Source organism: Chryseobacterium ginsenosidimutans, assembly GCF_039536845.1.
In the GTDB taxonomy this organism is placed as follows: Bacteria; Bacteroidota; Bacteroidia; order Flavobacteriales; family Weeksellaceae; genus Chryseobacterium; species Chryseobacterium ginsenosidimutans_B.
In genome coordinates this window covers 139,038-196,708 of record NZ_BAAAZJ010000005.1, presented here as the reverse complement: position 1 = coordinate 196,708, position 57,671 = coordinate 139,038, and the positions used below count along the sequence as shown (strand labels likewise).

Genomic DNA, 57,671 nt, shown 5'->3' with positions numbered 1-57,671 from the left:
CTCTGGCTCCGAAACAATCGAAATAAACTAGGTTGATTTTTGGTAAGTCTATGTCTTTCAGATCAAAAAAATCGCATTGTATCTTTTTTAAATTGAATCCATTAATAATTTCAACTGGTTTTTCCCAATCTGCGTGATGAATTTTTTGATAAATATTTTTGAATTCCGGGTTATCGAAAAGCTCAAAATATGCCAAATCGTTAATTTCAGATTCATTTATGGGATACTTTTCCAGTGAAAAATAGTTGATGATATGATTTTTGTCAGTTTTTAAATATTCATTAATTGTTACCAAAACATTCAAACCTGTTCCAAAACCGAGTTCTAAAATATTAATTTCGTAATCATTCAATAGATTTAATCCATTTTTGATAAACACATGTTCTGCTTCCTGAAGAGCACCATGATGGGAATGGTAGTTTTCATTTAAATCATTGATAAACAGTGTTTTGCTGCCGTCGTTTGTCGTTTTAATTTCTCTTTTCAAGCTATTTTTTTACAAATTTACTCTAAAATTTTTATATTTAGAAAATTATGTTAAATTTGTAGAACATCATAAAAAATTTTAGAAATGATAATTCAAAAAACTGAAAACTCCAGAATTTCTACATTCGACCCAACTAATTTTTCATTCGGAAATACTTTTATTGATCATATGGTAATATGTGAGTATGAAGATGGAAAATGGGGGGATGTGAAACTGGTTCCTTATGGTCCTTTAGCTTTTACACCGGCAATGATGGGGGTAAACTACGGACAGGCTTGTTTTGAAGGTATGAAAGCCTATAAAGACAAAGACGGACAGGTTTTCCTTTTCAGGCCTGAAAAGAATTTTGAACGTATCAACAAGTCGGCGACGCGTCTTGCAATGCCCGAAGTAACTGAAGAAATGTTTTTAGAAGGATTAAAAGCATTAGTGGATATCGACAGAGACTGGATTCCTCAGGGAGAAGGTAATTCTTTATATATCAGACCTTTAATTTTTGCTACGGAAGAAGCATTAAAAGCAAGAGTGGCTAATAAATATATGTTTGCAATTGTTGCAACACCTGCAAAAATGTATTATACAGAGCCTGTTTCTGTGAAAATTTCAGATCATTATTCAAGAGCGGCAAGTGGCGGAGTAGGTTCTGCTAAAGCTGCAGGAAATTATGCTGCATCTTTTTACCCGACTCAGTTGGCTATCGAAGAAGGATATGAGCAGATTATCTGGACAGACGATGCTACTCACGAATATTTCGAAGAAAGTGGAACAATGAACGTTTTCGTAAGAATTAACGATACGATTTTTACACCTCCAACTTCAGAAAAAATCTTAGACGGTGTTACAAGAGACAGCTTCATCCAACTGGCTAAAAGAAGAGGAATTGAAGTGAAAATAGAACCAATTAAGGTAAAAGATGTTGTAGAAGCTCAGAGAAACGGAACTTTGAAAGAAGTTTGGGGAGTAGGAACAGCTGTTGTTACAACAGTTTTCCAGGCTTTGGGCTACAATGGTGAAAAATTGGAATTGCCAAGATTATCGGACGAAGAAAGCTTTGCAGTTGCTTTGAAAAATGACTTAGTTGATTTACAGACTAACCTTGCAGAAGATCCTTTCGGATGGAGAGTATTGGTTGATCATGTTTTGGAAACGGTTTAATTTTAAACTAAAAAATGAATATAAAGTCGGGAATTTTTTCTCGGCTTTTTTGTTTGATTTTTTAAACATTTAGTATTCGCGTTGTCACCCTGAGGTTCTCGAAGGGTTTATACATTGTGTTTTTTAATTATGAAAAAGGCTTCGAGAGCCTCAGCCTGACAGAATGGAGAAAATGATGCATTTAATTTAATAATTCTCCTTCTCAAAATTTTTTTAGCATAGAATTTATATTTAAACTCTTTGTTTTTGTAATTAACTCCCGAAATGTGTATTTTCGCAAAAGTTTATGAAAAAAATACTCTTCATATTGATTTTGGGTGTAATAAGCTGTAGCAAGAATGCGCAGACTCATCCACCTATTGGCGGTGTTCTCAGTAAAGATGATCTTAATGTTTCCAGAGAGAGAATGAAAAATCTCAATACTCAGGAAAGAATGCATATGCAGGAATGGATCAATAATCAGCCGGTAAAATATTATCCGACTCAGCTTAATTATTGGGTAAATACGCAAGGATTCGATCAAAGGCAGAGAAGACAGGACAATACTTTGATTTCCTATTCTTATGATCTTTATGATTTTGATGAAACCAAGATCTACGATCAGCCGATCGAAAGAAAAGATGCCAAATTCGGACACTTTGATGAATTAAAAGCGGTAGAAGATGCTTTGCGTTTTATACATGATGGTGAGGAAGTTACGCTTTTGGTTCCGTCTTCTCTGGCGTACGGAACTTATGGAGACGAGAAGAAAATAGACAACGATATACCTTTAATCATAAAATTAAAAGCATTATAATCAATGAAATTGTTTAACAAGAATATAATTCTGGCGGCGGCAAGTATTTCGCTGATGAGTTGTACACCAATTTATAAAAAAATGAACGTAGACAAAGAAACTTACGAAGGTCTTAATGACGGACTTTATGCGAATCTTCAAACGACAAAAGGTAACTTGATCGTAAAATTCGAGGATAAAAAATCGCCTGTAACTGTGGCTAATTTTATTGGTCTTGCAGAAGGAAAAATTGACAACAAAGCTAAAGCAAAAGGAGTTCCTTTCTATGACGGAACTATTTTCCACAGAGTGATCAAAGATTTCATGATCCAGGGAGGAGATCCACAGGGAACAGGAATGGGAGATCCCGGATATAAATTCGAAGATGAAAGAAACGATCTTCACCATACAGGAAAAGGAATTCTTTCTATGGCGAATTCAGGACCAAACAGTAATGGTTCTCAGTTCTTCATCACTGAAGTGGCTACACCTTGGTTAGACGGAAAACACACGATCTTCGGAAAAGTAGTAAAAGGAGAAGATGTGATCGATGCTATTGCAAACGTAGAAAAAGGAGCTCAGGATAAACCTAAAACAGATATCGTTTTAGAAAAAGTTTCTGTATTCAGTAAAGGTGATGAGTACAAAGACTACGATCCTGCAAAAACTTTCACGGAAGGAAAAGCCAAAATCGCAGAAAATAACAGAGCTGCTATCGCTAAAGAAGAAGCTGACAGAAAGAAAAAAGAAGAAGAATTTGCTGCAAACCAATTGAAAATGGTTGAAGACCTAAAAGCAGGTATGCAAAAAACTGAATCTGGTCTTTATTATAAAATCACTAAAACAACTGACGGAAAAGCTCCAAAATCAGGTGACAATGTATCTGTACACTATGCAGGAAAGTTAGTTGACGGAACTGAGTTCGATTCTTCATTCAAAAGAAATGAGCCGATCGAGATTCCAATCGGAATGGGAAGAGTGATCAAAGGTTGGGACGAAGGTATCCTTTTATTAAAAGAAGGTGAAACTGCTACTTTATTGATTCCGCCGGCAATGGGTTACGGAGAAAGAGGTGCAGGAGGAGTGATCCCGCCAAATGCATGGTTGGTTTTCGATGTTGAGCTTGTAAAAGTAAAATAATCGAATCTTAAAAATATTTTCAAAAGCCGTCCGAAAGGATGGCTTTTTTTGTACAGCTCAAATTCATTCTGTAACGATTTACCTAAATGCTGCGACAGATTTAATAATACATATCAGGAAGGTTTAAAAACTTTTCTATTAAAAAGTAATCTTAAAATTTGTAACAACCTATCAAATAATGAAAACCAAATCACTTCTGTTTCTGTTCGTTCTGTTGTCGTTTATGACTTTTGCCCAGACCAAGGCAAATCCTGACGATGCAGCAATAAAAAAATCACTTACCTATTTTGTAAACAGTATTAAATCTAAACAGATCGATCAGGCGGTAAGCTGTATCTATCCAAAATTCTTCACCGTAGTTTCAAAAGAGCAGATGACTCAGATTTTGAATATGACCTACAACAATCCGTTCATGAAAATTGAAGTGCAGAATTTACAGTTCGGAAATATTGAAAAACCTGAGTTGATTAGCGGGGAATATTTTTCTATCAGCAATTATTTTCTGAAACTGAAATGCAATGTCAGTTCACTGAACGACGATATGAAAAAGAAAATGAGCAGTGCTTTAACAGCCAAATATGGTGCAAATAATGTAAAATATTTAGCCAACGAAGGTTCATATCTCATCAATGCTACTATGAAAGCCTGTGCTGTTTCAAAAGACAAAAAAGCATGGAAATTTGTCATTCTTGAAAAGGAATATAAGTCTCAATTGGTGAAAGTGTTGCCGAAGAAAGTTCTTGATAAAATTTAGAAGTTGAGTTTAAAATATTTGAAAGCTGTCCGAGAGGATGGCTTTTTTTGTGAAAATTCCGTAGAAATACGGATAACCGTAATTTTATGTAAATGTATATTTATATTTTTCGGAATTAATATAAAATTTATAAAGTATGCCAAAATTTAACATTTACAGGATTCCAAAAGCAAACGAAAATCTTTTGATTAAAAAATTGCAATTTGTTGGACTAAAAAATATTCATTCTAAAAATATTAGGAAAACTAATTTAGATTTTTATCTTTCTAATAATCCAGATTTGGTTGATATTTGGTGGACTGAATACTATTTTAATTTTTTTATTGGTAGAGAAATTCCTCAAAATAAAATATTTTTTGGATGTTTAATAATACATAATGATTTTTATTGTTATGTAATTAGTCTTGGAAAGACACACTTTTATCTAAAAGAATTTTGTGATTTAGAATTTGGAATAAATTTAGCGGAGAGAATAATTGATGTTGAAAATATGAAACTTAAGAATTCAAAATTTTATAAATCTCAAAAGAACAAGTCTATAACATCTTTTTCAAACAATACAATCTTAGATTATGATAGTGGAGAATCTTTGCATTTTATTAAAGCTAAAACAATTTCATCTGATTTATGGGGGAATATTGCTAGTTTTGGACACTCTGTTCAACTTAATATAGATATTCAAATTAATGAATTTCCCCAATTAATAGAAAGAATTGAAAATACATTAAAAGGAAAAAAGATAATTAATTTTCCAAAAGCTGAATTAATCAAAGATTCTACAGAAATAGAACGTTTAGATGAATTAGTTGCAATTGCAATTCGTGATTATGATCCAGATGTAAGTAATGAGGAATTTGATTTGTCAGGGATTGATTTTGTTTTTACGAGCGATTCTTTCTTTAAGTTTAAAATAAGAGGAAAAGAAATAGAAAGTGATCTGTATAATGAATTATCAATAGATTATTTAAGAAGTTTTATTGAACTTCATCAAGTTGATATTGTAGAAGAAATTAATAATATACAAGTCAAATTTATAAGGGAAGAAGGTCGCGATTTTTCTAAACCTTTGAAGGTCATTTTACAATTTGTAACAGATGATAGAGAAACATTAATTGATGGAAAATGGCATAAATTTAACCAATCATATATAGATTTATTAAACGATAAGGTTCGAAAAATTCCTTTAAAATATAATATGGGTTTTGATATTGAAGAAGACGAAACCGAAAATAAATTCAATGATAAAAGAGTTGGTGATGGCTATTTAAATATTCATACTGAATTCGTACAACTAGCAGGTAAATATAAAGTTGAAAAAATGGATTTATATAAAGAAGGAACTTTATTTTTTGTAAAAAAAGGAACTCTTCAAAAATTAAACTATGTTATTGATCAAGCATTGAATACATTACAATTACTTAAACATAATGAATTTAAAATTATAAATGATGGTGAAGAATTATTAGTTACAAAAATCAATACTTGGATTTTAGTTGACAATGTTAAAAAAGTTAGTGATTTATCCGAATTTAGATCATTAATATTTATAATGAAAATGAATGAATTATATAGACAAGTTGTAGATGCTGGACTGACTTTAGAATGTAACATTAATTATTATAAGCAAAAGAAAAATAATATTAAGAAATAATTTTAATCTTCCCCATCCCCGCAAAAAACCTTATTTTCGTGTAAAATAAGCAAATGAAAAAAATCCTCTACACGCTCCTCATATTCTACATGATTACAATTTCCGCGCAGGAAAAAAGGTTCTTTGAGAGTGGGGAAGTGTGGCTTCAGAATCCTGTTGAGAAAATCAATCTGAGGTATGAGAATGAACTGCCTTTTGTGAAGGTCAGTATCAATGGGAAAATCTACAACTTTCTGTTTGATTCTGGTGCTCCGACTGTTATTTCTCATGCTATTTATAATGAACTGAAACTCAAAAAAAAGTATAAGAAATCGGTAAAAGATTCTGATGAGAAGACACAGCAGCAGATCTTTACGGAACTTCCGGAAATGATTGTTGATCAGGTGGTTTTCAAAAAAGTAGGAGCTATTGTTTTGGATCTTAATTCTGCGGAATTAAGCTGTCTGAAGGCCGACGGAATTATCGGAGCTAACCAAATGGCAAAACTTTTCTGGAGAGTTAATTATGCTGAAAATTCTTTGGAAACAACCGCCGATTTGTCACTTTTTGATCTGAAAGATTATAATACTGTTCTTCCTTTTGAACCACAACCCCAAAAAACGCCGGTTATAAAAACACGTCTTTTTGATAAAGATGTTAAGTTTATTTTTGATACAGGTTTTTCAGGCAGGTTTGAAGTGGCGGAAACTAAGGTTGAGCCCCAAAAAGTGAACCGTAAGATAGAAACATTCGGGACGAGATCAACAGGTGCATTTGGGATTGCAAAGCCTGCTGCAGGATACATTTGCCGCATAGATTCTATGACTTTAGGAAATAAAGTTTTTCATGATGAGATATTTTTTACCAGTACTTCAGATCGGCTTGGGAACGAATTCTTCAAAGATTTTGCTTTCATTTTTGACTGGGAAAATAATAAAATCTATATGAAACAAATCAGAAACAATCCTCCAAAACTGGAATCTTTCGGGTTCAGTTATCGTTTTATAGATACAAAACCGATGGTTGCTTTTGTTTATCAGCAGGAAAATTTTCCGTTAAAAATAGGGGACTCCATTATCAGTATCAATAATGTGAATTTGGATAATCTGGATCAGGATTCGGTGTGTCATTATTTCATCAACAGAGTTGAAAAAGATCAGAAAACAATCGACATCAAAATAAAAAGAGGGGAAAAAATTCTCAATTTTAAACTGGATAAAAAGGAGTACCTGAATTGATTGCTAACTATTTATTTTAATCAATTATCAGTCACAACCTTTGTTTCTCAAATTAATATAAATCACCCAAAATAATTATACCATAAGTAAAAGGGAAATAGTAACTTAGCATTAAACTAACACCTTAAAAACTTATATTATGGCTTACGATTTCAAAATCCGTTCTGCAGTGAACGCTAATGGGAAAACCGCTTATTATGCTAAGATAACCGGTCTTAGTACTCCCGAATTCTTTATTGCCTACAAAACAAAATACGAAGAGAGATTCGGACTTTATAATTCTTCGGTCACTACAAATCTGGTTTACAAAGCAACCGATTACGTGGGTAAATTCGGCTTTTGGGCATATTTTATTGAAGCTACCACGAAAGTGGAAAGTCAGGGATCCTTTCTTTGTCTGAATACCTATGACAGAGCTTTTTTCACATTCGGATTTATGCAGTTTGCTGCACATGTTCCTAATGGTGATTTTGTCAGATTTTTCAGGAAACTGCTGACATTACCGAATGCTCCGGATTACTTTCCGAGACTTCGATTGATTGATGGCAGAATCTTTTATAAAAACGATTCCGGAGCTACTTCACAACTGGAAAATGACACGAGTACGATAAAACTCATGGAATATCTGAACCCGACCACAAACGAGGTGGAACAGCAGGAGCTGATATGTTCCGCAAGATTTATCCATTGGGCTTCAAATGATGAAAAACACAGAGAAGTACAGGTAGAACACTCGATCAGTCTGTACAAGGAAAATATGAAAAAATACAGCAAAAGACTCAACCTGAACGGCTATCCCGCAAAAGTGTGTTTTATGGTTTGCGATATCCTGCATCAGGGAAGAGGTACTTTTGACAGAATCAGTTATGCTCTTGATACGGACAGCCATGAAAAAGCATTTCAGAACCTGTGTACGATTGGAAATACTCATTATGCAACCAGAATCAACGGCGTAAAAGCTCACATAAAAAAACTAGAACAGGCAGGTATTTTTAATAAAAAATATAAAGCAGATACAAACGAGTTTGTGTAGAAGAATAAGGGTTTGTTAAACGCAAAGACGCAAATCAGCTTTTAATATTGTTTTAAGACGCAAGGATTTTATCTGTGATAAAAATTGAAACCGTATCATATGTATGCTGCTGTATACAACCAAAGTAATTATAAAACAGACGGCACAAATTAATGTGCCGTCTGTTTTGTCTTGGATTTATCAGAATCTTCTGGATTGTTTGGCTAAATGGCTACTTCAAGATAGATCCGCAGTTCACTCCTACGGTTTCCATTTTCTTTCTTATTCCCATTTTTTCAGCTTTTTTCGCAAGTTCATCCTTTTCTTTTCCGGCTTTTAAAGTATTCAGCTTATGAAATATTCTAAGCTCGTCCAGAGTTAACTTTGCGCCTAAATCATTTGTAAGGCAATCTGCAAATTTTTCAGCCTTTTCTTTAGGTGTACCTTCTTTGATAATGCTTTCAGAGATGTCGGTGCGTAATGCGCTTAATATAGAAGCTTTGGTTTCCGTTGTTTGTGTTTTTGTTTTCGATTGTGCCATTGCTACCTGGCTGCTGCATAAGATCATCATGCAGAATGCAAAAAATAGTTTTTTCATAGTTATTTATTTAAGGGCTAAAAATAGGGTTATTTTTTTATAATTGGATTACTGAAGTTTTTTAAAATTTTTCTTTGCCACTGAGTTTGTCATCCCGTAGAGATCTAAACATAGTATTAGAAAAGTATGTGAAAAGAGATTCGTGCCTGGATCCCTACGGGATGACAAGCTTGGTGAATAAAACAATATTTTTTAATCATTAAGAAAATTAAAAAGTTTAAAATGAAAACCGCCCTTTTTAAGAGCGGTTTATTATTATTCAGGTTTCTGTATGTCATTCTTTTTTCCCTGTCTCCTTGCCAGAACCATGTTGGAAAAATAATTTCTTCCGTTGTTGATGATGGCGAGAACATCCTGATAAAAAGGATCGGGCTTTACGTCTGCTAATGTGGCGATATAGTTGCACATTTGCTTGTAATCTACTGTCAGTACTTTTCTCAATGCTTTTACATCGTAGGTTTGCTTTTGCGAAGTCTTGAAGGAACGGTGAGAAAACAGCTCATTGAATGCCGTGTTGGAATCCGACAGATGATTGATAAACTTTACCAGTCCGAGGGCTGAAACGGCGGTGCTGTATTCCGAAGAAAGCAGCTTTTCCAGCAAGGTGTTGAGACGGTTGGTTTCTTCTTCATAAGAAGCATTCTGTACATTTTTGTACTGGTCGAGAAGGATCTTCATAAAAGTGTAGGCATCCTTTTCGGTTTGTGTTTTGGCATTCCTGTACGGTCTTATTGCATCTCTTAATGACTGAATGTCTGCGTCACGAACCCTGTCCAGTTCTGCAATATTTGCAGATTCTTCACTGGCGCGGATCTGGTCGAGTGCGCTGTTGTAACCGGGGATCTGTGCCTGAATGGCATCAAACATTCTTTTGAAATCTGCGTCTGTATTGACGTCTAAAGCAGAGGTGCCAAAATCCTCATAAAAACGGACAATAAGCTGCCCAAGTTCTGCATGATGCAGCTTGGCTGCATCCATCGAAATTAATTTTTTCATAAGTGTTATGTAATAATATTTCATCTCCTGCAGATCATCAGTGTCGTGCTGAGTCTACGGATGATTTTTTTATCCTATCGTCGGAGATCTCCGACGGCAGACTTTAAGTGGTTCTTATCGTCGTAACTTCCGACGGAGCAAACCAATACTCAGGGAAGCTTTCGGAGATCTCCGACGGGGCAAACCAAAACTGTTTCAGGTCGTCGGAACTTCCGACGGAGGGAACCGGAACAGAGGGAGACTTTCGGAAACTTCCGACAGGGCAAACCAAAAGTTTTAGCCTTTTTTCAGTAAACTTTCTATCAGCTTACTTTGTACTTCTATAAGTTTTGTTAATTGTTCCTGATTTTTCAATATGCTTTCTATCAATTCAGGAGATTGCATATTTATAACTGGTCTATATTGATGAATTGCAGAACTTGAATCCTTAAATTCATTGTTAGAAAAAATTACATTTGATTTATCATCTAATAAATCATTAATATCCACTTCCAGTTCCTGAGCAATTTTGTTCAGCAGTAAAGAATTGGGAATATTTTTATCGGACTCTATATTCGATATCGTGGTCTGTGTTGTATCCAGGCGCATTGCCAGATCTTCCTGAGACCAGTTCTTTGCTTCCCTGTATTGCCTTACCCTTGTACCTATACTCATTTTATAAGAATTTTTATCAAAAATATAAAAATTCTTATGATGTTGAGACAAAATAAAGAATAGTTTTGTCCTGCTCATATATAGATCGATATTTTTTTTACATCTTTTCCAACCCCAAGACAAAATATTGCATCTATATATAAAAAAGAATTATATTATAACTTATAAAACAACAAATGATTATGACGAAAAAATTGATTTCGTGGCTGTCTTTTATGATGGTCTTTCTGACCTTACTATGGTCCTGTCACAATGAAGATTTCGCTAACAGTGGAGCAGAACCTCAAAGAAACAATGCTAATTTCTTTAAACATGTAACTTCTGTTACTGCAAAATCAGGCGTAGATTATGTTAGTATTTTAGAAGTCTACAACAGGGAAAAAGATTTTCTGTCGATAATACCCGATCAGAAAGGAATGCCGATCTGGGACAAGATGCAGGTAGTAGATACAGAAAACGCAACGGGACTTATGATTCCACTTTCAGATGACAATGTGACTATGAGTTCCGTACTTTTTGCCACATTGGATAATGAAAACACAGTAATAGGTGTGAAAGATTATGATAACAATCTTTTAAAAAAGATTGTCTATGATAATAAAATAGATCGAGACTTCAGAGAACAAATGTTTTATACCTTTATGTATATGGATAATAAAACTTTCGGGAACGAATATTTTACGGGTGTTCCCAAAGACCTGTTTAAAGGCACTAAAAGAAGAAATGAAGAATACGGAAGAATGAGAGTGGTAGATTTTACTACTACACCTGTCGTTACTACTCAGCAAAACGGAAAAGTACTGATCATAGAAACCTGCGCTGTCACATGGCATTGTACACATCATGGTGGTGGCGGACCTTGTGATTATTGTTCTGAATGTTATGGTAATGTTTGCAGTACAACAATGATCTCTGTTGCAGATGATCCTTTTCCCGGAGCACCCGGATCTTCCGGCGGCGGTGGGGGATTGCCACCTTCCGGACCAGAAGGAAATATTCCCAGTAATGATCCATGTGCTCTTAACGGGACTACATTTTACAGATTGGCTCCCGGATGTTCAGGTAGCGGGAATCCGGATATTCCAGATCTTGATAATCCTTGTAAGAAAACAAAACCTTTTATTGATAAAGCGAATGACGTACTTCATAGCACAGTAGGACAAACTATGGATACTACTTTAAAAGGGAAAATAGATGCGCCTAAAGAATGGGCATTAGCAATAGGGCAAAAGCCTGACAATACTTTTGAAATGACTCCGATATTAGAGCAAGATCCTACACAGGGAAATGTTCCAAATAGTCTTTTAACTAATCCCTACATTGGTGATGGACATTCTCATGCTGGCTTTCCTGGAAATCCATCAGGAGGGGATTTATATGGGATGATTGAAAATACACTGACAAGTCCTGGCTTAAAATTTCGTTATGTGTATGGTAAATCCGATTTTGGAACGCCAGAAGTGTATGCTCTTGTAGTAACCGACCCTGCATTAGCAAGTGCTTTTTTAACCCAATTTCCTCGCAGTGAAAATTATGACCCTCCAAGCCGAAATATTAAGGAAGGAAGTCCTTTAGGAAAAGAATTTTATAAGGCAAGAGAACATTATTCCCAAGGCAGGGCAGATAATTCTGCTGGAGAAAATTATGTGCCAAATGCGGTTGCTATGGCTTATATTTTGGAGAAATATAATGCAGGAATCAGCATTGCAAAAGTAGATACAAATGGTAACTTAAAGAAAATTAATGCATCTGTACAACAAATTACAGTTCCTAATAGTGGCGCCGTAAAAGAAGGTGTAAAAGTTTCAAAATGTCCTTAAATTTAACCTTAAAATATTATACAATGAAAATAAAATTATTTAAAACTTTATTTATTATGAGCTTGCTCTTCATATATAATTGCAAAGCTCAGACGACCAATGATTATATTACTTTCTATAATAATGTTGTGCCTAAGTTGAATACAATAGTTCCTAATAAAACACAGTTTTATGGGCAGAATTTTTCTAATTTTTATAACGAATTATTAAATAAACAATTAAATGTTGTAAACTTTAGCTGTGATACTAAAATTGATCCTAGCTCAAAATATTATGTTTTAAGATTGTTTTTTGAAGATTCCGACTTATGGTCTGTTGCTACAGATAACCCATTTCAATATCCTTGGATATCAATTACTTTTGAAAATGAAATTCCCAATCAAATAAAAAATATGATTTTACAAAATCATGGAGAATGGGACAATACTTTTGTACAATTCTTTTCTAATATGAAGATTGAAAAAATAAAATTTATTGGTATAAACGGATATAATAGTACAGATTGGTCTGAAAAATAATTATGAAAAAAATATTTTTATTTTTTATGATACTTGTTTTGTTTACAGGATGTTATATAACACAAAAGAAGAAAGTTCATTATTTATCAACATTGGAAAATGTAAATATTTTCACTTTAAACAAAAGTGATTCAATTAAAGCATATAAAAGTAAACTATTAGCTGAAAAATCTTTGGAGGAATGTGAGAAAAGACCGAATTCAAATTGTATTGATGATATAGGAATAGGAAATATTGACGCAACATTTTTAAATGGAATTTCTAATTTTAGAATGGTATTATTTAATAATTTCAAAGTTCCAAAAAATGCACAAACAGGTGAAAATCGAGTCCGTGTTACAATTGGCACAAAAGATAATTTGGATAGCATAGAGGTATTAAAATCTACCGATGAATATACAAAAAAAGCAATTGAAAATGTTTTCAAGCTACCGAAACTTAATACTTGGAAATCTGCTAAAATCTATGGCATTCCTGTAAAAGAACAATTTGAAATAAGTATTTTTATAGAAAATAAAAAATAAAAGGTTAAAGGAAACTGTAATAAAATGTTTCTTTATAATCAACTAAATACAAAACATATGATGAAATCTTTTTTAATTATTTTTATCCTGACATTTTCATTTTTTCAATCTCAGGTTATTAAAGATACTGTTTTAGGAAAGCCAAAGTTTGTGAAAGAATATGTGCTTTTTCTCAACGATTCCGGTCCTTACACTTTTATGAAAGGGGATGATGAGTATGGTCATGCTACTATAATGAGACCTGATAATTTAAGGAAAAGTATGTCGGGATCTTGGTTTGGATCAGATTTTTGCAGATACATTAATAATGAAACATATTATGATAAAAACCGTAATATCACAAAAGAAATATGGTATTATAAGTCAGGAAGAATTGTTGATGATTATGATTATACTTATGATAATCTGAATAGATTAATTACAGAAAAATCTAAAAATGATTATTCGGAAGATACTTCGCGTTATATTTATGAAAAAAATGATAAATCCCCAAATTTTAAAGAATATTATTCCAGATGGAAGGATGAACCTATGAAAAAATATGTACATAACACTGAAAGCTTTAAACCTTTGAGTATTACAAAATATGATAGCATTTCAAAAACCGACAGCATTTTCGTAATTACCGATGATATTTGGAAGAAAGTGGGACAAGGATATACAGAAGGCAAAGACTCAATTTATCACAAAAAATTAAGCCAAATAAAAATTTATGACAGCCAATATAAAGTTATTGAAGGAAAGTTTTTCGACTATAAAAGTGATTATCAAAATAAAAAAATTATTCTAAAAAATCATGTTAAATATGACTATGATAATTTAGGAAATGTAATAAAACAAACAGGTTTTACAAACGGAAAAATTTCTTCAATTATCACTTATCAAAATGGTAAGATAAAGAAAGAAGAAAATATTTATGATGCAGGATCTACTTTTTCTACAGTTTATGAGTATACTAAAGATCAGAATTTGAGTAGGAGAACGGTCTATAAAAATAATAAAGTCTGGTATGATATAAAGTTCGAATATAAAAATAACCATATAGTCAAACTTTTCTATCTAGATAAATTTGGACGTGAAGATAAGCAGGTAGAACCAACAGTTATCATTTTCAAATACAAATTTGATAAACAAAAAAATTGGACGGAAGTTATAAAAAATGTAGACGGAAAAGATCTATATAAATGGATCAGAGAAATAAAATATTACGACTAAAAAGCTCCGCCGCCGAAATTTTCGGCGGCGGAATTTTTATCTACCAGTTCTTATCAACCATATAAATAATCTGCGTCAAAGTACTCGCTCCAAGCAGTAATTCTCTGCGGTTCACCTTTTCAAAAGTATCTTCTTCCGTGTGGTGAATATCGAAATATCGTTGGGAATCGGGAACCAATTCGGCAGTCGGAATACCCATATCATGAAGCGGATAAAGATCTGTCCCGGAATAGGTGTTTTTAAAATCATAAACTCCGTAAGGTAAGAACAGATTTGCCCAACTTTGGATCTGCTTTCTTTTTTCGTTATCCATTTCCAGAGAAATTCCTCTTGGCGTAAAACCTCCGGCATCGGTTTCTATGGCAAAAAGATGTTTCTCATTATTTTCTTTGGCTGTTTTTCCGTACTGAACACCGCCTTTTACGCCGTTTTCTTCATTCGCAAAACAAACCACTCGGATCGTATGGTTATTTTTAATACCAAGATTTTTGAATGTTCTCAATACTTCAATACTCTGAACAATTCCGGTTCCGTCATCATGTGCACCTTCACCCACATCCCACGAATCCAGGTGTCCGCCAACAACGATGACGCTTTTATCTTTCTTGCCCGTGATTTCTCCAATTACTGAGTGGGAGAGTTTCTCGCCTTTCATTCCGCAGTTGGAGTTCAATTTTGCGATGATTTTCTGTGATTTTAAAAGCTCAGCCAATTCATCAGCGGTAGTATTTCCAATGGCAACGGCAGGGATTTTCTTATCATCCTGATAATGCATGGCTCCTGTGTGCGGAACATTATCAAAAGCCGAAGAAAGCGAACGGATAATTGCAAACTTTCCACCTTTTTTAGCGGTTAATGAAGCCGCCGTTGTTCTGTATTTCGCAGCATCACTATATCCTCTGAAAGTTTCTATATAAGACTGGCTGAAGGGATAATTAAAGAAAACGATCTTATCTTTTACCTGTTCCGGTGAAAGCTTATCATATTCTTCCATGGATTTTACCATGATAATTTCTCCTGAAACATCTTTTCCGCCTGTTCCTTCAGAATTTCCGAGAGAAAGCATTTTCATGCTTTTCCATTGTCCGTTAGAGGTTTTGATCTGTAAAGATTCTTTTCCTCTCACCCAAACCGGAATCATTACTTCCTGAAGCCAGACTTTATCAGCTCCGGCATCACGAAGTTTCTGTTCTGCCCATTTTACGGCTTTTTCATAAGATTCTGAACCGCTTAATCGGTGACCGATATTTTTAGTTAAATCTCTTAATTCGATGTAACCTTTTCCGTTATTTAATATTTCCGTGGAAATTTTTGCAAATTGTATGGAGTCTTCTTTTGCCTGACCGAAAACCGTCATGCTCAGAAGCAATAATGATGTTCCTAATATCTTTTTCATTTTTTTAGAATTTGATTTTTATAACACAATCAATACTTTATGATTAGTTAAAATTCAGTGTAATTTAGTTTTACGTCTTTTACATAAAGCAACATATCTTTTTTTATTTTGTACGGAGAATCTTGATCAATTGAGATGCTTTTTAAAAGATTGTTGCTGTATCTCTCCAAAATTTCAATTTTTTCATCGTAAAGTAATATAAATTGATGAGCATTAAAAAATATAAGCTCTGCGTTGTTATCGATGGCAAAACTTTCGGGTTCTTTAAACTTTTCTATTGATAATTTTCTGACATATACATTGTCATCATCAAGGAAATGTTTTTGATAAGCGAGTTCTGATAGGTTTTTGCTAATAACATAATATTTGCCTAAATCATCAATTTTGTCAACAAATAAAACACGGATATTTTCCGGTGATTCTATTTTTAAAATGCAGTGAAAACATTTTGGATCGTCACCGTCTTTGCAATAAACAATAATGATTACTATATCTTCGTTCGAAGATGAAAATATAGAATATCTGTCGTCAAAATAAAAATAAATAAAATCATATTGATCAAAATGGTCATCAAAAAAACCAGTCAAATTATATTTTTTTAAATCCTTAAGATCAATTAGTTCTAAATCTTCCCGAAAAATATAATTTTTTAAAACATGTTTATGATTTAAAGAGCTGATTTTGCTATCGAGCTGATCTTTTAAAATTATTTCTCCATTAGAATTTATTTTGAAATGCAATGAATCAGCACTCAAATAAAAATTTTCATCATCAATGGAATGGAATTCTATCCGACCATAAGGTTTGGCGTATATTTTTTCATTCAATGAAATTTCTTTGATGTCATTGGTTTTTAAATTTAAAACTTCAATAAATAATTCTAAATTTTGCTTGGTTTTGAGTAAAATAATCTGTTGCCTTTCCGGAATATAGTCCAACTTTATGATCTTAAAGTTATTGCTGTTACTTTGGGAAATTAAGTTGTCTATATTACTCATCATAATAAATAATTACCAATTTTTATCAATCATTAAGACCATTTGTGTCATGGCAACCGCACCTAAAAGCAATTCTCTTTTGTTCACTTTATCGAAAGTATCTTCCACAGAGTGATGATAATCGAAATATCTTTGGGTATCTACAACAAGCTCTGCCAAAGGAATATCCAGCTTTTTTAAAGGAGAAATATCCTGAATAGCATCAGTCTGGTCAAAATCATAAACACCGTAGGGAAGGAAATAATGTTTCCATTCAAAAACCTGTCTTCTTCTCTGCGGAGACATGTCTAATGAAAAACCTCTCGGAGAATAACCTCCCGCATCTGTCCCCAATGCGAAAACATGTTTCTCATCTTTCTTTTTTACATAAGCAGCATACATTTCCCGTCCTTGTCCGCCGTTTTCACTGTTGGCATAGAGAACAACTCTGATGGTGTGATTATTTTCATAGCCTAATGCTTTTAATGTTCTCAAAACTTCAATACACTGCGCAACTCCGGTTCCGTCATCAATAGCACCTTCTCCAAAATCCCAGGAATCCAATTGAGCTCCCAAAACAATGACTTTAGAATCTTTTTTGCCCGGAATTTCAGCGATGATGTTCGGATTGGTTGTTTCACCTTTTGATTCGGCGGTCATATTTATTTTTGCTGTAACTTTTTGTTTTTTTAATAATTTTTCAAGTTCTTCAGCAGATTTTACACCGATAGATAAAGCCGGAATTTTTACTTTGTCATCCGGTTCATAATAAATCATTTTAGCATGGGGAGTATCATCGGTTGCAGTGGTTAAAGATCTTATAATTAAAGCTTTTGCTCCCGTTTTAGCAATAACAGAAGCAGAAATTAATTTTGATTTTGCTGTAAGTAAATAAGAATCACTGGTATTAATGATTCTAGGGTCCATCGGAACATTAACGAAAACTATTTTGTCTTTTAACTGTCCTACGGATAACGCATTAAGCTCGGAAGTACTGTTGATTAAAACAATTTCACCGGTAAGATCTTTTCCGCCTGTTCCTTCAGAATTACCGAAAGACAGCATTCTTATGTTTTTCCAGTCTCCATTTGCAGCTTTTATCTGCAGAGATTCTCTTCCTCTTATCCACACCGGAGCTTTTGCTTCCTGTCTCCAGATCATTTCAATTCCGATGGCTTTAAACTTTTTTTCAGCCCATTCTACAGCTTTCGCATAACCGGGAGTCGCACTGAAACGGGAACCGACACCTTTCGTCAGTTCTCCGAGATTTTCGTAAGCAGTTCCGTTGGTCATGATCTCATCAGAGATCTTTTTAAATTCATCCGGATAATTGAATTTCGCAGTGGCAGCCGTTTTTAAAGGCTTTTTCTGAGGTTTTTTTTGAGAAAATAAAAATCCACCCAAAAAGAGTGGAATTATAATGAAGATTTTTTTCATTTTTTATTTACCTTTTTTCCGTTGCTAAAAGTAAGGAAAAATTGGTTATTTTTTATTGTTTCATATCATACATTAACAATGCTGTAACCAATTTTGGCTCAATAAATGTACATTTTGGAGGCATGCTTAGCTTTAAATCTGAAATTTTAATCATATCATTAAAACTTACAGGGAAAATTCCGAAGCCTACTTTTCCTTCTCCTGCATCTACTTTTTCTTTTAAAAGACTGATTCCTTCAAGATTTGAAGTTCCTTTTACATAAGAAATTTTTTCTGAACTGTCCGGATCTTCTATTTTCAGAATATTTTTAAAGATAAATTTATCCAAAAGATGGTGATCCAGATTATCTAAAGACATTTCCGTAGAACGAAGATCATGTTTTACGTGAAGAGAATAAAATTTACCTCCCAAATACATGGAAATATGGAATTTTTGGGAAGGATAATATGCGGTTTCCCCTTTTTCATGAATTAAGAAAAACTTTTCTAATTCAGTTAAAAATTCCTGGTCTGATAAACCGTTAATATCACTTACGATCCTGTTGTAATCGTGGATTTTAATAGACTGGTTGGAAACGATAAAACTATATACGAAGTTGTAAAGTTCCGTACCGTTATGCCTTTTATTTTTGTCTTTCTGATGTTTTGCATTAAGAGCTGTAGAACCGATTCTGTGGTGTCCGTCCGCAATGTAAAAAGCATCAATCTGATCAATAACTTCTTTGAACTGCTGCAGTTTCAGACGGTTATCGATTCTCCAGATTTTGTGTCTGATTCCCTTTGTATCGACATGATTGAAAATCGGAACGTTTTTCTCCTCATGGTTCATCAGCAATTCAATCTTAGAATTGGAAGGATAGGTCAATAACACAGGTTCAGCCTGAATGTTTACTTTTTCAAGATAATGAGCCAGTTTCTCTTTCTTCTGAGGAATGGTACTCTCATGTCTTTTGATTTTTCCGCTCCAGAAATCCTCAATGCTTGATAATCCCAAAAGCCCTCTGAAAACCTGTTTGTTAGGATATATTTGCTCATAAAGATAATAGGAAGAACTGTCCTGGACGAGTTTTTTCTCTTCCATAAGTTCTTCAAATGTCGATCGGATTTTCCTTAAATTCCTATCGATATCTTTTGATTTACTTACAACATACGGTTTAATCATATTGATGTAAGTATCTTCAACTTGAGCTTTCTCCGCTATCTCTTCCTGCGTAAAATTATCCAAAGGATGAGTAGGGAAAGTGCTCTCATGATCTTTATGAGGTCTTATTCCACGGAAAGGTTTAAAAACAGGCATATTTTATTGTATAGTTTCTTTTTGTAGCTTAATAATTTGTTCTGCAAGCTCGACTCCGATTTTCTCCTGAGCATCCACCGTATTTCCTCCAACATGCGGAGAAAGTGACAGAGCAGGATTCATCAGAAGAAGCACTTCCGGATTGGGTTCTTTTTCAAAAACATCCAAAGCAGCTCCCGCCACTTTTCCGGATTCGATAAAATCAATCAGGGCAACTTCGTTTATAACGCCGCCTCTTGCAGTATTTACAATGTAGACGCCGTCTTTCATTTTTTCAAACTGAGGCGTGTCTATGATATATTCGTTCGTTTTAGGTGTATTGATACTGATGAAATCTGTATCTTTTAAGAATTCATCCATATCATTAACGGAAGTAATTTCAAAATTCACCGACTGTCCGTCGAAAAAATTCAAAGTAAGAACTTTCGTTTTAGGTTTTCTTGTTAAAACTTTAACTTTCATTCCTAAAGAAATCCCTATTTTCAAAACTTCCTGACCAATACTTCCAAAACCAATAACTCCTAATGTTTTTCCAGAAAGTTCATAGGCTTTGCTGAACGATTTTTTCATGGCATTGAAGTGAGTTTCCCCTTCCAATGGCATTAATCTGTTGGATTCATGAAGAAATCTCGCCAATGAAAAGAAATGTCCGAAAACCAATTCCGCAACCGATTTTGAAGATGCAGTCGGCGTATTGATTACTTTTATTCCTTTGCTTTTAGCATATTCAACATCGATGTTATCCATTCCGATGCCGCCTCTTCCGATGATTTTCAGACCGGGACAGGCATCGATAAGATCTTGTCTTACTTTCGTAACACTTCTTACCAAAAGAACATCCACGTTATTCTCGTTGATGAAATTGATGACATGATCCTGTGCAACTTTGTTGTCCAAAACTTCAATTCCTGCATCTTTCAATGCCTGTTCTCCTGATTTCGAAATTCCGTCGTTAGCTAAAACTTTCATGGTTCTTTATTTAATTTAAATAGTTAAAGATTGAATTATTTAAAAATTTAAATGTTGCGCAAATTAAGAAAATTTAAAATAACAATAAATAATATTTAATTGATTGAAATTTAAATATTTAAGTTATTTAATAGACTTCATGACATCCACCAAAACTTGCACACTTTCAATCGGTAAAGCATTGTATAAGCTTGCCCTGTAACCACCCAGACTTCTGTGTCCGTTTAATCCGCTGATTCCGGCAGCTTTCCACGCATTGTCGAACTCTTCTTTTTTGCTTTCGTCTATTAATTTAAAAGAAACATTCATTAAAGAACGGTCTTCTTTCACACAAAACGTTTCAAATAAAGGATTGCTGTCGATTTCGTCGTATAAAAGTTTTGCTTTTGCTTCGTTTCTTGCTTCAGCAGCTGCAATTCCTCCGTTGTTTTCTAAATGCTGTAAAGTAAGTAAAGACGCATAAACAGGGAAAACCGGCGGTGTATTGTACATTGATTCTTTTGCAATATGCTGAGAATAATCCAGGATTGAGAACATATTTTCTCTTCCTGTTTTACCTAGAATTTCTTTTTTAATAACCACTAAAGTTACTCCTGCAGGACCCATATTTTTCTGAGCTCCGGCGTAGATTAAATCAAATTTTGAGAAATCCAGCTGTCTGGAGAAAATATCAGAACTCATATCACAAACCATTAAAGTGTCAACTTCAGGGAAAGACTTCATCTGTGTTCCATAGATCGTATTGTTGGAAGTACAGTGAAAATAATCATATTCTGAACCAACTGTATAATCTTTCGGAATGAAAGAGTAGTTTTCTTCTTTTGAAGAACCTACGACATCTACCGTTCCTACTTTTTTAGCTTCTTTGATTGCTCCTGCAGCCCAAGTTCCCGTATCTGTATAAGCTGCTTTTCCGCCAACTTTCATCAAATTGTAAGGAACCATCGCAAACTGCAAACTAGCACCGCCTCCTAAATATAAAACTTCGTAATCATCACCAAGGTTCATCAGTCTTTTTACGATTGCACGCGCTTCGTCCATCACAGCGACAAAATCTTTGCTTCTGTGCGAAATTTCAAGAAGAGACAATCCTATTCCGTTGAAATCCAGAATCGCCTGTGCCGATTTTTCGAAAACTTCCTGAGGTAAGATACATGGTCCTGCGCTAAAGTTGTGCTTTTTGCTCATATTTTTATTTTTTTGGTTTTAGTAAACGCTTTTGACGCTTACAGTTTCATTTTTAGATTCTTATTAAGGTTTATTGAGATTTTTGGCTAAAAAAACCGTCCCATACTGTATGAGACGGTGTATTTTATTCACCGTGTAAGAATGCTTTTTTATTAAGCAATGCTTCTTCAGATTCTACATGATCTTCATCAGGAACACAGCAATCAACAGGGCAAACTGCTGCACACTGTGGTTCTTCATGGAAACCTTTGCATTCTGTACATTTATCTGTTACGATGAAGTACACATCGTCACTTACAGGTTCTTGTGGTGAATCTGCATCCACGGTAAGTCCTGATGTTAGTGTTACAGTACCTTTCAGTTCGGTACCTTCTGAAGCTTTCCAATCCACTGCTCCTTCATAAATTGCATTGTTTGGACACTCTGGTTCGCAGGCACCGCAATTAATGCATTCATCAGTTATTTTAATAGCCATCGCTAATTTTTTTTAAATTTGCACAAAATTACAAAATATTCCCCAATTTTACAGTAATTATGAATATCGAAAATCAAGTTTTAGGACTTACGAAGGTAAGTGATTATATAAAAGCGTTTTTAGCAAAAAATCAGGAAGATTATAATGAAAATGATTCGGATTTTGAGTTATTATTAGAGAAATCAAAAACAGAGAACCAATGGTTTACTATTGAAAATCAGAAATTTGCTTTGCAACAGTGGGCTGATTTGCTGACTGAAGAAAATATAAAAAATTGGCTTAAAGAATATTCAATCTCAAAAATCTCAAAAAGAGTAGGGCTGATCATGGCTGGAAATATTCCTTTGGTGGGTTTTCATGATGTGATTTCCGTTGTTTTGAGTAATCATATTCCTGTTATTAAATTATCTTCAAAAGACAGGTATATCATTCCGTTTTTATTAAAAAAATGGAATGAGTTTTCAGAAGGAAATGTACAGTTTGAATTTGTAGAAAGATTAGAGAATTTCGATGCCGTAATTGCAACAGGAAGCAATAACACAGCGAGATATCTGGAATATTATTTTAAAAATCATTTAAATATTATCAGAAAAAACAGAACTTCTGTTGCTGTTTTGAAAGGTGACGAAACTGAAGAAGAATTACGACTTTTAGCAAATGATATTTTTCAGTATTTTGGTTTGGGTTGCAGAAATGTAACAAGGATTTTGATTCCGCAGGATTTTGTTATTGACAGGCTGTTTGAAAGTTTTATTGATTTTCAGGATATTATCAATCATAATAAATATGCGAATAATTATGAATATAACAGAGCAGTCTATCTTTTAAATCAAGAGCAGTTTTGGGATAATAATTTTGTAATGCTGAAAGAAGATGAAAAGCTTTTCAGTCCGCTTTCTGTCATTAATTTCAGCAGATATTCTTCTTTGGATGAAGTGAAAGACTTTATCGCTGAAAATGAAGAAGATATTCAGTGTGTTGTTGCAAAAGACGAACTTGGCTTTGACTCTATTACGTTTGGAGAAGCACAAAATCCGGGTTTAGATACTTACGCAGATAATGTGGATACGATGAAATTTTTATCGTTAATTTAAATCTTCGTATCTTACATCAATCAACCAATCACAAGAATATTATGAAAAAGTTATTGCTTATTCTTACCGTTTTGGCTTTTCAATTAGGATTTTCTCAAAACAGCAAAATAAAAGTTATTGAAAGCAAAAAAATTGAATTAACCTCAGAATTAAGTAAAGATAAAATTGAGTTTTACAATAAGATATTTCTAAAATTCGTAGCCGCTTTGAAAGCTTCCGACAAGCAGACCATCAATACTTTAATCTCTGATCAGGTGAAAGATATTGTTTCGGATAATATGATTCAGAAATTATCAGGAGGTATAAGTTTTGAAAAGAAAACGGAAGTGTATAAATCCGGTTATCAAAAATTGTTGGATAATGAAACGTATCCTGCAATTCAATACAAATATGCCGGAGATAGAGAAAATCCACCAAGAGATATTATCACGGTAATTTTTGAAAATGATGGAAAAATTCTTGGGGTAAAACCAGAATATAGCAAGTGATTGATGAATAATAAGCAATAGGTAACTAGTAATTTCGTTTATTGTTTATTAGAAAATAATGAGAGCATAATGAAAAAAATATTTTTAATTCTTTCTGTTTTATCAGTACAGTTTTTTCTTTCGCAAAAAGCAGGCGTAAAAGTAGAAAACAACAAGAATGCAAACACCAATACCAAAGCTTCTTTAAATTTAAGCAAAGAAGAAATCGATCTTTATAACGGAAAATTTCTAAAATTTATTGACGCTCTGAAGATTTCCGACCGCACTGCAATGGATGCACTATTATCTGAAAAAGCAAAAAAAATGATTACAGAAGTTGTGTATCAAAAATTAGCGAAAGATATTAAGACAAGTAAAAAATTTGAAATCGTTAAAACAGGCTATAAACCTTTAATTGACGGAAGCAGTTTTCCAATGATTCAGTACAAATATTCTGATGATAAGGCTGCGGAACCGAAAGAAATTATTACAGCTGTATTTGAAACTGACGGAAAAATATTAGGAATTAAACCATATAAGATTACTAAATAAAATTATATTTAAAAAAATTAAATTAAAAAATAACTATGATGACAGATGTTTTAGTCGCACACGCTAAAGACGTGGAAAAGGCTAGTTTTTACAAGAAAACATATTTGCACGTTGCATTATCTATTCTTGCATTTATCGGTGTTGAAACGGTGTTGATCAAAACCGTTCCTGAGCAGTTGATTGTTGCTATGTTTGCACAAAGATTTGCTTGGCTGTTAATTATCGGAGTATTTTGGCTGGCTTCGGTTTTGGCTACAAAATGGTCACTTTCTCAAAGTAAATCAACGCAGTATTTTGGGCTTGGATTTTATATTTTACTGGAAGCGGTTATCTTTCTTCCATTAATTTATATTGCTACGGTTTATTCTGGAGCGCAGGTAATCTATCAGGCTGCAATGTTGACGATTGCTATGTTTGCCGGGATTTCTGCAGTAGCTTTTACTTCTAAAAGAGATTTTTCGTTCCTTAGAAATATTATTGTTATCGGAGGATTTATTTCACTTGGATTAATCGTTGGCGGAATGCTTTTCGGTTTCAATCTTGGACTTTGGTTCTCTGTAGGAATGGTGATTTTGGCTTCTGCAACGATTTTATATCAAACAAGTAAGCTGAAAGATTCTTACGGAACAAATCAATATGTAGGAGCTTCTTTGCAATTATTTGCTTCCATTATGCTTTTGTTCTGGTACATTTTGAGTATCTTAATGAACAGAAGAAGCTAATTAATTTTAGTAATATATAATAAAAAAAACACCCGATGAAAATTTCATCGGGTGTTTGCTTTTTATTTGGTAACGAACATATTGACAGACCAGTTTGAGGCTAGCCATATGTTTGAGTTTGTCGGAGTATTGCTTCGGGCTACATATGCCTGTACAAAATACGTGTCAGCTGCAGGTGCTGTTATACCACTGCTATAAGTAATGGCTGCGGAACCAAAAACACCAGGTGAGCTTGTACTTGAAGTAGTTGATATTAAAAAGCCATTTCTTCCGTTCGAAGCATAAGGAATACTGGATGATAGTGCAGCACCGGGTGTTATCTTTATCAGATAATCTGCCTGAAGGGCTACTGGTGTCGCATTAGATACATCCACCATACCACTAAGAGTGACGTTAATATTGGCTCCTGCGGAAGCGGTGAAACTACTCCTTAATGCTGTAATTTCGGTCCAGTTAACATTGTTATTTGTAAGCGCATTGAAATCAGTAGGAGTAGGTGCTGTAACTATTTTATTATATTCGATAATAGGACCTCCCGCAGCCTGCATTTGTAAAGCTCTCCAACTGGGAGCTGCCGGTGTTCCAACATTTAGATAAAGTCCCTGAGTGCCAAATGTTGTACTGGTATTATAAACCACTAAACCATTTGCCGGTGTCGGAATTGTTGTTGCATCTGTTGCGCTAATAAGAGGTATTTTTGGAGGTAGAAATCCTTTGTTTGTTGAATTTAGTTGTAAAATGGCCGAATTATCGGGGATAGATGTTCCTATTCCAACCTGAGCTCTAAAAAGAGAGCTTAATGTAATGATTAATATTACAGATAAGTTTAATTTTGTCATTGTAATTATTTGGTTATTTAATTTAATCAAATTTAACTATTAATTTATTAAATTTCATTAAATAATAATTAAATATTAAAATAATTACTTTACTGCTGTGTTTTTATTATAAATTCGTTAAGTATTAAAATTTTAACAATTATAAACTAAAATATTTATCAATTGAATAACATTGAATAAAAGAGTTTAAAGCATATCCTGATGAAGTAGGAGAAATTAATTGAATTTTTAATAAACATAAAAAAAACACCCGATAGAAAATTTCATCGGGTGTTTGCTTTTTTATTTAGTAACGAACATATTGACAGACCAGTTTGCAGTACCCCAAAAACTTGGATTAGTTGGTGTATTGTTTCGGGCTACATATACCTGTACAAAATAGGTATTAGCTGCTGCTGTGCTGGTGAACCGAAAATGCTTGGTGCAGTTGCACCTGTAGTGTTTGATATTAAAAAACTATTCCTTGAGTTCGCGGCAATAGAAATATTAGATGGCAGGAATGCACCTGGTGTTACTTTGATCAAATAATCTGCTTGATAAGCTCCTGCCACAGCGTTAGAAACACTTAATATATGTGTGGTATCCTTATTGTAAAATTCGTAAAGCAGTGAGTTTTATGTAATTAAAAGTGTATGCTGTAATTACTTATCAATCGATCCTAAAACCTTTTGAGCAAATGAGTTTAAAGCGTCCTTTTCGCTCATTCCGTTTTGTACGTTGGCGTGAACTTCCAAAGCTCCGCAGATGTTTGTTATTAACTCTCCTGCAACGTTTAGATCTTCTTCACTTGTTCCCCTGAACTCGCAGAAACTTTCCAAAACTTCTAATGTTTTTTCAAGGTTTTCGGGAGTTTGGTTCTGATAAAATTGTCTGATTACGGGTAATTTCATAATTACAATTCATTAAATAAATTAATTAAACTTTCAGCTTGGTTAGACTGAACCTGATTCACCAATTCTCCGTTTTTGAAGATCGCGAAAGTAGGTAAGTTGTCAACTTTTGCTAATTTTCTGCTTTCCGGTAATTTTTCTGCATCTACATAAAGGAAAGGAATGCTGTCGTTTTCAGATGCCAGTTTTTTGAATTTCGGCTTCATGATTCTGCAGTTTCCGCACCAAGTTGCTCCGTATTGTACGACAACTTTTTCATTATCGCTTACAATATTTTGCAGCGTATCTTCTGTTAATTCTGTATACATAAGTTAAATTTGAAAAATTTAACAATGTAGCAATCTGATAATTTACCAATCTAACAATTGAAAAACGAGTCTTAAAATTGTTATACTGTTAGATTGCTACATTGTTACATTAAAACTTTAGTTTTTTGCTAAATATTCAGCAGTAGAAGTTCTGTCAGCTTTCATAGCATCTTTTCCTTCTTCCCAGTTTGCAGGGCAAACTTCACCGTGCTTCTGAACGTGCGTGTAAGCGTCGATTAATCTTAAATATTCTTTTACGTTTCTTCCCAAAGGCATATCGTTTACAGACTCGTGGAAAATTTTTCCTGTTTCGTCGATAAGATAAGTTGCTCTGTAAGTTACGTTAGAACCTGTGAAAACTTCTTCACCTTCGTCATTGTATTCGAAATCCTGATCTACAATTCCCAACATATTTGCCAATTGTCTGTGTGTATCAGCCAAAAGTGGGTAAGTTACGCCTTCAATACCACCGTTATCTTTCGATACGTTCAACCAGGCAAAATGCACTTCGTTTGTATCGCAAGAAGCTCCGATTACTTTAGTGTTTCTTTTTTCGAATTCACCTAAAGCTTCCTGAAAAGCGTGAAGCTCAGTCGGGCAAACAAAAGTAAAATCTTTCGGGTACCAGAATAAAAGAACTTTTTGTTGGTTTGCTGTTGCTTCTTCGAAGATGTTGATTTTCAAATCGTCACCCATTTCAGACATTGCGTCTACTGCTACATTTGGGAATTTTTTTCCTACTAAAGACATAATTTCCTTGTTTTTATATTTAAATTTTCTAGTGCAAATATAAAAACATTTCATCTATCGAACAAATCAATATTAATAAATAAAATCTATAATTGTTTTTGATATGATTCCTAATAAAAAAGCCCTGAATTCAGGGCTTTTGTTTATTTAATCTTTCGTATTGAGCTTGTCTTTCAGATCTTCGATTATCTTTTCATTAGCTTGATTTTGTTCAACCAATTTTTTGAATTCTTCGAGAAAGTTTTCCGGGAAATTGTTTATAACATTGTTTTGATGTTGACCAACCTGTCCATTGTTTTCATGAACATTGTTTACATATTTTTCGTCTAAAAAGTAATCAAAATCCTTATCAAAAAAATGGCAAACTTTATCCATTAGTAAAAAATCTACTTTTTTCGAATTTCCACTTTCGATATTATGTAAAGTTCCTTGAGAAACTCCTAATTCAAAAGCTAATTCACTTTGTGACAGATGTTTTTCTTCTCTTAAATTTTTGATCTTAGTTCCAATATTCATGTTCAATTTAATTAGTTTTCTGATTAAAATAATTAATTTCTTGGTTGGTAAAGGTATAAAGAATTTTTCATTTTTGTGACAAGCAATTGATCCGGAAAAAATTGTAGTGTAACAAATTAATTTTAATTTTTAAAACATTTAAATTATGAAAAATTTTAAAAAACTTTCGAGAAATGAATTGAAGTCAATGATTGGAGGAAAATTACCTGGTGGAGGTTTAGGAGGTAATTGTCCTGATATGTGTGTACCAACAGGTGGAGGTACAGAAGATGGATGCAGACAATATGGTCTTGTTTGCGGATTTTTCCAATGTGGTCCTGGACCTAATGATTGGGGAAATAGATGTCAATAAATTAATTTAAATATGAGGCGTAAAAATTTTATGCCTCATTATTTAATATGATGATTATATTTATAGTATGAAAAAAAATAAACTTCTTATAAAATTTCTGTTCTTCTGTATCATTATATTTTTTGATAACATTTCTGCTCAAAATAAGCTGTTCAAATACGATTTAGAATATAAATCAAATCCACAAAAGGATAGTATTACTTTAAAAAAAATGGTTTTAGATTCAGAAAATGGCAAAAATTCTGTTTTTAGAACCGAACATGATAGGACATCTGATTCTCTTATTGCAATTACAGGTTTAGGCTTGGGAAGAGGAATGACATTGGAAGATCAGCTTTATGTTACTAAGAATTTTACTGAAAATGTTACATATAAAAGTATTCAAACTGTTTACAGAGATATCTATTCGATAAAAATCGCTGAGAGGCTTGATTGGGAACTCTTACCTGAAAAAAGTAGAATCGCAAATTTCAATGTTCAAAAGGCAAAGGTTAATTATGGAGGTAGAAATTGGACAGCTTGGTTTACGAGTGAAATTTCTATTCAGGAGGGACCTTATATTTTTTGTGGCTTGCCTGGTTTGATTATTAAGATTTCAGATGATCAGAATGATTATAATTTTAGTTTAACTGAAATAAAAAATGGCAGCAGTAAAGTCTATTATAGAAATAAAGGCTCTGAATTAACTTGGGAGCAATTTAAAAAACTGTCTGAAAATTATTATTCAGATCCTTTTGCACGTATGAAATCTATGGGAGTTCCTGTAAAAAAAGATGATGGAACAGGAAATGCTGTTTCTGTAAACATGAAAGAAGAAACTGACAAATTAAAAAGAATAATTAGAGAAAATAACAATCCGATAGAACTTAATCATAAAGTTGAATACAAATAAAAAAAATTGAATTCATAACTTATGAAAAGTAATTGATCCAGAAAAAAAATTGTGGTTATAACAAAAAAATAATTTTGAATGGTATAAATTTTCATACCATTCCTTTAATTTATAAAAAATGAGAAATTTACTTAGATTTTGTTTACTGCTATTTATTTTAATAAGTATTGATAGTTATTCTCAACATTATAAGATTATTTATAAATTAATATACAAAACTGATTCTACTGCGGATAAAACATTAACAAAGAACATGTTATTGGAATTAGACGAAGGTTTGTCCAACTTTTATTCATATGATTTTTATAAAAGCGATTCTATATATCAGATAAATAGTAAACTAGGAAAAGAAGCATTTCAACCAATACCTGACTCTAATTTTTTTGTTATTAAAAATAATGATAAATCAACTATAAGTAAATTTTATAATTTTCCGCCTAACAATACTATTTATCAATTAGATGAAATTAAAAATAACTTTAACTGGGAAATATTAAAAGAAATAAAGAAGATTAATAATTATACCTGTCAAAAAGCCCAACTAAAATACAAGGGAAGAAACTGGATTGCGTGGTTTACAAAAGAAATCCCGTTAAATTTTGGTCCATATGTTTTTGAAGGGTTACCTGGAGCTATACTATATATGGAAGATTCAAAAAAAAATTACCTATTTGAATTAATATCTTTACATAATTCCTCTTCGCATAAAATTAATTTTTTTGATGATTCGAATGTGATTAATGTTTCTAAAAAAGAATTTGATAAAATATGTTTAGATCGTTATAATGATCCGTACAAAGAAATGCGTAATGATGGAGTTTTAATAGAGAATTCTTCAGGAGAACTCAATAAGCCAAATATTAATCAAATGACAAAAGAAAAACAAAAATTTATAAAAAATCATAACAATCCTATAGAACTTTCTGAAGCCATAAAATATCCTTAAAATAAAAACGCCCTGAATTTTCAGGACTTTTTCTAATCTTATATTGTTCAATAACAAATAAGTTTGTATTTGAAAACTTAGTATTTAACATAAAAAAATAGTTTTAAAATATATACAATAATTTAAAATCGATTGTCGTTTAGAGACAAATTGATTCTATATTTGAATCCCTAAAAAAACACAAATGGCTCTTTCTACTTTTCAGAACAGCCATTATAAAAAATATAATAGATCTGTTTATCGGGTCTATATAAAGTTATATTGCGCAATATGAAAGGTAGGAATAAGCCGAAAACCTGCCTCCGTAAGGAAAGTTAAATTCTTCTCTGTTGAAGATTTATACAAAATAAGTAGGAAACATGAAAAAATAAATTATTATGAAAAAAAAGTTTTTAATCGGTGCATTAGGATTAGCGTCTGTATTTACATTAAGCTCATTTGATGATGGAAACACTGAATCTACAACATCACGCAGATTTTGGGGTAGTGAAATTACTGGATATGGAGGTTGTTCACCAACTGGATTAATACAAGCAGATGGAACAGCACAATGTGGATGTGAAGTAACCGTTACTCATTATGTGTTTTGGATTGGTATAAGTGAAAGTACAGAAATTAGATATACAAGTTGCTAATGCACTCATTTAAAATTCTTAATTACATTTGGAAAAGGGAAATTATTTCCCTTTCCTTTTTATTCTTTTCTTGTTATTTTTATTCTCAAACCTTCGTAAGAGACTCAGACGGAAAAATTTTTGATGAAGTTACTATTATAAGAAACAATAAAAATATTATAATAAATAAAAATACTTTTAAAGATTATAAACCTGCAATATCTGATAAAATCCTCTTTAATCAGAAACTACTAGATTTTGCAATAGGAAATGACTCACTATTTTTCTTTGACAAAGTAAAAGAAATTGAAGAGATTAATATAGTTGGGGATAATCTTGGAAATAAGAAGGAGAAAATAATAAAAAGTGGAGAAACTCAAAAGGTTTATGCAGATATTTTTCCAAATAATTATATAGCAACTTTTATAAAAATAGGTGCAAAAAAAAGGACATTTGTAAAATCAATTACCTTTTTTCCTGATAAAAGATTTTCCATAAAAAATTTATCTGGGAAAATTCAAATTCAAATAATGCCTAATCTAGGAGGTTTTCCTGATGAAGATTCAACAATCTTAACTTTTGAAAAAGATATGTCTGAAACTTATCAAAATAAATGGGAAATTGAACTACCAAGAATTATGAAATATCCTGACAATGGCTTCTTTGTTGTTTTTTACTATCAATCCAATAACAAAAAAATGACAGCAACATTAAAATTAAATAATGAATCTGATATGTTTTTGTTTTATCCAACAAACAAGGAATGGAAGTCAATAAAAAACAATGGATATTTATATAAATTAAAAATCTTACAATAATCTCTAGAATCTTTGAAAAATGAAAAATTATATATATGTAATATTTATTTTTTTTCTTTCCTGTAAGGAAGAGAAAATTGTAAAAAGTACAAACAACTTTAATCTTAAGAATAGCGATGAAATTTATAAAAAAATATCCAAAATTCCAGACAATCAATTAACTAAAATAGAGATTCCCGAATTTATTGATTTGGATACAATTGAAGGTAATAGTAAATTAGTTAGTATTACTATTAAAAATAAGGGACATCATAACTTAACTTCATTTGTTGTTAAACCTCCTTGCTCTTGCAACGAAGTATCAAAATATGATAGTCTAATGTTGCCAAATACTTCTCAAACATTTACTGTTAATATGAAATTTGACAAAATTGGTAATTTTTATCAAGGAATTACTCTATATGGAAGTTTTTACCCATATATAAAAAAAGTTTATGTTGAAGGTTATAGACGAAGGTAAATAATGTAAAATTGAAACGTGTGATTAGAAAGGATGTGTGCAAATAAAAAAGCAGCTAAAAAATAGCTGCTTTTCATTTATTCTAATAACCAAATATCTCAGTCAGGTTCAATTTCTTCACTTCACCGAGTTTCTGCATATCGGCTTCATTCACTTTATCTTGCGAAGCAACAAGACAGTAGGTGTAGTTTTTACCTTTCATTTCCTTATCATGGAAATTATTAATATCAGCAAACGTTAGTTTCGGAGCTTGCTCGTAAGTGTTTTTTCTGATATCTGTATTATTTCCAAGCTTTTGTGCTCTAAGATAAGAGAAGATAATTCCGTCCTGAGTAATTCTTTCGGAAGCGATCGATTTTTTCAATCCGCTTTTTGCTGTTTCGAATAACTGGTCAGACTTTGGAAGCGTCGTTAAAAGTTCGTTCATTGCCGTTGTAGACTCATTGAATTTATCCGCCTGAGTTCCTACATACGCCATAATCATATCTTTATCTTCTTTTTTACTTGGAAGCGAGAAATAGGAATAAGTAGAATAAGCCAAAGCTTTCGATTCCCTGATTGTCTGGAACACAACAGACCCCATTCCGCCACCGAAATAGTTGTTGAATAAGTTGACGGTAGGAGTGATGCTTGAGTTATAAGCTTCCCCGTTTCTCACCCAGAAAACTTCTGCCTGAACCATGTCATAATGTGCAAACAGCACTTTGTTTTTATCTGTCGGGATTTGTACAAAAGTTTTAGACTTAGGCATATCTTTCAAAGAATTCGAAACCTTATGAATTGGCGTTAACGAAGCTGTCACTTCATTCCCTGATTTCGGACCGTAATAAAGAACTTTATGTTTAAAATTAAACAGATCATGAAGAGCATTTATCAAATCTTCCGCTTTCAAAGCCTCCAATTCTGCATCACTCAACACATTATTGAACGGGTTTTGAGGACCATATTGAGCATAACTTCTCAATCCGCTCATGATCGTTCCTTTGTTCTGTTTTGCGTTGGCTCTGGCTTTTTTCAATCTGGCTTTATATGAGTCTAAAGCTTTTTGGTCTGCCTGACAATTTTTAATTAAGTCTTCAAATAAAGCTGCTGTTTTGTCGAAATTTTCATTTAAACCTTCTAAAGTTACATAAGTTTCTTCGTTTCCTGCACTTACATCAAAGCTTGAAGCCAATTTGTAAAACTCTTTACTAATGGCTTCCGAAGATTTACTTTTCGTTCCTAAATACTGAAGATATTCCGCAGCCAAAGGAAGGATTTTATTATTGTATTTCCCTGAATCGAAGTAGTAATATAATCTGAACAGCGCATTGTCTGTATTTTTTACTGAAAGTACATCTACACTTGATAACTTGTTTTTAGCAATATCTTTATCAAAATTCAGCCAAACCGGAGAGATCGGATTTTCCGGCATTTCAGTGATTTTTTTAAGGAATGGTGACTGATCATCTCTGTTTACAGAAACAGGAGTAATGGTTGGTTTATCAACTTTTACGATGTTTTTATCTTCTCCTTTTCTTTTATAAACCGCTACATAATTGTTATCTTTAAGATATCTCGCAGCGAAATCCATGATATCTTTTTTCGTCAGTTTTGAGATTTCTTCAATGTATTCAAGCTGAGTTTTATGGTCAACTTCAGAAGTGAATTCATCCATTAAAGATTCAGCTCTTGAAGAATATTTTTCATACTTCTGGATGATATTTTTCTTCTCATTATTAACGATTGACTGAAGAAGATCATCAGAAAATTCTCCTTTTCTTAATTTGTCTATTTCCTGAAGTAATAAAGTTTTTACTTCATCCAAAGACTGTCCTTCGGTTGGATTTCCTTGTAACAAAAGAGCCGAATAATCTTTTAAAACATACGGAAATGCATAGGCGCTCAGCAGTTTTTGTTTTTTAACAAGATCAAGGTCAATCAATCCGGCTTGTCCGTTGGTCAGCATACTTCCGATGAAATTCAGCATTCTTGCATCTTTCGTTGTTGCTCCCGGGAATCTGAAGCCGATCATTACATTTTCAGGATTCGGACCGTAAACTTCTCTCGTAATTGGAGCTGTGATCGGACTTTCCTGTCCCGGTTTGTATTCAGGAACAGTTTTGGTTTTCATATAAGAAAAATCTTTATCGATCTTTGCAATCATTTCATCAGGATTAAAATCTCCCGACATGATAATTCCCATATTGTTCGGAACATAATAATTGTTAAAATATTCTCTGATTGCTTTTAATGAAGGGTTTTTCAAATGTTCTACGGTTCCGATCGTTGTTTGTTTTCCGTAATTGTTATTAGGGAACATGGCTGCAAACATCGCTTCAAAAACTTTTCTTCCGTCATTATCAAGACCTCTGTTCTTTTCTTCATAAACGGCTTCCAATTCTGTATGGAAAAGTCTTAAAACCGGCTGTCTGAATCTTTCTGCCTGAACTGCCAGAAATTTATCCGTTACATTCGCAGGAATGTCTTCCGTATAAACTGTCTGTTCGTAAGAAGTGAAGGCATTTGTTCCGTCTGCGCCCATTCCCGACATCATTTTGTCGTATTCATTCGCAATGGCATATTTGGCAGCTTCACCGGAAACTTTATCGATTTCCTTATAAATTTCCTTTCTTTTTGCTTCGTCTTTCGTTGAATTGTATTTTTCGTAAAGGGCATCAATCTGGTCCAAAAGCGGTTTTTCTTTCGCCCAGTCTTTAGAACCGAATTGATCTGTACCTTTAAAAAGCATGTGCTCAAGATAATGCGCCAAACCTGTATGATCTGCAGGATCGGTTTTACTTCCTGCTTTTGTAGCGATAAAAGTCTGGATTCTGGGATCTTTTTTAGTCGGACTTAAAATTACCGTCAATCCGTTTTTTAATGTATAATATCTCGCTGAAGTAGGATCGTTGGTTACATATTTATAAGTGTAGCCATTCGATTGTGCTTCTTTCCATTGGAAATCCTGTCCGTAAGCATATCCGCAGAAACTGGCTGCTGCAATGCTTGTCGCAATTGTGATTCTCTTTAAAAAATTCATGTTAATTAATGTTTGTTCAGTGTTTTGATTATTATTTATTTTTACTTAAAACCTATTTAAATTTTTATTGAAAATTTATAACTCTTTTTTGTTGAAAATCGCAGAGGCGCAAAGTTTTTTATATTATACAGTTTTTAAAGCGCAAAACACTTCGACAGGCTTCAGTGCGACAGAAGATTTTCAGCAACAGGAGAAATTTTATCGTAGATAAAATCCTTGCGCCTTAAAACATTTTTATAAATATTGTTTTGCGTCTTTGCGATTTCCAACTATCAAAATAAAAGATTAAACAGATTTCTAGTTGACATTAAAATTTGATTAATTGAATTTATCCAATAAATCTTTCATTCTTCTCATCGCTTCTCTTAATTCTTCTTCAGAAGCGGCATAAGAAAATCTGATACATTCCGGACTTCCGAAAGAGACACCTCCAACGCAGCCAACATGGGCATTTTCTAAAATAAACATTGCGAAATCATCAGAATCTTTAATTTCAACTCCATCCAACGTTTTTCCGATATAATGGGAGATATCCGGGAAGAAATAGAATGCAGCTTTTGGTAAAACAACTTTAAAACCAGGAATTTCTTTCATTAAATCATAAACAAGATCTCTTCTTACTTTAAAAGCATCAATCATATATTTATATTCCGAAGGATCTGCTTTTAAAGCTACAATTGAAGCTCTTTGTGCAACAGTATTTGCACCGCTTGTCATTTGTCCCTGAACTTTTTCGCATGCTTTTGCCAACCATTCCGGACACGCAGAATATCCGATTCTCCAGCCTGTCATTGCAAAAGCTTTTGACATTCCGTTGATTACGGCTGTTTGTTCGTAAACTTCTGGAAACTGTGCGATTGAAGTTGTTTTCGTTTCGTAGTTGATGTATTCGTAGATTTCGTCTGAAATTATCGTTACGTGAGGATATTTAGCAATAACTTTTGCGATAGATTTTAATTCATCATAGGTGTAATATCCGCCTGAAGGATTACAAGGCGAACTGAAAAGTACCGCTTTTGTTTTATCGGTAATCGCTTCTTCTAATTGTTCTGCAGTGATTTTAAAATCAGTAACATACGAAGTTGGTAACATTACAGAATTTCCACCCATCATTTTTACCATTTCATCATAGCTTACCCAATACGGATTTGGAAGGATAACTTCATCTCCATCATTAATGATTGCCGCTAAAACATTGATAATTGCCTGTTTTGCGCCATTTGAAACACAGATTTGTGAAGGTTTGTATTCTAAATTGTTGTCTCTTTTAAGTTTGTGAGCAATTGCTTCACGAAGTTCTAAGAATCCTGGAACAGGAGAGTAGTGACTATAGTTTTCATTAATGGCATCGAAAGCCGCCTGTTTTATATTGTCCGGAACATCGAAATCGGGTTCGCCCAAAGTTAGGCTGATGACATCTATTCCGTTGGCTTTCATTTCTCTAGCCTTATTCGACATTACAAAAGTTTGTGAGTAACCCAGTCTATTTACTCTATCTGAAAGTTTATTCATTTAAATTATTTCTATTTTAACAAATATATAATAAAAACCATTTGTCGGAAAATTAAAATAAAACTAGTTTATAGGTTTTTTGTTCAGGTTGAAGTTTATCACTATGTTTGTAGTTATTCGGAGAAATATTAAACACCAAACAAAAAACAATGTACAAATTACTTTTCCTATTCCTAATGTCTTTTGTTTCCGCTCAAAACTATCGGTTTGTTTACGAGTACAAAATGAAACCTGATGTCAATAAAAAAGATTCTATTATTACCGATTACATGAATCTTGATACGGACGGAAAAAAATCTTATTTCTATAATTCGGCGAAGTATGAAAGAGATTCGGCTTACACTGCGAGTAAGAATTATAAGGATTTGCTTTCGGCTAAAAGTTATGATCAGAATCTGAGCTATATTATAGAAAAAGATTACTTAAAAAAGACAATGAATTTTTATGATAAATTCAAGACAGTCAATTTATTAGTTGCGGATAATGAAGCTCCGAAATGGAACATTCAGAAAGAATTTTTAAAGATCAACAATATCAATTGTCAAAAAGCTACGGCAAATTACAAGGGCAGAATTTGGGAAGCCTGGTTCAGTAAAGATTATCCTGTGAGTGACGGTCCGTACAAATTTTCGGGACTTCCCGGACTTGTTGTAAGCCTTAAAGATTCTGAAAATGACCATGTTTTTAATTTAATTCAGATCAAAAAAATCAACGGTATTTTCTCTTTTTTACCCAAATCAAATAAACAAATGACCTTTGCAGAGTATAAAAAAACGATGAATAGTTTCACTTTCAGCAATGATGATGTTGAAAGCATAAGCATCAATAAACAAATCGGAAAAGCTGATATTCAATTGAAAGATGGTTATATTGCTCAACTTGGAACTAATGACATGAAATCCGGAAAACTGGATGAGAAAATTTCAAGATTATTAAAAAGAACCAATAACTATATTGAGAAAGATTAAATACAGAAGACTGTTAATTGGCAGTCTTTTATTTTTCGATATGTAAAACAGATTTGAATAAAGCTGATAAAAAACTTATTTTTGCTTTTTATAATATTTCATATGTCTACAACGTTACTATTAAAATACTTTCCGGATCTTACAGAAACACAGATTGATCAGTTCAATAAATTGGAGAATTTATACAATGAATGGAACGAAAAAATCAATGTGATTTCAAGAAAAGATATGGAATCTCTGTACGAAAAGCATATTTTACACTCTTTGGGAATTGCAAAAGTGATGGAATTTGCGCCGGGTACAAAGGTTTTGGATATCGGAACAGGAGGTGGTTTTCCGGGAATTCCTTTGGCGATTTTATTTCCTGAATCAGAATTTACATTGATTGATTCGATAGGTAAAAAAATAACGGTTGTAAATGCTGTTGCAGAAGGAATTGGATTAAAAAACGTAACCGGAATTCACGGAAGAGCAGAAAAATTAAAGGAAAAATTCCATTTTGTAGTAAGTCGTGCAGTAACACAAATGCCGGAATTCCTGAGATGGCTGAAGGGTAAATTTGAAAAGGAGCAGTTTAACCCTAAACACAACGGAATTTTATATTTAAAAGGCGGAGATCTTGCAGAAGAACTCGCCGGACTGAAATGTGAAATTTTCAGCCTTAAAAACTATTTTGATGAAGAATTTTATGATACGAAAAAAGTAGTGTATCTGTCAAAAGGTAATTTTAATTCTTAATTTAACATAATTAAGGAATAATTTTTGCTAAAATTTTACTAATAATCAAAATTTTGTAGTTATGAAAAAGTTTTTCCATATTGGGTTTTCTGCAGTGGTTTTAGGATTATTTTTTACTTCATGTAACGACGATGACGACTATCAGACGATAGAATCTATTGATAAAATTAAAATCGACAGCGTAAAAATTATCAATGATACGATGGACGTTTTTACAGTTCAGAGTATTAAGACTTATTCTACATATCCGTCTCATTGTGAGGGTTTTTATGGTTACGATTATATTCATACAGACAATTCCACAAGAACGGTTACGGCTTATAAATATATTACAAACGGACCTTGTACGCAGGGAAGTTATACGGCACCAAGTCAAATCAATTTTAGTCCGCAACAAACCGGTACATACACTTTTAAATTCTGGAACGGTGGTACAAACTGGATCACCAAAACAATTGTAGTTGAGTAAAAATAAATGAAAGGGATTTTTGTAGCTTGTTTTCTGATTACCAATGTTTTATTCGGACAAAAAATATATTGGACGGAAAGCGGAAAATTAAAATGGAGCAACTTTAAAAGCAAAATAAATAATCAGCGGGGTGAAAATGTAGTGGCTTATACCAACTGTGGCTGGATCTATTCTTACGTTAGATCTTCAAATCCAAAATCTGCGATTAAAATTAAAATTGAAACGGTTTTTAATGAAAATAAATCGTGGAAAGACGTAAAAAAAATTAATGATTATGTCTTGTTGCACGAACAAAAGCATTTTGATGTAGCTGAAGTTTTTTCAAGAAAACTGAGAAAAGAAGTTGCAGAAAAAGTAAAAACAGGAATGGATTTCGATAAATATTTTAAAGAGATTTACAACAGAATTCTTAAAGAATACCAGGATTTTCAAAGAGCTTACGACGGTGAAACCAAGAATGGCATCATCGAGGAGAAACAATCAGAATATAATCGTATTATTGCTGAAGAATTAGAAAATTTTAAAAGCTATAAAGCGTCTTGAAATTCCTCAATAAAATAATCAACGAGTTATTAGCCCAAAACACGGATCTTTCTGAGTTTAATATCGTTCTGCCCGGAAAACGTCCCATCGTTTTTATCCGGAGAATCTTAGAGGAAAATAATTATTCGGGATTTCTGCCCAACTTTTTTACTATTGAAGAATTAATCGACAGGATTGCCGACAAGCAAGCTATTCAGGGGATTTCTTTGTGGCTTTTTGCCTTCGATGTTTACAAAAGCCTGAATCTTATTCCCAATGATGATTTTGCTGATTTTTTGAAATGGTTTCCCACTTTGCAGAAAGATTGGGACGATATTTTAAAATTTTCGGATAGTGATGAAGCTGTTTTGCAATACATGTTTGATGAAGAAAGGATCAAAGAATGGGCGCAGGATTTGGGAGAAGATGACGATGTCCCGAGAAAAAAGTTTCTTAATTTCTGGAAAAATATGACTGTTTTTCTTCCTGTTTTAAAGAAAAAACTACAGGAAAAAAATTGGGCAACCTCCGGAATGATTCATGAAACGGCAAAAGCTAAAATTGTTGATTTTGCTAAAAATACGAAAGAAAAATTCGTTTTTTGTGGGTTTAATGCCTTTACTCCGGTTGAAGAAAAACTCGTAAGAAGCCTTTTGCAATGGGATAGAGGGCAATGTTTTTTTCAGGCAGATCATTATTATTTTGATGATGAAAGACAGGAAGCCGGAAAATTTCTAAGAAATCATAAAACATGGAAAGAATTTGACGATCACCGTGCTTTCCAATGGATTGAAGATGATTTTAACCAGCCTAAAAATATAAAAGTCTATGAAGTTTCAGGAAACGTTGCCCAAACGAAAATTTTACCTGAAATTTTCAAAGAAATAGAAAATAAAACCTATTCCAATACCGCTGTCGTTTTATTGGACGAAAATCTTCTTCCTGCCAGTCTGGATGTAATGTACGGTGTTCAGAATCTGAATATTACGATGGGATTTCCTTTGAAGAATCTCTCATTTTCTAATGCTGTAAAACAACTTTTTTATCTCCAGAAACAATTAGAAAAGAATAAATCTTCCTATTATTACAGGGATGTATTTCCGATTCTTGAAGAGCTTCCGAAATCTATTGAAGATGAGTTGATTATCACTCAGTTTAAAGCGAAAATAGAGGAAAGAAATATTGTTTATATCTCCAGGAAGTTATTTCATGAACTTTTGGGTGAACTGTCCTATTTTAATTTACTTCAAAAAGCTGATTCTGCAAGTATTTATTTAGATTCATTAATTGCGTTTTGTAAGAAAGTAAAATGGCTGGAAATAGATGATATTCAATATGAAAATGTATCTCATTTCGAAAATTCATTTAGGATAATCAAGAACCAGTTATCGCCTTATCAGTTTGAGATCAAGATGGAAACATTGGAAATTTTGATCAATCAGCACATTAGTTCGGAAAGTATTGATTTTCAAGGAGAACCTTTGCAGGGATTACAAATCATGGGATTGTTGGAAACCCGTCTGCTAAATTTTGAAAATGTTATTCTGCTTTCAGTAAATGAAGGAAAATTACCACTCGGAAATTCACAAAACACTTACATTCCTTTTGATATCAGGAGATTTTTTGATCTTCATACTTTCCTGGAAAATGACAGTATTTACGCGTATCATTTTTACAGACTGATTCAGGATTCTAAAAATGTTCACTTATTGTTTAATGCTTTAAGTTCAGGTGTTAATACAGGCGAGAAGAGTAGATTTATTACCCAAATCGAAATGGAGAGTTCTCACAAAATCGAACATTTAATTATTGAGAATTCTTCCGAACCAATTATTACTCAGCCCATCGAAATTTCTAAGACAGATATTGTTCTGGAAAGATTGGAAAAATGGAAGGAAAAAGTCTCTGCTTCACACCTTACAAGTTACCTTTACAACCCGATCGATTTTTATCTTTCTAAGATTTTAAAGACCTCAGAAAATGATGAAATTGAAGAGGAATTGTCGGTTAAAAATTATGGAAATTTAGTTCACTATACACTTCAAGAGGTTTATGAAGTATTGAAAGGTAAAGTGTTAAAAGATAATGATTTAAAAGAATCAATTAAAGCAATAGATAAATATATTGAAACAGCTATCGAAAAGCTGAAACATCAACCTGAGTTTTATGAAAAAGGAATGAATTTTATTCATAAAGCAATAGCCAAAAAAGTAATCGAAAGCATCCTGAACTATGATCTTGAATTGGTAAAAACAGGAAATAAATTAGAAATTCTAGACATCGAAAAACGCTTCGAAAATGTCGATTTTTATTTTGATAAAAATGATAAAATTTCTTTCTTTGGTTTCATTGACAGAATTGACAGATTAAATGGAACTCTAAGAATTATCGATTATAAGACAGCAAAAATTAAAAATCTTACCGTTAAAATCGATGAAAACAATGTTGATGAATATTTTCATAACAGCGAGAGGAAACAGGCATTGCAATTGTGTATTTATCAATATGTGGTTCAAAATCTCCCTGAATTTTGGGGACTGCCAATCGAGACAGGAATCTGGAGTTTTGCTGAAGCGAGAAAAGGTGTGGTCTCTTTACAATTCGAAAAAGGGAATATTGATGATGCAATGAGGTCTATTAAAAGTTTAATCGAGGAAATTCTGAATCCTGATATTAATTTTATTGAAGAAATTAAAACCTATTCAAATTAATTTAAATCATTGACTTTAAATAAAATAAAAAGAGCCTGATTATTCGTCAAGCTCTTTTTTTATTTCAATTTTCTAATTTTTAGAAAGCGTTAATTCCTGTAATATCCAAACCTGTTATTAATAAATGAACATCGTGAGTTCCTTCGTAAGTAATCACAGATTCTAGGTTTGCAGCGTGTCTCATCATCGGGAACTCACCCATAATTCCCATTCCTCCAAGGATTTGACGGGATTCTCTTGCAATATCAATAGCCATTTTTACATTGTTTCTTTTCGCCATTGAAATCTGAGCAGGAGTTGCTTTATGTGCATTTTTAAGTGTTCCTAACTGTAAGCAAAGCAATTGAGCCTTAGTTATTTCAGTTAAAAATTCTGCTAATTTTTTCTGTTGCAACTGGAAAGAGCCAATTGGTTTTCCGAACTGTTTTCTTTCTTTAGAATACTGAACCGCAGTACAATAGCAATCAATTGCAGCACCAATTACGCCCCAGGAAATTCCATATCTCGCTGAATTTAAACAAGATAAAGGACCTTTTAAACCAGTAACTCCCGGAAGTAGATTTTCCTTTGGAACTTTCACATCATTGAAAACCAATTCGCCTGTTTTTGAGGCTCTTAAGCTCCATTTATTGTGAGTTTCCGGAGTTGTGAAACCTTCCATTCCTCTTTCAACGATTAATCCCTGAACTTTTCCTTCTTCATTTTTTGCCCAAATTACTGCAATATCGCAGAGAGGAGAATTTGTGATCCACATTTTAGCTCCATTCAAAAGATAATGATCTCCCATATCTTTAAAATGTGTTTCCATAGAACCCGGATCAGAACCGTGGTTAGGCTCTGTAAGACCGAAAGAACCTATCATTTCTCCGGCTGCTAATTTGGGTAAATATTTTCTTTTCTGCTCTTCAGAACCAAATTCATTAATCGGGAACATCACCAAAGAGCTTTGTACAGAAGCAGCAGAACGTACCGCAGAATCACCTCTTTCCAACTCCTGCATAATCAAACCATAAGAAATCTGATCAAGCCCAGAACCACCATATTCAACCGGAATATATGGACCTAAGGCTCCGATTTGACCCAATTCTTTCATCAAATTCGGGATATCAGTATGATTTTGAGCAGCGTGATCAATTTGAGGCATCACAAAACTCTCAACCCAATCTCTTACAGATTGACGGATAAGTTTGTGTTCTTCGGTAAGTAAAGCATCGATCCCGTAATAGTCAGGAATGCTTGTAAGGGAATAATATGACATTATATTTTAATTTTCCTAAAAATAAGACTTTTCAGTATTTCAGGGAAATTTTTTTTAAATGTCTTTTATCTGTTGATTTTTAATGGTTTAAATTAAATTTTAAAACAAAAAAGAATAAAATTAATTCCCGTCTTCGTTTGAAATAGGGTATTGATTTGTCGGATTATAAATTCTGTTTATAAACTTGTACAAATAGGGAGCTTTATTTGCAGAGCCGTCGTATAACTTCTCAAGTCTTTCCAAGATATTTAAACTCAATATTTTACGCTGGAAATTATTTCTTCTGAATTTTTCACCTAAAATTGTTTCATACAGACACTGAAGATCTTTCATCGTAAATTTTTCGGGGAGGAGATTACTTGCTGCAACTTCTGTATTGATGTTCATTCTAAGATATTCCAGTCCGGTTTCTATAATTCTGTCATGATCAAATGCCATTTTGGGAAGCTTGTCAACTTCAAACCATTCACAACTTTCATTAAAAGCATCCGGAAAAGTATTTGCCATTGAAAAATCGATCAGACTGCAATATCCGACTGTGATGAATCGTTGAAAGATCCAGTGATCTTTAGGAACTTCAACACCTTTGTTGTTTAACAGAATCTGGTGAACATTATTCTCCGTTCTGTCAATTCTTCCAAACGTATGAAATTGTTTCAGGAAAATATCTTTAAGATGTGTCCTTTCATGCAAAACTCGCGCAGCTGCTTCACGAAGATCTTCATCATTGAAGACAAAACCACCGGGAAGAGACCACAGATTGAGGTCATGATACTTCAAAAGTAAGACTTTCAGGATATTATTATGAAAACCAAATATGGTACAGTCAACAGACACATGCGCTACAAAGTCCTTTGTATCAATAAGTTCCTGAAGAGTCTCTTTGTTTTTTTCGTTCTTGATTTTCATGGGAGTAAAAATAAAATTATTTTCCAAAAGTTTTATCAGCAAGCTTAAAATAAATTAAACTTATTGTAAATACCACAAGTACAGCACATAAAATATATGCAGAATAAAAATTCAACATTTGATTTCCAAACAAAATTGCCATAATAATTGAACTGACAGAGCTGCCAAGAGAAGAAAAAATTACAATTAATGAGGTAAAAAGATTCGCTTTTGCTTTATCAATCTGAGCGATCATTTTTGAATTGATAACAGGGTAAAGCGGCGATAAAAACAATCCGATTACAGGAAATAAAAACAATAATAATTTTGAATCGTCTGTGTCAAAAAGCTGTATTCCGATAATAATGATGAGTACCAAAATGATCAATAACAGACATAAAATATAGTATTTAGATAAAGAAAATCTCTGAATAATATTTGCGGTAATTGTTCTTCCGATGTAAGAGAAAAGTGCTAAGAATGAGGAAGCCTGAAGTGCAAAAAACGAATTAACCTTTAAATGGTTTTTGTAAAAAGACGGCAGCCAGGAATTAAAACTTTGCTCGACAAAAACTATGGAAAGAATTACAGCTAAAAATACAATAATCAATGGATTAATTAAAGAGAAAAGATCTTTGATCATATTTTCTTTCTCAATTTTAACGGGTTCTGAAATCGGAAGTTTTGAAAACAAAAAAATGGTTACTGCAGATAAAACAGAAATTGATAAAAAGCCAAATTTCCAGAATTCTGAGAACTGGCTTGAAATTATCCATCCAAAACCTATATTCACCACAAAAATCCCGATCATAAAAGATGCCTCTACACTATTCATTGTTTTGGCAAGAGATTTTTCGTCTGAAATATTGTTTCTGATAATTCCAAAAACACAGATTTTTCCAATCGCGAAACATGTTCCGATAATCGCAAACCACAGTTTATAAAACCAGAATACTTCCACAAATGGTAAAATAAGTGAACAAATCCCAACAATTGTTAATGCCAGAATTAATGATTTTTTTGTTCCGAATTTGCTGATAAAATTAACAGCAAAAAGAGAAATAAAGGCAATCGGAAGATCTTTAAATGACTCTAAAAAACCGAGTTTATCATAGGTGATTTTTGCCTCCGAAAGTTGAAGAATTACAATGCCCATGCAGTTTAAGACCATGGAGAAAATTAGAAAAGTTAACTTTAGAGGAAGTGAGATTTTAGAGAGCTTGGTTGACATTTTGGGGATTGTTTTTATTGGATTTTTGCTAATTTTTAATGATTATTAAGAAAAAATTATGGCTTTAAACCCCCAAAAATAAACGAAATATTAAAATAATTATTAATAAAATGTTAATTATTTAAAAAAAAATATATTTTTATTGTCTCAATTTGAGAATTAAAAAACTAACTGTATATGAATGTAAGAATATCTAGAAGTTTGGGAATGGTTGCAGTGCTATATTTCACTGCCAATTTCAGTGCCCAAAACACAAAGAAAGACACGCTTCCAAAAGAACAAAAAATCGAGGAAGTGGTAATGATCGGTTACGGTACTCAGAAGAAGAGTAATGTGACGGGTGCGATTTCAAGTATTAAAGCTGCGGACATTGATAACATTCCGGCGGGTAAACCTGAACAAGTGTTACAGGGTAGAGCAGCCGGAGTAAATGTAATTTCAAATTCGGGTCAACCAGGTTCCGCTGCAACAATTCGGGTAAGAGGTATTACCAGTTATTATGCCAATAATGATCCTTTATGGGTAGTTGATGGGATTGTAGTAGATGGAATTGGTTGGCTGAATCAATCAGACATTGAAAGTATTGAGGTTTTAAAAGATGGTGCTTCTTCTGCAATCTATGGGGTTTCTGCAGCAAGAGGGGTAATTTTGGTGACTACCAAAAAAGGAAAAAGAGGTAGATTAAATCTTTCTTACAACGGATCTTATGGTACAGCAAGAGCATCAAGAAAATTAGATCTTTTGGATGCAACTCAGTATGCAACTATTTTAAATGAAGCTTATGTGAACGGTGGACAAAACCCAGTTTTCCAAAATCCACAATCTTTAGGAAAAGGTACAGATTGGCAAGATGCAATTTTCGGGACTGGTGAAAGATCTAATCATGAAATCAGTATCAGTGGAGGAAATGAAAAATCTACTTTCTACGGATCATTCGGATATTTTGATCAGACAGGTATTGTAATGAGTGATATTTCTAATTACAAAAGATTAACAGGACGTTTAAACTCAACACATAAGGTTACAGATTGGTTAACAGTTGGGCAGACTTTTGCTTATACTCATACAAAATCTCAGGGAATCAATGCTAATGGTGAATTTGGGGGACCTTTAAGTTCTGCTGTGAATTTGGACCCTACAACACCTTTGGTTGTAACTGATCCTGCTGTGGCTAATTCTAGTACATATTCAAACCCTAACATTGTAAGAGACCCTAATGGAAATCCTTATGGTATTTCTAATTTGGTAGGTCAGGAAATGTCTAATCCGCTTGCTTTTAGATACACACAATTAGGAAATACAGGTTGGTCCGATGATTTTATTGCTAATATTTTTGCTGAAGTGAAATTTGCAAAAGATTTTACATTTAAATCATCTATTAACGGTAAAAAATCATATTGGGGAAATCAAAGCTTTACACCGCTTTTTTATCTGAATCCAAATTACAGTAATTTAAATTTTAATAGCTTGAGCAGAACAACTCAACAAAAATTAGAATGGAGTTTTGAAAATACAGTTAACTGGCAAAAGAAATTTGGAGAACACAATTTCAATGTTTTAGCTGGTACAGGTTATTACGAATATAATATTGGTTTCGGACAGACGGTAACTCATACTAACTTACCAATCAGCAGTTACCTGGATGCTTCTTTCAACTATTTTGTTCCGCAGGATCAAAAAAATATGAATGCATGGGATTATGTAAATACTCATAAAGCATCGTATTTTGGAAGAATTGTTTATGATTATGCTAATAAGTATTTGTTTACAGGAACAATCAGACGTGATGGTTCTTCAAAGTTTGGAGCTAATCATCATTGGGGAACTTTCCCTGCATTCTCTGTAGGATGGAATGTAGATAAAGAAAACTTCTGGCCGGAAAACAAAATTGTTAACAGTTTGAAATTACGTGGAGGATACGGGATTTTAGGAAATGACGGGATAGGAGATTTTCTTTTTGCCAGTTTCTATGTACCGGGAGCAAATTATACAAACGGGAGTAATGTAATCATGCCGGGATATATTCCAAATACATTAGCAAATCCGGATTTGAAATGGGAAACTACTTCTCAATTAAATATTGCAGCAGATATTAAATTCTTAACCAATTTCAATTTAACCGTTGATGTGTATAAAAAGAAAACTTCGGATATTTTAAGACAAATCCAAATCCCTGGATACGTAGGAGTAACAGTTGCTCCAACTGCAAATATTGGAGATATGGAAAATAAAGGGATAGAAGTAGAGCTGGGTTATAAGAAAAACTGGTCAGATTGGGGAGTTTCTGTAAATGGAAACTTTGCATATCTTAAAAATACTGTTACAAGTCTGGAACAAGGAAGGCAATATATTGATGGACCTGGATTCCAGTCTATGGGACCTGTTTCAAGAATTCAGGTAGGAGAATCTTACGGATCATTCTACGGATATAAGAATTTAGGTATTTTCCAAAATCAGGACCAGATTAATGCTTATAAAAATGCAAATGGTCAACTAATCCTTCCTGATGCAAAACCAGGAGACTTCATTTGGGCAGACTCAAACGGAGACGGGAAAATCAGTGATGCTGATAAAGTTAATTTAGGAAATTCAGTTCCGAAATTTAATTTTGGTTTGACTGCTAATTTGAATTACAAAAACTGGGATTTAATGGTTTTTGCTCAAGGACAAGCCGGAAACAAAATTTTCCAGGGTCTTAGACGTCTTGATATTTTGAATGCAAACTATCAGACAGCTATTTTAGATCGTTGGACAGGTGAAGGTACATCTAACACAACTCCAAGACTTACAACTAATGATACCAACCATAATTACACATGGATGTCTGATTATTACCTTCAAAAAGGTGACTATGTGAGAATAAAACTGGTTCAATTAGGATATACACTTCCACAAACAATGACACAAAACTTTGGAGTAAGTAAACTTCGTTTTTATGTAACAGGTGAAAACCTTTTCACATTTACAAAATATACAGGTTACGATCCTGAAATTGCGGCTGGTGATAGCTTTGGTATAGACAGAGCATATTATCCACAAGCTAAAACTTTCCTTTTCGGAGCTAACGTTACATTCTAAATAAGATTAAAAAATGAAAAATAAAATATTTAAAATAAGCATAGCAGCATCATTGTTTATCGGAACCGGATTAATCAATGTAGCTTGTAATACAGATAATCTTGAAGACGTAAAAAACCTTGGAGCGTTTGATACGAATAATTTCTTCAGAAATGAGCAGGAATGTTTCTTTGCTCTTGTAGGAACCTATGATCCGTTAAGAAAATATGCAGGTGGTTTCGAGAATATGGTGACATTCTTCAATGCAGGATCTGATGATTTTTATGCAGGAGGAGGAAGTTCAACAGACGGTGCAGGGATTCAGGGATTATCGAATTATCAATTGAATCCCAACACAATGCCTGCAAGCTATTGGAGAGATTATTATCAGGGAATTTCCAGAGCTAATGTTTTGATAGAAAAAATTCCTGCAGCAGACATGAGTGATGCTGTAAAGAACAGATTTACGGGAGAAGCTAAAACTTTAAGAGCTTTATATTACTTTGAACTCGTAAGAATGTTTGGAAATATACCTTTAATTCTTAAAGAAATTAAAGCTACAGACGATTACTATAATATTCCTCAAACTCCTAAAGCTACAGTATATGCTCAGATTGAGGCAGATCTGCTTGCTGCTATTCCGGGGTTACCAATGACCGTTTCGGGAGATCAGAAAGGTAGATTAACGCAAGGAGCTGCAAAAGCATTGCTTGGAAAAGTTTATTTATTTGATAATAAAAAAGCCGAAGCGGCTGCACAGTTTGCTGACGTAAATGGAACTCCTGGCGGAACAAGTCAATACGGATACAAGTTGGTAAGCGATTTTGCAAGTCTTTGGGTTACAGATAATAAGTTCACTACAGAATCTATTATCGAAGTAATGCATACTAACAAAGGAAATTCTGACTGGAGTTTTTGGGGACAAGGTAATGATGAAGGGAACTCTACTAATATTATGGTCGCTCCGAGAGGATATAGTAAAAAAACTGCGGATGCACCAGATGTTGTTGCAGGATGGGCATTTAATGCGATAACACCAGATTTATTCAACTTTATGCAGGGTGACCCAAGAATGGATGCCACAATCCTGAATGTAAAAGTCCTTAAAGAGCAAAATAAAGCTGATTATTCGCCAGCTTACATGGATAGTGGATATTTCTTAAATAAATATATGCCAACAAAAGATGAAGTAACGACTTTGCCTGGTCCTGCAGAATTAAACTATCGTCAAAACTATATCTATCTTAGACTGGCAGATACTTATTTAATGGAAGCTGAGGCACTTAACGGGTCTGGTTCAAGAGCACAAGCTTTGCTTGACGCTGTAAGAGCAAGAGTTGGTTTGGCATCGGTTCCTGTTTCTATGCAGGCTATTAAAGATGAGAGAAGAAGAGAGCTTGCCGGTGAAGGTCACCGTTGGTTTGATTTAGTAAGATGGGGTGATGCTCCTGCAAAATTAGGTTCAAGAGGTTTTGTTGCGGGCAAAAACGAAATTCTGCCAATTCCTTATACAGAGCTTACAGGAACAATTCTTAAACAAAATCCTAACTACTAATTTTAATAAATATGATAACTAAATATATTAATAAGAGCCTTTTATTAGGATCAGCTGTATTTTTCTTGGCAAGCTGTTCTCCGGATACTGTAGATGGTGATGGAAACGGACTTTCTCAAGGAGCTGTAGATGGCTCTTTTAAAGTAGCAAAAACCGCAGAAAACAGATACAGACTAACGACAAACGCAAATAACTACATCACAACAAAATGGAATATTGATGATGAAGGTTTTAATATCGGAAAAAACATACAGGATATTTTTCTTCCGGACGCAGGAACCTATGTAATAGAACATCAAGCATATGGAATGGGTGGAGTTTTAGCTGGTACAGGAACTCAGACTATTACAGTTCCTACTTCAGACCCTATTGCCGGAAATATGATTCTAGGCGGAAGATTTGATACTCCTGATGAAGTTGCAAAATGGACAACTCACAAAATAAGTGCTTCTGGAGCACAATGGGTTTTTGCAAATGGCAAAGCTACTATTGTCGCATCAGGAGGTGCGCAACAGGGTATTTTTCAGGCTGTAAATGTTGTTGCCGGACAAAAATATTCAATTGATATGGTGGCTTCATCCGATACAGCTTTAGTAGATACATGGTTTGAAGTTTATGTTTTAAACAGTATTCCGGTCACAGGTCAGGATATATCAGGAACAGTTTATAGAAATATCAATACATGGTCAGGATGTGGAAAATCTGCATTCAAAGGAAAAGTTTCATCTGTAGGCTGTGATACCGTTAAAAATGCGGGCATTTACACAGCAACAACTACAGGAACTGTTTATTTGGAGATAAAATGTGGAGGATCAACTGTTAACAGTTTAAGTATTGATAAGGTAGAATTCCGTAGAATGCAATAATTTTGCAATATTAAATTTAATATGAAATTACAATATTCATATAGTTTCGTACTTAGAAGTGCTGCACTTTGCGGTGTAGCGCTTCTTTCTTTTTTAAACTGCAGCAGTACATCTTCGGATTTAGCTAATAATAGCGATAATTCAGGGAACAACGGAGGCGGAAGTACTTCCGGAGACCCGGTACAGGTGTGGTTGACAAAAGGAGATCAGACAGTGAAACTACAACAACAGGGTACAGCTTATTTTTCTGGAACTTCAGGCACCGGGACGACAATCGAAGTGGATGCTTCGCAGGTTTTCCAAAATATTGATGGTTTTGGATATACGCTTACAGGAGGAAGTGTTCAGGTAATTAATCAGCTGAATGCGACCAAGAAACAGGAATTATTGAATGACTTATTCAGTAGTTCAGGAATTGGTATTAATTATTTAAGAATCAGCATCGGTGCTTCAGATTTGAACAGTGAAGTTTTTTCTTATGATGATATGCCAACAGGACAGACAGATCCTACGCTTGCACAATTTAGTTTAACTAAAGATCAGGCTGTTATCCAGATGTTAAAAGATATTTTGATGATTAATCCGAATATTAAAATCTTAGCTACACCTTGGTCACCGCCGGTTTGGATGAAAGATAACGGAAACAGTGTGGGAGGAAGCTTAAAATCCGAATTTTATGGAGTTTATGCCCAATATTTTGTAAAATACATTCAGGCAATGCAGGCTCAGGGAATTAAAATCGATGCCATCACACCACAAAACGAACCATTACATCCAGGAAATAATCCGAGTATGTTAATGACTTCCACAGATCAGACAAATTTTATCAAAAATAATTTAGGTCCCGCTTTCCAGGCTGCAAATATTAATACTAAAATTATTGCTTACGATCACAATTGCGATAATCCGGCTTATCCTTTAGCTGTTTTAAATGATACGGCTGCAAATCCTTATGTTGACGGATCGGCTTTTCATTTGTACGCAGGAGATATTTCAGCTTTAAGTACAGTTCATAATTTATTTCCAAATAAAAACGTATATTTTACAGAACAATGGACGAGTTCTACCGGAGGTTTTTCCGGAGATTTGGATTGGCATGTGAAAAATGTTGTTATTGGATCGATGAGAAACTGGAGTAAGACAGCTTTGGAATGGAATGTAGCAAATGATGCTTCGTTTGGACCGCATACATCAGGTGGTTGTACCCAATGTAAAGGTGCAATTACAGTGAATGGAGCAGCAGGTTACGACAAAAATGTTGCCTATTACATTATTGCTCATGCCTCAAAATTTGTTCCTGTAAATTCTCAGAGAATCGCTTCTACACAAGGAGACAATCTTTCAACAGTAGCTTTTAAAACTCCGGCGGGGAAAACAGTTTTGATTGTTCAGAACAGCAATTCTACGGAAAAAGCGTTCAATATTAAGTATAATCAAAAAACGGCTTCTGTGACAATTCCAGGAGTTTCAACCGCAACATATATTTTCTAAAATTAAAAAATGAAAAGAGTTTATTTCATATTGGCATTTACAGCATTTGGGATGAATGCATTCGGACAAAAGACGATTGATCAGAAAGTTTCTGAGCTATTGTCAAAAATGACGTTAGAAGAAAAAGTAGGACAGTTGGTTCAATACAGCGGTTTTGAATATGCAACAGGTCCTCAGAATTCCAATTCTGCAAATGTTTTAAATGAAATAAAACAGGGTAAAGTCGGTTCCATGCTCAATGTGGCGGGAGCTGAAGAAACAAGAAAGTTTCAGGAATTAGCTTTAAAATCGAGATTGAGAATTCCTTTGTTGTTCGGACAGGATGTCATTCACGGATACAGAACAACGTTTCCTGTAAATTTAGGTCAGGCTGCAAGTTGGGACTTAAAATTAATTGAAAAATCTGAAAGAATTGCTGCAACAGAAGCTTCTGCTTATGGTATTCACTGGACTTTTGCGCCAATGGTCGATATTGCAAGAGATCCGAGATGGGGAAGAGTGATGGAAGGTTCTGGTGAAGATACTTACCTGGGAACTCAGATTGGTTTGGCAAGAATCAAAGGTTTTCAGGGAAAAGGTTTGGGTAATCTTGATGCGATTATGGCTTGTGCAAAGCATTTTGCAGCGTATGGAGCCGGAGTTGGCGGAAGAGATTATAATTCTGTCGATATGAGTTTAAGACAATTAAACGAAACTTATCTTCCACCTTTCAAAGCAGCTGCAGAAGCGGGTGTTGCGACTTTTATGAATTCTTTTAATGATATTAACGGAATTCCGGCAACGGGAAACAAGTATATTTTAAGAGATTTGTTAAAAGGCAAATGGAATTATAAGGGTTTTGTAGTTTCAGATTGGGGAAGTATCGGTGAAATGGTTTCTCACGGTTATGCAAAAGACAATAAAGAAGCAGCCGAAAAAGCTATTAATGCAGGAAGTGACATGGATATGGAAAGCCGTGCTTACATGGCAGAACTTCCTAATTTAGTTAAAGAAGGAAAGGTTGATCCGAAGTTGATTGATGATGCAGCGAGAAGAATTTTAGTTAAAAAATTTGAAATGGGATTATTCGATGATCCTTACAGATTCAGCAACGAAAACAGACAGAAAGAACAGACCAACAATCTGGAAAACAGAAAATTCGGAAGAGAATTTGGTTCGAAAAGTATTGTTTTGCTTAAAAATCAAAAAAATATTCTTCCACTTTCAAGATCTACTAAAACTGTTGCATTAATCGGACCTTTTGGAAAAGAAACTTCTGCGAATCACGGTTTTTGGTCGATTGCTTTCAAAGATGATAATCAAAGAATTGTAACTCAGTTTGATGGAATTAAAAATCAATTAGACAAAAATTCAACTTTACTCTACGCAAAAGGCGCCAACGTTGATGATCAGGACAAATCGATGTTTGCTGAAGCTGTGGAAACGGCAAAAAAAGCAGATGTTGTGATCATGACTTTAGGCGAAGGTTCAGCAATGAGTGGTGAAGCAAAAAGCAGAAGTAATCTACATTTCACGGGAGTTCAGGAAGATCTTTTAAAAGAAATTGCAAAAACAGGAAAACCGGTCGTTTTAATGATCAATGCCGGAAGACCTTTGGTTTTTGATTGGGCTGCAGACAATATTCCTACGATCATGTACACTTGGTGGTTGGGAACGGAAGCCGGAAATTCGATCGCGGATGTTCTTTTCGGAACAGTAAATCCGGGTGGAAAACTTCCTATGACTTTTCCTAGAACAGAAGGACAAATTCCTGTTTATTACAATCACTACAATACAGGAAGACCTGCGAAAAATAATACAGACAGAAATTATGTTTCAGCTTATATCGATTTGGATAATGATCCGAAATTCCCGTTTGGTTATGGTTTAAGTTACACGAATTTTAAATATTCTGATATGAATTTAAGTTCAGTAAACCTTAAAGGAAATCAGGCTTTAAATATTAGTGTAAATGTTTCTAACACTGGAAATTATGACGGAGAAGAAGTAGTACAGTTATATATCAGAGATCTTGTAGGGAAAGTCGTAAGACCTGTGAAAGAATTGAAGGGTTTCCAAAAAGTGTTTATTAAAAAAGGAGAAAGTAAGACAGTCAATTTTACATTAACTCCGGAAAATTTAAAATTCTATGATGATCAGCTAAACTTTGATTGGGAAGGCGGAGACTTCGACATTATGATCGGAACCGATTCTCAAAATGTTCAGACAAAAAGAATTAATTGGTCAAAATAAATATTAGTTTACTTCGACTAAGAGCGGGATAAAACCCGCTTTTGGTGGTAAAAGACTGAACATTTTTTATAAAAGCATAAATATTGAATTTGTCATTCTGAAAGAATCTAAATAATCTTTGTAGAGATGCTTCCAGCATGACAAACTTTGAAAATAAATTAAACTTAATTGAAGAATTTTTCACGCAAAGATTTATTTAAAAGGATTATTGACTTTAAGGAGGCAAAGAAAATCAACAAAGTTGATTAGTTGAAGTGTATGTTTTATAGTTATGCTTATTCAGCGACTTGTCGCAACTCTTTGCTCCCTCAAAATTATATTTATTTAAATAAAACTTTGCGTTAAAAAAGAAGATCAATATTAAATTGAATTTAAACCAAGAGCATGAAACTTCAGAATATCATAACTATTTTAGTGGGAGGAGCTTTAGCTTTCTTTGTTGAAAGTTGTGCTTCAAACAAGCCCGATTCCAATAGAAAGTTGATTTGGAATGATGAGTTTAACGGAAAAGGATTACCCGATGCCACAAAATGGAATTACGATGTCGGAGGTGATGGTTACGGAAATAATGAAGCTCAGTTTTATACCAAAAGCCGTCTTGACAATGCAAGAATGGAAAACGGAAATCTTGTTATTGAGGCTAAAAAAGAAAATTGGGAAAAGAATAAGTATACTTCCGCAAGGCTTTTAACTAAAGGAAAGTTTTCCTTTCAATATGGAACAGTTGAAGTCCGAGCAAAGCTTCCAAAAGGGCGCGGAACATGGCCTGCAATCTGGATGATGAGCGAAAATATGAAGAAATGGCCGGATGACGGAGAATTGGATATCATGGAACATGTTGGGTTTAATCAGGGCTATATTCATGCTTCGGCTCACACGAAAAAATACAACCACATCATCGGAACTCAGAAAACCGACACTTTGATTGTAAAGGATGCAAGCGAAAAATTTCATGTGTATAAAGCGGACTGGACTCCTGAAAAAATTGATGTTTATGTTGACGATCAGAAGTTTTTCACGTATGAAAATAAAGAAAAGACTTATGAATCCTGGCCTTTTGACCAACCGTATTTTATAATTTTAAATCTGGCAGTCGGCGGATTTTGGGGCGGAAAAGAAGGAATTGATGATACGATCTTTCCTCAAAAGTATTATATAGATTACGTGAGAGTATATAAAAATAACTAATGTTAAAATTCTATTCCGTTGGAGGATGGCAAAAATTCGAAAGAATTTTTTACGGGTTGGTTTAAATATAAATAGAAAAAAGAAGAAGAAATAAATGAAAAAGCTAATTGTAAGTTGCTTTGTCATCGGAATGATTTTCAATGCCAATGCACAAAACTACTGGAAAAAGAATGCAGGCAAAACCGCCAGAATTATTCTTACCAATGCTAAAACCAATGAAAAACTGGCAGATAAAGGAATGGTAAAATTTGAAAAATTCGATCAGCCGAAAGAAAATGAACCCAGTATTTTTGTTGATCCGGATTTTAAATATCAGAAATTAATAGGAATCGGAGGTGCTATCACAGATGCTGCCGCTGAAACTTTTTATAAAATGCCGAAGGATAAGCAAAAAGAAATCCTTGAAGCTTATTACGGAAAAAACGGGTTGGGATATTCGGTTGTTCGTACCAATATGAACTCGTGCGATTTCTCAAGCGATTCTTATACTTATGTTCAGGATAATGATACTTCATTGAAGTCATTTAATGTGGCTCATGATGAAAAGTTTAAGATTCCGATGATTAAAGAAGCTCAAAAATTGATTGGAAACAATTTTAAGTTATATTTTTCTCCGTGGAGTCCACCTGCTTGGATGAAAACCAATAAAAATATGTTGGATGGAGGTAAATTGGAAAGTCAATATTATCAGACCTGGGCAAATTATTATGTGAAATTTATTCAGGAATACGAAAAAAAAGGAATCAATATTTGGGGATTAACTATTCAGAATGAAGCGATGGCAAAGCAAACCTGGGAGTCTTGTTTGTACACCGCTGAAGAAGAAGGTAATTTCCTGAAAAATAACCTTGGTCCTGCTTTATGGAAAAACGGCTATAAAGATAAAAAAGTAATGATCTGGGATCACAACAGAGACCTGATTTATCAAAGAGCAACCACTACATTAAGCGATCCCGAAGTTTCTAAATACGCTTCCGGAATTGCCTATCACTGGTATGAAGTCTGGCATAACAGAACCCAGTTATTTGATAATGTAATGGAAACCAAAAGAGCTTTTCCTGACAAATTCTTAGCGTTTACGGAAGGTTGTAAGGAAGTTTTTAAAATGGAAAGAATTGAGGATGTAAGCTTAGGAGAATTGTATGGTAAAAATATGATCAACGATTTCAACAGAGGTACATCTTTATGGACAGACTGGAATGTACTTCTTGATGAAACAGGCGGACCAAACCATGTCGGAAATTTCTGCTTTGCACCCATCATTGCCGATACCAAAACAGGAGAAGTGCATTATACTTATGAATATTATTATGTAGGACAGGTTTCAAAATATATAAAACCAAATGCACAGAGAGTCGGAAGTTCTGCCAATACATCAGATTTAACATCAACTTCATTTATGAATGAAAACGGACAATTGGTAACCGTAATTATGAATGATTCAGACAAAGACATCAATGCCAATCTTTGGATTGAAGGAATGTCGGC

At 33.6% G+C, this 57,671-nt stretch carries 55 protein-coding genes (1 of these 55 only partly in view); 33 read left to right on the top strand and 22 right to left on the bottom strand.

Annotated elements, in window-relative coordinates:
• Positions 1-487: the 5' portion of a tRNA (5-methylaminomethyl-2-thiouridine)(34)-methyltransferase MnmC2 gene (gene mnmC2 / locus ABD745_RS07875; protein WP_344827717.1), read on the bottom strand. The gene continues 188 nt to the left of window position 1, outside the view; 487 of the gene's 675 nt are visible here — the first part of the coding sequence; the start codon lies at positions 485-487; its stop codon lies beyond the left edge, outside the window.
• Between the two features lie 84 nt (positions 488-571).
• On the opposite strand from mnmC2, the gene ABD745_RS07870 reads away from it, so the two are divergent.
• From ABD745_RS07870 to ABD745_RS07840, 7 genes are all read left to right on the top strand, one after another.
• A complete protein-coding gene (locus ABD745_RS07870; RefSeq protein ID WP_344827714.1) occupies positions 572-1,642 on the top strand; it encodes a branched-chain amino acid aminotransferase in 1,071 nt (356 codons plus the stop codon).
• 286 nt (positions 1,643-1,928) lie between these two features.
• On the top strand, positions 1,929-2,438 hold the full coding sequence (locus ABD745_RS07865; RefSeq protein ID WP_344827711.1) for an FKBP-type peptidyl-prolyl cis-trans isomerase: 510 nt from the start codon (positions 1,929-1,931) through the stop codon (positions 2,436-2,438).
• A gap of 81 nt (positions 2,439-2,519) precedes the next feature.
• Complete coding sequence (locus ABD745_RS07860; RefSeq protein ID WP_344827836.1) at positions 2,520-3,557, top strand: peptidylprolyl isomerase; 1,038 nt, start codon at positions 2,520-2,522, stop codon at positions 3,555-3,557.
• Between the two features lie 178 nt (positions 3,558-3,735).
• Positions 3,736-4,311 (top strand): hypothetical protein, encoded by a 576-nt coding sequence (locus ABD745_RS07855; protein ID WP_344827708.1) that lies wholly within the window; start codon positions 3,736-3,738, stop codon positions 4,309-4,311.
• A gap of 136 nt (positions 4,312-4,447) precedes the next feature.
• Entirely contained in the window at positions 4,448-5,962 is a 1,515-nt protein-coding gene (locus tag ABD745_RS07850) for a DUF6119 family protein (RefSeq protein WP_344827705.1), read from the top strand.
• Between the two features lie 53 nt (positions 5,963-6,015).
• Entirely contained in the window at positions 6,016-7,179 is a 1,164-nt protein-coding gene (locus tag ABD745_RS07845) for an aspartyl protease family protein (RefSeq protein ID WP_344827704.1), read from the top strand.
• Positions 7,180-7,318: 139 nt separating this feature from the next.
• Positions 7,319-8,212, top strand: coding sequence for a hypothetical protein (locus ABD745_RS07840; protein ID WP_344827702.1), 894 nt, complete (start codon positions 7,319-7,321; stop codon positions 8,210-8,212).
• Positions 8,213-8,423: 211 nt separating this feature from the next.
• Here ABD745_RS07840 and ABD745_RS07835 read toward each other — a convergent pair whose 3' ends face one another.
• From ABD745_RS07835 to ABD745_RS07820, 4 genes are all read right to left on the bottom strand, one after another.
• Complete coding sequence (locus ABD745_RS07835; RefSeq protein ID WP_344827699.1) at positions 8,424-8,789, bottom strand: hypothetical protein; 366 nt, start codon at positions 8,787-8,789, stop codon at positions 8,424-8,426.
• 255 nt (positions 8,790-9,044) lie between these two features.
• Entirely contained in the window at positions 9,045-9,785 is a 741-nt protein-coding gene (locus ABD745_RS07830; RefSeq protein ID WP_344827696.1) for a DUF6261 family protein, read from the bottom strand.
• A gap of 103 nt (positions 9,786-9,888) precedes the next feature.
• Positions 9,889-10,056 (bottom strand): hypothetical protein, encoded by a 168-nt coding sequence (locus tag ABD745_RS07825; RefSeq protein WP_344827693.1) that lies wholly within the window; start codon positions 10,054-10,056, stop codon positions 9,889-9,891.
• A 5-nt stretch (positions 10,057-10,061) separates the two neighbouring features.
• A complete protein-coding gene (locus tag ABD745_RS07820) occupies positions 10,062-10,439 on the bottom strand; it encodes a helix-turn-helix domain-containing protein (protein WP_344827690.1) in 378 nt (125 codons plus the stop codon).
• 182 nt (positions 10,440-10,621) lie between these two features.
• Here ABD745_RS07820 and ABD745_RS07815 point away from each other — a divergent pair, with 182 nt between their 5' ends.
• Genes ABD745_RS07815 through ABD745_RS07800 form a run of 4 tightly spaced genes read left to right on the top strand, consistent with a single transcriptional unit; the run spans position 10,622 to position 14,516 of the window.
• The gene (locus tag ABD745_RS07815; protein ID WP_344827687.1) at positions 10,622-12,259 is read left to right on the top strand and encodes a hypothetical protein; all 1,638 of its coding nucleotides are present in this window, start codon (positions 10,622-10,624) and stop codon (positions 12,257-12,259) included.
• 23 nt (positions 12,260-12,282) lie between these two features.
• The gene (locus tag ABD745_RS07810; RefSeq protein WP_344827684.1) at positions 12,283-12,777 is read left to right on the top strand and encodes a hypothetical protein; all 495 of its coding nucleotides are present in this window, start codon (positions 12,283-12,285) and stop codon (positions 12,775-12,777) included.
• 2 nt (positions 12,778-12,779) lie between these two features.
• Positions 12,780-13,301 carry an energy transducer TonB gene (locus ABD745_RS07805; protein WP_344827681.1) on the top strand — a complete coding sequence of 174 codons (522 nt, stop codon included), beginning with the start codon at positions 12,780-12,782 and terminating at the stop codon, positions 13,299-13,301.
• 57 nt (positions 13,302-13,358) lie between these two features.
• Entirely contained in the window at positions 13,359-14,516 is a 1,158-nt protein-coding gene (locus tag ABD745_RS07800; protein WP_344827678.1) for a hypothetical protein, read from the top strand.
• A gap of 40 nt (positions 14,517-14,556) precedes the next feature.
• Here the strand turns inward: ABD745_RS07800 and ABD745_RS07795 are convergent, their stop codons facing one another.
• The 7 genes from ABD745_RS07795 to ABD745_RS07765 all read right to left on the bottom strand — a co-directional run bounded on the left by ABD745_RS07795 (position 14,557) and on the right by ABD745_RS07765 (position 22,255).
• Positions 14,557-15,912 (bottom strand): M20/M25/M40 family metallo-hydrolase, encoded by a 1,356-nt coding sequence (locus ABD745_RS07795; protein WP_344827675.1) that lies wholly within the window; start codon positions 15,910-15,912, stop codon positions 14,557-14,559.
• A 47-nt stretch (positions 15,913-15,959) separates the two neighbouring features.
• Positions 15,960-16,850 (bottom strand): hypothetical protein, encoded by an 891-nt coding sequence (locus tag ABD745_RS07790; protein ID WP_344827672.1) that lies wholly within the window; start codon positions 16,848-16,850, stop codon positions 15,960-15,962.
• Positions 16,851-16,922: 72 nt separating this feature from the next.
• The gene (locus tag ABD745_RS07785; protein WP_344827668.1) at positions 16,923-18,326 is read right to left on the bottom strand and encodes a M28 family peptidase; all 1,404 of its coding nucleotides are present in this window, start codon (positions 18,324-18,326) and stop codon (positions 16,923-16,925) included.
• Between the two features lie 52 nt (positions 18,327-18,378).
• A complete protein-coding gene (locus ABD745_RS07780) occupies positions 18,379-19,623 on the bottom strand; it encodes a DUF1015 family protein (RefSeq protein ID WP_047402189.1) in 1,245 nt (414 codons plus the stop codon).
• Between the two features lie 3 nt (positions 19,624-19,626).
• The gene (locus tag ABD745_RS07775; protein ID WP_344827662.1) at positions 19,627-20,592 is read right to left on the bottom strand and encodes a D-2-hydroxyacid dehydrogenase; all 966 of its coding nucleotides are present in this window, start codon (positions 20,590-20,592) and stop codon (positions 19,627-19,629) included.
• 123 nt (positions 20,593-20,715) lie between these two features.
• Complete coding sequence (gene serC, locus ABD745_RS07770) at positions 20,716-21,780, bottom strand: 3-phosphoserine/phosphohydroxythreonine transaminase (protein WP_344827659.1); 1,065 nt, start codon at positions 21,778-21,780, stop codon at positions 20,716-20,718.
• A gap of 124 nt (positions 21,781-21,904) precedes the next feature.
• Positions 21,905-22,255, bottom strand: a complete 351-nt coding sequence (locus tag ABD745_RS07765; protein ID WP_047402186.1) for a 4Fe-4S binding protein — start codon at positions 22,253-22,255, stop codon at positions 21,905-21,907.
• A 59-nt stretch (positions 22,256-22,314) separates the two neighbouring features.
• Here ABD745_RS07765 and ABD745_RS07760 point away from each other — a divergent pair, with 59 nt between their 5' ends.
• The 4 genes from ABD745_RS07760 (at position 22,315) to ABD745_RS07745 (ending at position 25,090) form a co-directional block, all read left to right on the top strand.
• On the top strand, positions 22,315-23,349 hold the full coding sequence (locus ABD745_RS07760; protein ID WP_344827652.1) for an aldehyde dehydrogenase family protein: 1,035 nt from the start codon (positions 22,315-22,317) through the stop codon (positions 23,347-23,349).
• Between the two features lie 41 nt (positions 23,350-23,390).
• On the top strand, positions 23,391-23,837 hold the full coding sequence (locus ABD745_RS07755; RefSeq protein WP_344827649.1) for a peptidylprolyl isomerase: 447 nt from the start codon (positions 23,391-23,393) through the stop codon (positions 23,835-23,837).
• Between the two features lie 69 nt (positions 23,838-23,906).
• The gene (locus ABD745_RS07750) at positions 23,907-24,368 is read left to right on the top strand and encodes a peptidylprolyl isomerase (protein ID WP_344827646.1); all 462 of its coding nucleotides are present in this window, start codon (positions 23,907-23,909) and stop codon (positions 24,366-24,368) included.
• Between the two features lie 35 nt (positions 24,369-24,403).
• Positions 24,404-25,090: a Bax inhibitor-1/YccA family protein gene (locus ABD745_RS07745; RefSeq protein WP_344827643.1), complete on the top strand. Its 687-nt coding sequence runs from the start codon at positions 24,404-24,406 to the stop codon at positions 25,088-25,090.
• Between the two features lie 62 nt (positions 25,091-25,152).
• On the opposite strand, the gene ABD745_RS07740 is transcribed toward ABD745_RS07745, so the two are convergent.
• The 5 genes from ABD745_RS07740 to ABD745_RS07720 all read right to left on the bottom strand — a co-directional run bounded on the left by ABD745_RS07740 (position 25,153) and on the right by ABD745_RS07720 (position 28,393).
• On the bottom strand, positions 25,153-25,929 hold the full coding sequence (locus ABD745_RS07740; RefSeq protein WP_344827640.1) for a hypothetical protein: 777 nt from the start codon (positions 25,927-25,929) through the stop codon (positions 25,153-25,155).
• Positions 25,930-26,570: 641 nt separating this feature from the next.
• Positions 26,571-26,819 (bottom strand): DUF6952 family protein, encoded by a 249-nt coding sequence (locus tag ABD745_RS07735; protein ID WP_002980002.1) that lies wholly within the window; start codon positions 26,817-26,819, stop codon positions 26,571-26,573.
• Between the two features lie 2 nt (positions 26,820-26,821).
• Positions 26,822-27,127: a thioredoxin family protein gene (locus tag ABD745_RS07730; RefSeq protein WP_047402181.1), complete on the bottom strand. Its 306-nt coding sequence runs from the start codon at positions 27,125-27,127 to the stop codon at positions 26,822-26,824.
• Between the two features lie 117 nt (positions 27,128-27,244).
• Positions 27,245-27,877 carry a redoxin domain-containing protein gene (locus ABD745_RS07725; RefSeq protein WP_047402180.1) on the bottom strand — a complete coding sequence of 211 codons (633 nt, stop codon included), beginning with the start codon at positions 27,875-27,877 and terminating at the stop codon, positions 27,245-27,247.
• Between the two features lie 147 nt (positions 27,878-28,024).
• Positions 28,025-28,393 (bottom strand): helix-turn-helix domain-containing protein, encoded by a 369-nt coding sequence (locus tag ABD745_RS07720; protein ID WP_344827833.1) that lies wholly within the window; start codon positions 28,391-28,393, stop codon positions 28,025-28,027.
• Positions 28,394-28,580: 187 nt separating this feature from the next.
• On the opposite strand from ABD745_RS07720, the gene ABD745_RS07715 reads away from it, so the two are divergent.
• The 6 genes from ABD745_RS07715 (at position 28,581) to ABD745_RS07690 (ending at position 32,475) form a co-directional block, all read left to right on the top strand.
• Entirely contained in the window at positions 28,581-28,745 is a 165-nt protein-coding gene (locus ABD745_RS07715; protein ID WP_344827630.1) for a hypothetical protein, read from the top strand.
• Positions 28,746-28,812: 67 nt separating this feature from the next.
• Positions 28,813-29,637, top strand: a complete 825-nt coding sequence (locus ABD745_RS07710; RefSeq protein WP_344827627.1) for a GLPGLI family protein — start codon at positions 28,813-28,815, stop codon at positions 29,635-29,637.
• 118 nt (positions 29,638-29,755) lie between these two features.
• Entirely contained in the window at positions 29,756-30,583 is an 828-nt protein-coding gene (locus ABD745_RS07705; RefSeq protein WP_344827624.1) for a GLPGLI family protein, read from the top strand.
• A gap of 377 nt (positions 30,584-30,960) precedes the next feature.
• A complete protein-coding gene (locus ABD745_RS07700; RefSeq protein ID WP_344827621.1) occupies positions 30,961-31,218 on the top strand; it encodes a hypothetical protein in 258 nt (85 codons plus the stop codon).
• On the top strand, positions 31,218-32,015 hold the full coding sequence (locus ABD745_RS07695) for a hypothetical protein (RefSeq protein ID WP_344827618.1): 798 nt from the start codon (positions 31,218-31,220) through the stop codon (positions 32,013-32,015). The genes ABD745_RS07700 and ABD745_RS07695 overlap by 1 nt, the downstream gene beginning before the upstream one ends.
• Positions 32,016-32,034: 19 nt before the next feature.
• On the top strand, positions 32,035-32,475 hold the full coding sequence (locus ABD745_RS07690) for a DUF1573 domain-containing protein (protein WP_344827616.1): 441 nt from the start codon (positions 32,035-32,037) through the stop codon (positions 32,473-32,475).
• Positions 32,476-32,557: 82 nt separating this feature from the next.
• On the opposite strand, the gene ABD745_RS07685 is transcribed toward ABD745_RS07690, so the two are convergent.
• Together ABD745_RS07685 and ABD745_RS07680 are read right to left on the bottom strand one after the other, a co-directional pair.
• Positions 32,558-35,497 (bottom strand): M16 family metallopeptidase, encoded by a 2,940-nt coding sequence (locus ABD745_RS07685; protein ID WP_344827613.1) that lies wholly within the window; start codon positions 35,495-35,497, stop codon positions 32,558-32,560.
• Positions 35,498-35,815: 318 nt separating this feature from the next.
• The gene (locus ABD745_RS07680) at positions 35,816-37,009 is read right to left on the bottom strand and encodes a pyridoxal phosphate-dependent aminotransferase (RefSeq protein ID WP_344827610.1); all 1,194 of its coding nucleotides are present in this window, start codon (positions 37,007-37,009) and stop codon (positions 35,816-35,818) included.
• Positions 37,010-37,158: 149 nt separating this feature from the next.
• On the opposite strand from ABD745_RS07680, the gene ABD745_RS07675 reads away from it, so the two are divergent.
• From ABD745_RS07675 to ABD745_RS07655, 5 genes are all read left to right on the top strand, one after another.
• A complete protein-coding gene (locus tag ABD745_RS07675) occupies positions 37,159-37,977 on the top strand; it encodes a GLPGLI family protein (RefSeq protein WP_344827607.1) in 819 nt (272 codons plus the stop codon).
• Positions 37,978-38,079: 102 nt separating this feature from the next.
• Positions 38,080-38,715 carry a 16S rRNA (guanine(527)-N(7))-methyltransferase RsmG gene (gene rsmG / locus ABD745_RS07670; RefSeq protein ID WP_047402173.1) on the top strand — a complete coding sequence of 212 codons (636 nt, stop codon included), beginning with the start codon at positions 38,080-38,082 and terminating at the stop codon, positions 38,713-38,715.
• Between the two features lie 61 nt (positions 38,716-38,776).
• Positions 38,777-39,184 carry a hypothetical protein gene (locus ABD745_RS07665; RefSeq protein WP_047402172.1) on the top strand — a complete coding sequence of 136 codons (408 nt, stop codon included), beginning with the start codon at positions 38,777-38,779 and terminating at the stop codon, positions 39,182-39,184.
• A gap of 6 nt (positions 39,185-39,190) precedes the next feature.
• Positions 39,191-39,727 (top strand): DUF922 domain-containing protein, encoded by a 537-nt coding sequence (locus tag ABD745_RS07660; protein WP_344827601.1) that lies wholly within the window; start codon positions 39,191-39,193, stop codon positions 39,725-39,727.
• Complete coding sequence (locus ABD745_RS07655; protein WP_344827598.1) at positions 39,724-42,417, top strand: PD-(D/E)XK nuclease family protein; 2,694 nt, start codon at positions 39,724-39,726, stop codon at positions 42,415-42,417. The genes ABD745_RS07660 and ABD745_RS07655 overlap by 4 nt, the downstream gene beginning before the upstream one ends.
• A gap of 79 nt (positions 42,418-42,496) precedes the next feature.
• Here the strand turns inward: ABD745_RS07655 and ABD745_RS07650 are convergent, their stop codons facing one another.
• The 3 genes from ABD745_RS07650 to ABD745_RS07640 form a co-directional block, all read right to left on the bottom strand.
• Positions 42,497-43,675, bottom strand: a complete 1,179-nt coding sequence (locus tag ABD745_RS07650) for an acyl-CoA dehydrogenase family protein (RefSeq protein WP_047402169.1) — start codon at positions 43,673-43,675, stop codon at positions 42,497-42,499.
• Between the two features lie 120 nt (positions 43,676-43,795).
• Positions 43,796-44,584, bottom strand: a complete 789-nt coding sequence (locus tag ABD745_RS07645; RefSeq protein ID WP_344827595.1) for an NUDIX hydrolase — start codon at positions 44,582-44,584, stop codon at positions 43,796-43,798.
• Between the two features lie 16 nt (positions 44,585-44,600).
• Positions 44,601-45,734, bottom strand: a complete 1,134-nt coding sequence (locus ABD745_RS07640; RefSeq protein ID WP_344827830.1) for an MFS transporter — start codon at positions 45,732-45,734, stop codon at positions 44,601-44,603.
• 237 nt (positions 45,735-45,971) lie between these two features.
• Here ABD745_RS07640 and ABD745_RS07635 point away from each other — a divergent pair, with 237 nt between their 5' ends.
• The 7 genes from ABD745_RS07635 to ABD745_RS07605 all read left to right on the top strand — a co-directional run.
• Entirely contained in the window at positions 45,972-48,872 is a 2,901-nt protein-coding gene (locus ABD745_RS07635) for a SusC/RagA family TonB-linked outer membrane protein (protein WP_344827592.1), read from the top strand.
• Positions 48,873-48,885: 13 nt separating this feature from the next.
• Positions 48,886-50,406, top strand: coding sequence for a RagB/SusD family nutrient uptake outer membrane protein (locus tag ABD745_RS07630; RefSeq protein WP_344827590.1), 1,521 nt, complete (start codon positions 48,886-48,888; stop codon positions 50,404-50,406).
• 11 nt (positions 50,407-50,417) lie between these two features.
• Positions 50,418-51,272, top strand: coding sequence for a hypothetical protein (locus ABD745_RS07625; protein WP_344827587.1), 855 nt, complete (start codon positions 50,418-50,420; stop codon positions 51,270-51,272).
• A 21-nt stretch (positions 51,273-51,293) separates the two neighbouring features.
• Complete coding sequence (locus ABD745_RS07620; protein WP_344827584.1) at positions 51,294-52,763, top strand: glycoside hydrolase family 30 protein; 1,470 nt, start codon at positions 51,294-51,296, stop codon at positions 52,761-52,763.
• 9 nt (positions 52,764-52,772) lie between these two features.
• On the top strand, positions 52,773-54,995 hold the full coding sequence (gene bglX, locus ABD745_RS07615) for a beta-glucosidase BglX (RefSeq protein WP_344827581.1): 2,223 nt from the start codon (positions 52,773-52,775) through the stop codon (positions 54,993-54,995).
• Between the two features lie 384 nt (positions 54,996-55,379).
• On the top strand, positions 55,380-56,183 hold the full coding sequence (locus ABD745_RS07610; RefSeq protein ID WP_344827579.1) for a glycoside hydrolase family 16 protein: 804 nt from the start codon (positions 55,380-55,382) through the stop codon (positions 56,181-56,183).
• 94 nt (positions 56,184-56,277) lie between these two features.
• Positions 56,278-57,671 (top strand): glycoside hydrolase family 30 protein (locus tag ABD745_RS07605; protein ID WP_344827576.1); only part of this gene is annotated, 1,394 nt, incomplete at its 3' end.

Bases quoted from the DNA above. Each gene is read 5' to 3' on its own strand.
- ABD745_RS07870 (WP_344827714.1), top strand. From the start codon at position 572: ATGATAATTCAAAAAACTGAAAACTCCAGAATTTCTACATTCGACCCA.
- ABD745_RS07865 (WP_344827711.1), top strand. From the start codon at position 1,929: ATGAAAAAAATACTCTTCATATTGATTTTGGGTGTAATAAGCTGTAGC.
- ABD745_RS07860 (WP_344827836.1), top strand. From the start codon at position 2,520: ATGAACGTAGACAAAGAAACTTACGAAGGTCTTAATGACGGACTTTAT.
- ABD745_RS07855 (WP_344827708.1), top strand. From the start codon at position 3,736: ATGAAAACCAAATCACTTCTGTTTCTGTTCGTTCTGTTGTCGTTTATG.
- ABD745_RS07850 (WP_344827705.1), top strand. From the start codon at position 4,448: ATGCCAAAATTTAACATTTACAGGATTCCAAAAGCAAACGAAAATCTT.
- ABD745_RS07845 (WP_344827704.1), top strand. From the start codon at position 6,016: ATGAAAAAAATCCTCTACACGCTCCTCATATTCTACATGATTACAATT.
- ABD745_RS07840 (WP_344827702.1), top strand. From the start codon at position 7,319: ATGGCTTACGATTTCAAAATCCGTTCTGCAGTGAACGCTAATGGGAAA.
- ABD745_RS07835 (WP_344827699.1), bottom strand. From the start codon at position 8,789: ATGAAAAAACTATTTTTTGCATTCTGCATGATGATCTTATGCAGCAGC.
- ABD745_RS07830 (WP_344827696.1), bottom strand. From the start codon at position 9,785: ATGAAAAAATTAATTTCGATGGATGCAGCCAAGCTGCATCATGCAGAA.
- ABD745_RS07820 (WP_344827690.1), bottom strand. From the start codon at position 10,439: ATGAGTATAGGTACAAGGGTAAGGCAATACAGGGAAGCAAAGAACTGG.
- ABD745_RS07815 (WP_344827687.1), top strand. From the start codon at position 10,622: ATGACGAAAAAATTGATTTCGTGGCTGTCTTTTATGATGGTCTTTCTG.
- ABD745_RS07810 (WP_344827684.1), top strand. From the start codon at position 12,283: ATGAAAATAAAATTATTTAAAACTTTATTTATTATGAGCTTGCTCTTC.
- ABD745_RS07805 (WP_344827681.1), top strand. From the start codon at position 12,780: ATGAAAAAAATATTTTTATTTTTTATGATACTTGTTTTGTTTACAGGA.
- ABD745_RS07800 (WP_344827678.1), top strand. From the start codon at position 13,359: ATGATGAAATCTTTTTTAATTATTTTTATCCTGACATTTTCATTTTTT.
- ABD745_RS07795 (WP_344827675.1), bottom strand. From the start codon at position 15,912: ATGAAAAAGATATTAGGAACATCATTATTGCTTCTGAGCATGACGGTT.
- ABD745_RS07785 (WP_344827668.1), bottom strand. From the start codon at position 18,326: ATGAAAAAAATCTTCATTATAATTCCACTCTTTTTGGGTGGATTTTTA.
- ABD745_RS07780 (WP_047402189.1), bottom strand. From the start codon at position 19,623: ATGCCTGTTTTTAAACCTTTCCGTGGAATAAGACCTCATAAAGATCAT.
- ABD745_RS07775 (WP_344827662.1), bottom strand. From the start codon at position 20,592: ATGAAAGTTTTAGCTAACGACGGAATTTCGAAATCAGGAGAACAGGCA.
- serC (WP_344827659.1), bottom strand. From the start codon at position 21,780: ATGAGCAAAAAGCACAACTTTAGCGCAGGACCATGTATCTTACCTCAG.
- ABD745_RS07765 (WP_047402186.1), bottom strand. From the start codon at position 22,255: ATGGCTATTAAAATAACTGATGAATGCATTAATTGCGGTGCCTGCGAA.
- ABD745_RS07760 (WP_344827652.1), top strand. From the start codon at position 22,315: ATGAATATCGAAAATCAAGTTTTAGGACTTACGAAGGTAAGTGATTAT.
- ABD745_RS07755 (WP_344827649.1), top strand. From the start codon at position 23,391: ATGAAAAAGTTATTGCTTATTCTTACCGTTTTGGCTTTTCAATTAGGA.
- ABD745_RS07750 (WP_344827646.1), top strand. From the start codon at position 23,907: ATGAAAAAAATATTTTTAATTCTTTCTGTTTTATCAGTACAGTTTTTT.
- ABD745_RS07745 (WP_344827643.1), top strand. From the start codon at position 24,404: ATGATGACAGATGTTTTAGTCGCACACGCTAAAGACGTGGAAAAGGCT.
- ABD745_RS07740 (WP_344827640.1), bottom strand. From the start codon at position 25,929: ATGACAAAATTAAACTTATCTGTAATATTAATCATTACATTAAGCTCT.
- ABD745_RS07735 (WP_002980002.1), bottom strand. From the start codon at position 26,819: ATGAAATTACCCGTAATCAGACAATTTTATCAGAACCAAACTCCCGAA.
- ABD745_RS07730 (WP_047402181.1), bottom strand. From the start codon at position 27,127: ATGTATACAGAATTAACAGAAGATACGCTGCAAAATATTGTAAGCGAT.
- ABD745_RS07725 (WP_047402180.1), bottom strand. From the start codon at position 27,877: ATGTCTTTAGTAGGAAAAAAATTCCCAAATGTAGCAGTAGACGCAATG.
- ABD745_RS07720 (WP_344827833.1), bottom strand. From the start codon at position 28,393: ATGAATATTGGAACTAAGATCAAAAATTTAAGAGAAGAAAAACATCTG.
- ABD745_RS07715 (WP_344827630.1), top strand. From the start codon at position 28,581: ATGATTGGAGGAAAATTACCTGGTGGAGGTTTAGGAGGTAATTGTCCT.
- ABD745_RS07710 (WP_344827627.1), top strand. From the start codon at position 28,813: ATGAAAAAAAATAAACTTCTTATAAAATTTCTGTTCTTCTGTATCATT.
- ABD745_RS07705 (WP_344827624.1), top strand. From the start codon at position 29,756: ATGAGAAATTTACTTAGATTTTGTTTACTGCTATTTATTTTAATAAGT.
- ABD745_RS07700 (WP_344827621.1), top strand. From the start codon at position 30,961: ATGAAAAAAAAGTTTTTAATCGGTGCATTAGGATTAGCGTCTGTATTT.
- ABD745_RS07695 (WP_344827618.1), top strand. From the start codon at position 31,218: ATGCACTCATTTAAAATTCTTAATTACATTTGGAAAAGGGAAATTATT.
- ABD745_RS07690 (WP_344827616.1), top strand. From the start codon at position 32,035: ATGAAAAATTATATATATGTAATATTTATTTTTTTTCTTTCCTGTAAG.
- ABD745_RS07685 (WP_344827613.1), bottom strand. From the start codon at position 35,497: ATGAATTTTTTAAAGAGAATCACAATTGCGACAAGCATTGCAGCAGCC.
- ABD745_RS07680 (WP_344827610.1), bottom strand. From the start codon at position 37,009: ATGAATAAACTTTCAGATAGAGTAAATAGACTGGGTTACTCACAAACT.
- ABD745_RS07675 (WP_344827607.1), top strand. From the start codon at position 37,159: ATGTACAAATTACTTTTCCTATTCCTAATGTCTTTTGTTTCCGCTCAA.
- rsmG (WP_047402173.1), top strand. From the start codon at position 38,080: ATGTCTACAACGTTACTATTAAAATACTTTCCGGATCTTACAGAAACA.
- ABD745_RS07665 (WP_047402172.1), top strand. From the start codon at position 38,777: ATGAAAAAGTTTTTCCATATTGGGTTTTCTGCAGTGGTTTTAGGATTA.
- ABD745_RS07660 (WP_344827601.1), top strand. From the start codon at position 39,191: ATGAAAGGGATTTTTGTAGCTTGTTTTCTGATTACCAATGTTTTATTC.
- ABD745_RS07650 (WP_047402169.1), bottom strand. From the start codon at position 43,675: ATGTCATATTATTCCCTTACAAGCATTCCTGACTATTACGGGATCGAT.
- ABD745_RS07645 (WP_344827595.1), bottom strand. From the start codon at position 44,584: ATGAAAATCAAGAACGAAAAAAACAAAGAGACTCTTCAGGAACTTATT.
- ABD745_RS07640 (WP_344827830.1), bottom strand. From the start codon at position 45,734: ATGGTCTTAAACTGCATGGGCATTGTAATTCTTCAACTTTCGGAGGCA.
- ABD745_RS07635 (WP_344827592.1), top strand. From the start codon at position 45,972: ATGAATGTAAGAATATCTAGAAGTTTGGGAATGGTTGCAGTGCTATAT.
- ABD745_RS07630 (WP_344827590.1), top strand. From the start codon at position 48,886: ATGAAAAATAAAATATTTAAAATAAGCATAGCAGCATCATTGTTTATC.
- ABD745_RS07625 (WP_344827587.1), top strand. From the start codon at position 50,418: ATGATAACTAAATATATTAATAAGAGCCTTTTATTAGGATCAGCTGTA.
- ABD745_RS07620 (WP_344827584.1), top strand. From the start codon at position 51,294: ATGAAATTACAATATTCATATAGTTTCGTACTTAGAAGTGCTGCACTT.
- bglX (WP_344827581.1), top strand. From the start codon at position 52,773: ATGAAAAGAGTTTATTTCATATTGGCATTTACAGCATTTGGGATGAAT.
- ABD745_RS07610 (WP_344827579.1), top strand. From the start codon at position 55,380: ATGAAACTTCAGAATATCATAACTATTTTAGTGGGAGGAGCTTTAGCT.